The organism is Collimonas sp. GW821-FHT02H07 (assembly GCF_059421505.1).
This window is the reverse complement of sequence record NZ_JBWKVC010000010.1, coordinates 1-57418: the sequence shown is the minus strand read 5'-3', so window position 1 is coordinate 57418 and position 57418 is coordinate 1. Positions and strand designations below refer to the sequence as shown.

General features: G+C 60.0%; 54 protein-coding genes and 1 riboswitch (1 of these 55 cut by a window edge). Of the genes, 31 read left to right on the top strand and 23 right to left on the bottom strand.

From position 1 onward, the window contains the following. From AC07V8_RS16250 to AC07V8_RS16190, 13 genes are all read left to right on the top strand, one after another. Window positions 1–43: the 3' end of an NAD(P)H-dependent glycerol-3-phosphate dehydrogenase gene (locus AC07V8_RS16250; protein WP_494679670.1), read on the top strand. Its footprint begins 974 nt before the window's first position; 43 of the gene's 1017 nt are visible here — the last part of the coding sequence; its start codon lies off the left edge, out of view; the stop codon is at window positions 41–43. A gap of 276 nt (window positions 44–319) precedes the next feature. Next, on the top strand, window positions 320–736 hold the full coding sequence (gene gspG / locus AC07V8_RS16245; RefSeq protein ID WP_304441860.1) for a type II secretion system major pseudopilin GspG: 417 nt from the start codon (window positions 320–322) through the stop codon (window positions 734–736). Window positions 737–738: 2 nt separating this feature from the next. Next, window positions 739–1236, top strand: a complete 498-nt coding sequence (locus tag AC07V8_RS16240; protein WP_494679671.1) for a GspH/FimT family pseudopilin — start codon at window positions 739–741, stop codon at window positions 1234–1236. Beyond that, entirely contained in the window at window positions 1237–1629 is a 393-nt protein-coding gene (gene gspI / locus AC07V8_RS16235) for a type II secretion system minor pseudopilin GspI (RefSeq protein WP_494679672.1), read from the top strand. It begins immediately after the preceding gene. Then, a complete protein-coding gene (locus AC07V8_RS16230; RefSeq protein WP_494679673.1) occupies window positions 1619–2272 on the top strand; it encodes a PulJ/GspJ family protein in 654 nt (217 codons plus the stop codon). Before gspI ends, AC07V8_RS16230 begins: the two co-directional genes overlap by 11 nt. Next, the gene (gene gspK / locus AC07V8_RS16225) at window positions 2269–3270 is read left to right on the top strand and encodes a type II secretion system minor pseudopilin GspK (RefSeq protein ID WP_494679674.1); all 1002 of its coding nucleotides are present in this window, start codon (window positions 2269–2271) and stop codon (window positions 3268–3270) included. The genes AC07V8_RS16230 and gspK overlap by 4 nt, the downstream gene beginning before the upstream one ends. A 14-nt stretch (window positions 3271–3284) precedes the next feature. Beyond that, entirely contained in the window at window positions 3285–4562 is a 1278-nt protein-coding gene (gene gspL / locus AC07V8_RS16220; protein ID WP_494679675.1) for a type II secretion system protein GspL, read from the top strand. Beyond that, entirely contained in the window at window positions 4559–5101 is a 543-nt protein-coding gene (locus AC07V8_RS16215) for a type II secretion system protein M (RefSeq protein ID WP_494679676.1), read from the top strand. Before gspL ends, AC07V8_RS16215 begins: the two co-directional genes overlap by 4 nt. 51 nt (window positions 5102–5152) lie before the next feature. Further along, entirely contained in the window at window positions 5153–5950 is a 798-nt protein-coding gene (gene gspN, locus AC07V8_RS16210) for a type II secretion system protein N (RefSeq protein ID WP_494679677.1), read from the top strand. Then, entirely contained in the window at window positions 5947–8343 is a 2397-nt protein-coding gene (gene gspD / locus AC07V8_RS16205; protein WP_494721474.1) for a type II secretion system secretin GspD, read from the top strand. The genes gspN and gspD overlap by 4 nt, the downstream gene beginning before the upstream one ends. Beyond that, window positions 8340–9791 (top strand): type II secretion system ATPase GspE, encoded by a 1452-nt coding sequence (gene gspE, locus AC07V8_RS16200; RefSeq protein ID WP_494679679.1) that lies wholly within the window; start codon window positions 8340–8342, stop codon window positions 9789–9791. The genes gspD and gspE overlap by 4 nt, the downstream gene beginning before the upstream one ends. Window positions 9792–9829: 38 nt before the next feature. Then, the gene (gene gspF, locus AC07V8_RS16195; protein WP_494679680.1) at window positions 9830–11050 is read left to right on the top strand and encodes a type II secretion system inner membrane protein GspF; all 1221 of its coding nucleotides are present in this window, start codon (window positions 9830–9832) and stop codon (window positions 11048–11050) included. A gap of 17 nt (window positions 11051–11067) precedes the next feature. Beyond that, window positions 11068–11646, top strand: coding sequence for a type II secretion system protein N (locus AC07V8_RS16190; protein ID WP_494679681.1), 579 nt, complete (start codon window positions 11068–11070; stop codon window positions 11644–11646). A 64-nt stretch (window positions 11647–11710) separates the two neighbouring features. On the opposite strand, the gene hslU is transcribed toward AC07V8_RS16190, so the two are convergent. From hslU to AC07V8_RS16130, 12 genes are all read right to left on the bottom strand, one after another. Further along, the gene (hslU, locus tag AC07V8_RS16185; RefSeq protein WP_494679682.1) at window positions 11711–13057 is read right to left on the bottom strand and encodes an ATP-dependent protease ATPase subunit HslU; all 1347 of its coding nucleotides are present in this window, start codon (window positions 13055–13057) and stop codon (window positions 11711–11713) included. 130 nt (window positions 13058–13187) lie between these two features. Next, window positions 13188–13724 (bottom strand): ATP-dependent protease subunit HslV, encoded by a 537-nt coding sequence (gene hslV / locus AC07V8_RS16180; protein ID WP_211442320.1) that lies wholly within the window; start codon window positions 13722–13724, stop codon window positions 13188–13190. Window positions 13725–13945: 221 nt separating this feature from the next. Next, complete coding sequence (locus AC07V8_RS16175; protein WP_494679683.1) at window positions 13946–15322, bottom strand: STAS domain-containing protein; 1377 nt, start codon at window positions 15320–15322, stop codon at window positions 13946–13948. A gap of 436 nt (window positions 15323–15758) precedes the next feature. Further along, window positions 15759–17807: a TonB-dependent receptor gene (locus AC07V8_RS16170; protein ID WP_494679684.1), complete on the bottom strand. Its 2049-nt coding sequence runs from the start codon at window positions 17805–17807 to the stop codon at window positions 15759–15761. 217 nt (window positions 17808–18024) lie between these two features. Continuing rightward, window positions 18025–18396 carry a hypothetical protein gene (locus AC07V8_RS16165; RefSeq protein WP_211442317.1) on the bottom strand — a complete coding sequence of 124 codons (372 nt, stop codon included), beginning with the start codon at window positions 18394–18396 and terminating at the stop codon, window positions 18025–18027. Window positions 18397–18546: 150 nt separating this feature from the next. Next, window positions 18547–18951: an RNA polymerase-binding protein DksA gene (gene dksA / locus AC07V8_RS16160; RefSeq protein ID WP_061946557.1), complete on the bottom strand. Its 405-nt coding sequence runs from the start codon at window positions 18949–18951 to the stop codon at window positions 18547–18549. 625 nt (window positions 18952–19576) lie between these two features. Further along, entirely contained in the window at window positions 19577–20629 is a 1053-nt protein-coding gene (locus tag AC07V8_RS16155) for a CobW family GTP-binding protein (protein ID WP_211471401.1), read from the bottom strand. Between the two features lie 83 nt (window positions 20630–20712). Beyond that, the gene (locus tag AC07V8_RS16150; RefSeq protein WP_494679685.1) at window positions 20713–21318 is read right to left on the bottom strand and encodes a Fur family transcriptional regulator; all 606 of its coding nucleotides are present in this window, start codon (window positions 21316–21318) and stop codon (window positions 20713–20715) included. Between the two features lie 117 nt (window positions 21319–21435). Beyond that, window positions 21436–22410, bottom strand: coding sequence for a tyrosine recombinase XerC (gene xerC, locus AC07V8_RS16145; RefSeq protein WP_494679686.1), 975 nt, complete (start codon window positions 22408–22410; stop codon window positions 21436–21438). A gap of 18 nt (window positions 22411–22428) precedes the next feature. Further along, complete coding sequence (locus tag AC07V8_RS16140) at window positions 22429–23094, bottom strand: DUF484 family protein (protein ID WP_494679687.1); 666 nt, start codon at window positions 23092–23094, stop codon at window positions 22429–22431. Between the two features lie 201 nt (window positions 23095–23295). Beyond that, the gene (locus tag AC07V8_RS16135; RefSeq protein WP_494679688.1) at window positions 23296–24486 is read right to left on the bottom strand and encodes a porin; all 1191 of its coding nucleotides are present in this window, start codon (window positions 24484–24486) and stop codon (window positions 23296–23298) included. 363 nt (window positions 24487–24849) lie between these two features. Then, entirely contained in the window at window positions 24850–25989 is a 1140-nt protein-coding gene (locus AC07V8_RS16130; protein WP_494679689.1) for a porin, read from the bottom strand. A 422-nt stretch (window positions 25990–26411) separates the two neighbouring features. On the opposite strand from AC07V8_RS16130, the gene AC07V8_RS16125 reads away from it, so the two are divergent. Next, the gene (locus AC07V8_RS16125) at window positions 26412–28031 is read left to right on the top strand and encodes a tetratricopeptide repeat protein (protein WP_494679690.1); all 1620 of its coding nucleotides are present in this window, start codon (window positions 26412–26414) and stop codon (window positions 28029–28031) included. Between the two features lie 7 nt (window positions 28032–28038). Here the strand turns inward: AC07V8_RS16125 and dapF are convergent, their stop codons facing one another. From dapF to AC07V8_RS16110, 3 genes are read right to left on the bottom strand one after another with little or no spacing between them, the layout of a single operon-like run. Next, window positions 28039–28902, bottom strand: coding sequence for a diaminopimelate epimerase (gene dapF / locus AC07V8_RS16120; protein WP_494679691.1), 864 nt, complete (start codon window positions 28900–28902; stop codon window positions 28039–28041). A 42-nt stretch (window positions 28903–28944) separates the two neighbouring features. Beyond that, entirely contained in the window at window positions 28945–29838 is an 894-nt protein-coding gene (locus AC07V8_RS16115) for an LpxL/LpxP family acyltransferase (protein ID WP_494679692.1), read from the bottom strand. Continuing rightward, a complete protein-coding gene (locus tag AC07V8_RS16110; RefSeq protein WP_494679693.1) occupies window positions 29835–30692 on the bottom strand; it encodes a lysophospholipid acyltransferase family protein in 858 nt (285 codons plus the stop codon). The genes AC07V8_RS16115 and AC07V8_RS16110 overlap by 4 nt, the downstream gene beginning before the upstream one ends. 299 nt (window positions 30693–30991) lie before the next feature. Between AC07V8_RS16110 and metK the strand changes: the two genes are divergently transcribed. From metK to metF, 5 genes are all read left to right on the top strand, one after another. Beyond that, window positions 30992–32152, top strand: a complete 1161-nt coding sequence (gene metK / locus AC07V8_RS16105; RefSeq protein ID WP_098494312.1) for a methionine adenosyltransferase — start codon at window positions 30992–30994, stop codon at window positions 32150–32152. Window positions 32153–32390: 238 nt separating this feature from the next. Continuing rightward, entirely contained in the window at window positions 32391–33419 is a 1029-nt protein-coding gene (locus tag AC07V8_RS16100; RefSeq protein WP_494679694.1) for an AI-2E family transporter, read from the top strand. A gap of 89 nt (window positions 33420–33508) precedes the next feature. Beyond that, window positions 33509–33582: riboswitch (S-adenosyl-L-homocysteine riboswitch) on the top strand. A gap of 26 nt (window positions 33583–33608) precedes the next feature. Then, window positions 33609–35045 carry an adenosylhomocysteinase gene (gene ahcY, locus AC07V8_RS16095; RefSeq protein WP_494679695.1) on the top strand — a complete coding sequence of 479 codons (1437 nt, stop codon included), beginning with the start codon at window positions 33609–33611 and terminating at the stop codon, window positions 35043–35045. Window positions 35046–35108: 63 nt separating this feature from the next. After that, window positions 35109–35453 carry a phage holin family protein gene (locus AC07V8_RS16090; RefSeq protein ID WP_098494309.1) on the top strand — a complete coding sequence of 115 codons (345 nt, stop codon included), beginning with the start codon at window positions 35109–35111 and terminating at the stop codon, window positions 35451–35453. 12 nt (window positions 35454–35465) lie between these two features. Beyond that, window positions 35466–36308: a methylenetetrahydrofolate reductase [NAD(P)H] gene (gene metF, locus AC07V8_RS16085; RefSeq protein WP_494679696.1), complete on the top strand. Its 843-nt coding sequence runs from the start codon at window positions 35466–35468 to the stop codon at window positions 36306–36308. 4 nt (window positions 36309–36312) lie between these two features. On the opposite strand, the gene AC07V8_RS16080 is transcribed toward metF, so the two are convergent. Beyond that, a complete protein-coding gene (locus AC07V8_RS16080) occupies window positions 36313–36852 on the bottom strand; it encodes a 5-formyltetrahydrofolate cyclo-ligase (RefSeq protein ID WP_494679697.1) in 540 nt (179 codons plus the stop codon). Between the two features lie 87 nt (window positions 36853–36939). Between AC07V8_RS16080 and AC07V8_RS16075 the strand changes: the two genes are divergently transcribed. The 5 genes from AC07V8_RS16075 to AC07V8_RS16055 all read left to right on the top strand — a co-directional run bounded on the left by AC07V8_RS16075 (window position 36940) and on the right by AC07V8_RS16055 (window position 42007). Further along, window positions 36940–38916, top strand: coding sequence for a lytic transglycosylase domain-containing protein (locus AC07V8_RS16075; RefSeq protein ID WP_494679698.1), 1977 nt, complete (start codon window positions 36940–36942; stop codon window positions 38914–38916). Between the two features lie 58 nt (window positions 38917–38974). Next, window positions 38975–39670, top strand: a complete 696-nt coding sequence (locus AC07V8_RS16070) for a glutathione S-transferase family protein (RefSeq protein WP_211442300.1) — start codon at window positions 38975–38977, stop codon at window positions 39668–39670. Window positions 39671–39705: 35 nt separating this feature from the next. Then, window positions 39706–40932, top strand: a complete 1227-nt coding sequence (locus tag AC07V8_RS16065) for a multifunctional CCA addition/repair protein (RefSeq protein ID WP_494679699.1) — start codon at window positions 39706–39708, stop codon at window positions 40930–40932. 33 nt (window positions 40933–40965) lie between these two features. Next, a complete protein-coding gene (locus AC07V8_RS16060) occupies window positions 40966–41679 on the top strand; it encodes a GNAT family N-acetyltransferase (protein WP_494679700.1) in 714 nt (237 codons plus the stop codon). Between the two features lie 73 nt (window positions 41680–41752). Then, window positions 41753–42007 (top strand): YciI family protein, encoded by a 255-nt coding sequence (locus tag AC07V8_RS16055; RefSeq protein WP_494679701.1) that lies wholly within the window; start codon window positions 41753–41755, stop codon window positions 42005–42007. 6 nt (window positions 42008–42013) lie between these two features. Here the strand turns inward: AC07V8_RS16055 and AC07V8_RS16050 are convergent, their stop codons facing one another. Further along, window positions 42014–42535, bottom strand: a complete 522-nt coding sequence (locus AC07V8_RS16050; protein ID WP_098494301.1) for an Lrp/AsnC family transcriptional regulator — start codon at window positions 42533–42535, stop codon at window positions 42014–42016. Between the two features lie 159 nt (window positions 42536–42694). On the opposite strand from AC07V8_RS16050, the gene phhA reads away from it, so the two are divergent. Further along, window positions 42695–43573 carry a phenylalanine 4-monooxygenase gene (gene phhA, locus AC07V8_RS16045; protein WP_494679717.1) on the top strand — a complete coding sequence of 293 codons (879 nt, stop codon included), beginning with the start codon at window positions 42695–42697 and terminating at the stop codon, window positions 43571–43573. A 418-nt stretch (window positions 43574–43991) separates the two neighbouring features. Then, the gene (locus tag AC07V8_RS16040) at window positions 43992–47597 is read left to right on the top strand and encodes an indolepyruvate ferredoxin oxidoreductase family protein (protein WP_494679702.1); all 3606 of its coding nucleotides are present in this window, start codon (window positions 43992–43994) and stop codon (window positions 47595–47597) included. A 114-nt stretch (window positions 47598–47711) separates the two neighbouring features. On the opposite strand, the gene queC is transcribed toward AC07V8_RS16040, so the two are convergent. Genes queC through AC07V8_RS16025 form a run of 3 tightly spaced genes read right to left on the bottom strand, consistent with a single transcriptional unit; the run spans window position 47712 to window position 50400 of the window. Then, the gene (queC, locus tag AC07V8_RS16035; RefSeq protein ID WP_494679703.1) at window positions 47712–48446 is read right to left on the bottom strand and encodes a 7-cyano-7-deazaguanine synthase QueC; all 735 of its coding nucleotides are present in this window, start codon (window positions 48444–48446) and stop codon (window positions 47712–47714) included. A 1-nt stretch (window position 48447) separates the two neighbouring features. Then, window positions 48448–49218 carry a DUF3108 domain-containing protein gene (locus AC07V8_RS16030; protein WP_494679704.1) on the bottom strand — a complete coding sequence of 257 codons (771 nt, stop codon included), beginning with the start codon at window positions 49216–49218 and terminating at the stop codon, window positions 48448–48450. Between the two features lie 36 nt (window positions 49219–49254). Beyond that, on the bottom strand, window positions 49255–50400 hold the full coding sequence (locus AC07V8_RS16025) for a DUF3108 domain-containing protein (protein ID WP_494679705.1): 1146 nt from the start codon (window positions 50398–50400) through the stop codon (window positions 49255–49257). A gap of 103 nt (window positions 50401–50503) precedes the next feature. Between AC07V8_RS16025 and AC07V8_RS16020 the strand changes: the two genes are divergently transcribed. From AC07V8_RS16020 to rfaE2, 4 genes are all read left to right on the top strand, one after another. Continuing rightward, entirely contained in the window at window positions 50504–51802 is a 1299-nt protein-coding gene (locus tag AC07V8_RS16020) for a branched-chain amino acid ABC transporter substrate-binding protein (RefSeq protein WP_494679706.1), read from the top strand. 45 nt (window positions 51803–51847) lie between these two features. After that, window positions 51848–52519 carry a PhaM family polyhydroxyalkanoate granule multifunctional regulatory protein gene (locus AC07V8_RS16015; RefSeq protein ID WP_494679707.1) on the top strand — a complete coding sequence of 224 codons (672 nt, stop codon included), beginning with the start codon at window positions 51848–51850 and terminating at the stop codon, window positions 52517–52519. Window positions 52520–52914: 395 nt separating this feature from the next. Further along, entirely contained in the window at window positions 52915–53769 is an 855-nt protein-coding gene (locus AC07V8_RS16010; protein ID WP_098494296.1) for a ferritin family protein, read from the top strand. 94 nt (window positions 53770–53863) lie between these two features. Then, window positions 53864–54343: a D-glycero-beta-D-manno-heptose 1-phosphate adenylyltransferase gene (gene rfaE2, locus AC07V8_RS16005; RefSeq protein WP_494679708.1), complete on the top strand. Its 480-nt coding sequence runs from the start codon at window positions 53864–53866 to the stop codon at window positions 54341–54343. A 67-nt stretch (window positions 54344–54410) separates the two neighbouring features. On the opposite strand, the gene AC07V8_RS16000 is transcribed toward rfaE2, so the two are convergent. From AC07V8_RS16000 to AC07V8_RS15990, 3 genes are all read right to left on the bottom strand, one after another. Beyond that, on the bottom strand, window positions 54411–54887 hold the full coding sequence (locus AC07V8_RS16000) for a copper chaperone PCu(A)C (RefSeq protein ID WP_494679709.1): 477 nt from the start codon (window positions 54885–54887) through the stop codon (window positions 54411–54413). A gap of 122 nt (window positions 54888–55009) precedes the next feature. Further along, the gene (locus AC07V8_RS15995; protein WP_494679710.1) at window positions 55010–55492 is read right to left on the bottom strand and encodes a tRNA (cytidine(34)-2'-O)-methyltransferase; all 483 of its coding nucleotides are present in this window, start codon (window positions 55490–55492) and stop codon (window positions 55010–55012) included. A 44-nt stretch (window positions 55493–55536) separates the two neighbouring features. Then, window positions 55537–56292: a ComF family protein gene (locus tag AC07V8_RS15990; RefSeq protein WP_494679711.1), complete on the bottom strand. Its 756-nt coding sequence runs from the start codon at window positions 56290–56292 to the stop codon at window positions 55537–55539. A 107-nt stretch (window positions 56293–56399) separates the two neighbouring features. Here AC07V8_RS15990 and AC07V8_RS15985 point away from each other — a divergent pair, with 107 nt between their 5' ends. Next, the gene (locus AC07V8_RS15985; protein ID WP_494679712.1) at window positions 56400–57344 is read left to right on the top strand and encodes a methyltransferase domain-containing protein; all 945 of its coding nucleotides are present in this window, start codon (window positions 56400–56402) and stop codon (window positions 57342–57344) included. Window positions 57345–57418 lie beyond the last annotated feature (74 nt).

Here is a 57418-nt window from a genome sequence, read left to right as displayed (position 1 = left end):
GGAGCTCCTGCTGTCGCGCAATCCGCGCGAAGAAGCCGCTTAGGGCCTGTTAGCAAGCCGGCCCCGGCAAAGCCGATTTTACATAGCGATGCAATGTCGTTATGCCGCTTTGCCGCAGCATCAAGTAGTATCATTTCTTTGTGTCAAATCAATGACAAAACCTGGATAAATACGCCGACGACAATTAAGTGCGTTTCTCCTGCTTGTTGGCAACGATTGCGGCATATAATCGCCCTTTCCAAACATGATCGTGGTTTTTTTGATAAGGAAAGAAATGCATAGCACAATGTTCCCGGCTGTTCGACGTCGCTCTGCCCTTATGCAACGCGGATTCACGCTGATTGAAATCATGGTGGTGGTGGTGATCATGGGGATTCTGGCGGCCTTGGTCGTGCCTAAACTGATGGGCCGCACCGACGATGCGCGGATCCAGGCTGCGCGCCAGGATATCGGCACCCTGATGCAGGCGCTCAAGCTGTACAAACTGGACAACCAGCGTTATCCGACCACCGATCAGGGCTTGCAGGCGCTGGTGGTCAAGCCGACCAGCGGTCCCGCCGCCAATGGCTGGAAAAGCGGCGGCTATATCGACAAGCTGCCAAAAGACCCTTGGGGCAATCCGTATCAATTCCTGTCGCCCGGCATCCATGGCGAAGTGGATATATTTTCCTATGGCGCCGACGGCCAGCCGGGTGGTGAAGGTAACGACGCCGACATCGGCTCTTGGGACTTGTAATAATGTCCCTCATGGCGCATCGCAACCTGCGCCAGGGTGCAGCGCGCGGCTTTACCTTGCTGGAGCTGCTGGTGGTGGTGGTGATCGCAGGCATCACGCTGGGCGTGGTGTCGCTCAACGCGTTTCGCAGCGATCGCCAGGTCATGCAGGACGACGCCAAGCGGATTGCCTTGCTGCTGCAGCTGACGCGGGAAGAAGCCATCCTGCGCAATCGTCCGACGGCTTTCGAAGCTGACGCCAACAGCTATCGTTTCATGGTGCGTGAAGAAGCCGGCTGGCAGCCGCTGGCCCAGGACGACATGCTGCGCCAGCGCGATTTCAAGCGCAGTCCCATGCTGCTGGCCATGGATCCGGCGCCGACCGAGGCAGCGCCGCCAAATACCCTGCGCATCACCTTCGGCCGCGAACCGGTCGACAAGCCTTTTACCTTGACCATGAGCAGCGGCGACAGCACGGTCCTTATCCGCGCCGATGGCATCGGTCATTTTGCGGTTGAATAAATGCCTAACTTGCGCATGCCTCCCCACCGTTACGAAGCAGGTTTCACCTTGCTGGAAGTGCTGGTGGCATTGGTCATTGTCGGCACCGCGCTGGGCGCCAGCTTGCGCGCGGTCGGCAGCCTGACGCAGAACAGCAGCGGCTTGCGGGCCGCCATGATGGCTTCCTGGTCGGCGGAAAACCGGCTGACGCAAATTCGCCTCGGCCATGAATGGCCGTCAATCGGCAACCGCTCCTTCGATTGTCCGCAGGGCGATCTGCCGCTGTATTGCCAGGAACACGTGCTGGGCACGCCCAATCCCTATTTCCGGCGGGTGGAAGTTTCGGTGTTCGCCGATGCCAACTCCGAACGGCGCATCGTCAATCTGTCGCAGGTGGTGCCGAATGCGCGTTAGCAGAAAGCTGAAAAGCGGCAGCCGCGGTTTTACGCTGGTGGAACTGATCATCGCCGTCACCATCCTGGCGATGGTGGCGATACTGGGCTGGCGCGGCCTGGACGGCATCGTGCGTTCGCGGATTTCGCTGACGGCGGAAATGGAGCAGACGCGCGGCATGCAATTGACGTTTGCCCAGCTGCAAAGCGACTGCGCCCAAATCGCTCCCAAGATGCTGATGACCACGCGTCCCTATTTATCGGCGGAGCCGGGGCGCTTGCTGATGGTGCGGCTGGTGTTCGCCGACCAGCAGCCGACCCGTCTGCAGGTGGTGGATTACCGTCTGCGCGACGGCCGCCTGACGCGCCAGGAATCGGTGGCGACGCGCGATCCGAGCGTGATCGATACCTTGTGGCAGAACGCGCTCAACGATAGCGGCGACGGCGCCAACAGCCAGGCGGTGCTGTTGCAATCCGATATCGCCAGCATGCAGACGCAGGTGTGGGGCAGCGACCAGCAAGGCTGGCGTCCGTCTTCCGCCATCAGCGCCGGCAGCCAGGACAGCAACGTCAACGCCAACAAATGGACCGGCTTGCAGGTGGCGCTGCAGCTGCGCGGCCGCAGCGGCGCCATGGCCAAGACTTTCCTGCTGGGGGCCTCATGAGGCGCGCGCTGCGGAGCCGCTATGCCCAGCGCGGCGTCGCGGTAGTGACGGCCTTGCTGCTGACCACGCTGGCGGTCACCATCGTCGCCAGCCTGTTCTGGCAGCAGCAGGTGCAGGTGCGCTCGATCGAAAACCAGCGCCTGCAGCTGCAGAAAAACTGGATCATGCGCGGCGCGCTGGATTGGGCCAGCATGATCCTGCGCGCCAGCGGCAAGCAATTCCGTTACGACTATCTGGGACAGCCATGGGCTGCGCCCCTGGCTGATACCCGCCTCGACCAATATGTGGAAGACGGACAGGCAGTTGGCGACGCCGGCGACGCCATCCTTTCCGGCCATATCGTCGATGCCCAATCGCGCTACAACCTGAATAACCTGAGCGTGGGCGGCAAGCCGTCCCCCGATGAGGTGGCCGCTTTCAAACGCCTGCTGAGTAATCTGCGCCTGTCCGGCACGCTGGCCACGGCGGCGGCCCAGGCCATCGCGCAAGGGCTGCCGGCCGCGCCGTCGACCACCCCGCCAAGCACGCCGCCGGCCGGGCAACCGGGGAACGCTGTAACCACCGCCAGTTCGACATTGCCGATGATGCAGGTCGACGATTTGCTGTCGGTGCCTGGATTCACACCGGACATCGTGCGCCAGCTGCAGGATTATGTGGTGGTGCTGCCCTGGACCGGAGGCCCCACGCCGATCAACGCGAACACAGCGTCGGCCGAGGTGCTGGCTTCCCGTTTTCCTAACTTGTCGCTGGCGCAGGCCAATACGCTGGTAGCTATGCGGCGTACAGCGCCATTTACCGATATCGCCAATTTCACGGCGCAGCTGTCAAACCTGTTCAACATAACAGTACCGGCAAACGCGTATATCGAGGTTTCCAGCAAAAATTTTTTGGTCTACGGCAAGATTCGCATGGGTCGCGCCGCCCTGAATACCGTATCCTTGCTGAACCGTGCCGATAACGGCGCCAGCACCAATATCGTGTGGATTAGAGAACAATAAATGGAAGATGCGTTTTGAGTACCTTACTTCTCCGCTTACCCGCCAGGGCGACTGTGGACAGCGCCGCGGCGGTGGCCATGCCCGATTGCCGCTATGCGCTGGTGTCGGACGCCGGCCGCATCGAGCGCCAGGGCGCCGAACAGCTGTCCGGCCTGGCCGAGCAGATTGCCGCGGCGAGCCGGGTGGTGCTGATATTGGCCGCGGCCGACGTCAACCTGCTGCAGTTGCAAGTGCCGCCGCTGTCCGACGCCAAGCTGAAGATGGCGCTGCCGAACCTGGTGGAAGAACAATTGCTGGTCGATCCCTTCGACTGCGTGATCGTGGCCGGCCGCAAGCGCGCCGGCAGTGCCGCCGACAATAACCTGCGCCTGATTGCAGTGGTGCAAAGAGACTGGCTGGAGCTGCTGGTCAAGACCTTGCTGGCGCTGGGCGCGCATAACCTGCAAGCCTGGCCGGCCCAGCTTTGCCTGCCCCTGCGCGAGCCGGATATGGCGGTCGCCGCCATCACCGATCACGGCGGCGACATCGATGTCGCCTTGCGCCTGTCAGGCGAACAGGGCATGGGCTGGTCGCTGTCGCCGGTTTCGGGACAGTCGGTAGCGCAGGAAGTACTGGAGGGATTGACTTCCATCCTGCCGCAGCAGCAGATGACTTTATATGTACCGCAATCCTCCCTGGCGGCTTACCAGGAACTGGAGCCGGCGCAGATCACGGTGCTGGCCGACGACTGGTCGCACTGGCTGGCCGGCACCCAGGAACAGGCGCGCAACGGCATCGACCTGATGAGCGGCCTGACCGCCAGCGCCGCCGGCACCGAATTCAGCTGGCGCCGCTGGCGCTGGCCGCTGGGCCTGGCGGCGGCGCTGCTGCTGGTGAATGTCGTCAGCCTCAACTATGACTGGCTGCGCATGCGGCGCGAGGCGACTGCCCTGCGCAGCGGCATGCTGCAAAACTACCGCGCCGCCTTCCCGAAAGAAACCGTGATCGTCGACCCGATCGCCCAGGCCAAGCAAAAAGTCGCAGCGGCTCAGCGCGACGGCGGCCAGCTGGCGGCGGACGACTTCATCGCCCTGGCAGCCGCTTTTGGCTCGGCCTGGGCAGGCTTGCCGCAGAGCTCCGACAATGGCGCCATCGCCAGCCTGGAATATCGTGACCACCATCTGCTGGTGCGCCTGAAAAATCCTGGCGACGCGGATGGCGCCGAAGCGCAGCTCAAGAGTGCACTGAGCAGCATGAAATTAACGCTCAGCAAACCGGCTACCGGGGTCTGGCAAATCGGGAGCGGCAAGTGACGTCTACACGCAACCCCCTGCAGCAAGCCTGGAGCAGGATTTCAACGCCGGCCGGCGCCTACTGGGCGCAAAGAAACCAGCGCGAACGTCGTCTGCTCGGCGCCGCGGCGGCAGTGATCCTGCTGGCCATCATTTATCTGCTGCTGCTCGATCCGGCCCTGAGCGGCCGCAGCCGCCTGCAAAAGGACTTGCCGGCGCTGCGCCAGCACGCGGCCGAATTGCAGGCCCTGACGGCCAAGGCGGCATCGCTGTCCGGCCAGATGGCGGAGCGGCCGGCATCGCCCTTGAGCAAAGAGGCGGTTGAAACAGCATTGAAGAGCAAGGGACTGAGTCCGCAAAGCGTGACGCTGAACGGCGACATGGCCAAGGTGCAGCTGGCGGCGGTGGCCTTTGCCGGCTTGCTGGACTGGCTGGACGACGTCCAGAAGAATTCGCAATGGCAGGTGGTGGATGCCAGTGTCACGGCGCTGGCCGGGGCGACGCCGCAGCCGGGCATCGTCAACGCCACGGTCACTTTGCTGCAGCAAAAACATGAGTAATGTGCTGCGCGGGATGTCGCCGGCGTCGTTGTTCCGGATTGCAGGATAGCGATGCGCGGACTAGGCAGAGCATTGATATGGCTGGCGGCGGCAGGGTTGAGTGCACTGATCACGGTACTGGCTTTCTTGCCGGCGGCGTGGCTGGCGCCGTTGCTGGAAAGCCGTACCGGCGGCCGTCTCACCTTGGGCGATGCGCAAGGATCCTTGTGGCAAGGCTCGGCTTTTATCGGCGCCGCGCCTAGCGGCAAGGATGCGGTGGCGGCGCTGTTGCCGGGGCGCTTTTCCTGGCATTTGTCGCCGCTGGTGTTGCTGGGACGGGTCGATGCCAGGCTGGAGAATGCGCAAGTGTTGTCGAGCGCGGTCAGCATCCGCGGCAGCTGGAGCGAATGGACCGTCAGCCCGTCCGGCATGCTGTTGCCGGCCGAGCGTTTGTCGGCCTTGGGTGCGCCATTGAATACCTTGCAGCCGTCGGGCAAGATGCAGCTGGGCTGGCAACAGCTGACGCTGGCGCGGACCAGGATAGGCAACGCTGACGGGATTGCTCTGCATGGCGTCATGACGCTGGACCTGCTGGCGATGGCGTCGCGCCTGTCGCCGGTCAAGCCGCTGGGCAGCTATCGCATGCGGCTAGACTGGCAGGGGACGCAGGCGGGGATGACGCTGACGACGTTGGGCGGTGCGATGTTGTTGAATGGCAGCGGCAAACTGCAAAACGGTCATTTTCAGTTTTCGGGGACCGCGGAAGCGGCGGTGGGACAAGAGGAAAAGTTGGCTACTTTACTGAGCCTGCTCGGCCAACGGCGCCAGATGAATGGCAGAAATGTTATCGGACTAGAGTTTAAATCATGAAAGATAAAATGTATCTCGCACTAATCAACGCAACTGCGAACACAACTGCGAACACGACTGCGAACACGACTGCGTCGACATGCGAAGCTCCGCATCTGCACTTGGCCGCGCGTAGTTCCTGGCGCTACGCCGCCGCCATTGCCTTGTTGACTTGTGCCGCTGGCGTCTCGGTTGCCGCCGGTGCGCAGCCGGTGCTGGGTACGGCCCCCCTGGGCGCCAGCACCGAAGGGGCGAACGGCCAGGCAGTGATGAACTTTGTCGGCGCCGACATCGAGTCGGTCATCAAGGCGGTCGGTCAATATACCAACACCACTTTCATCGTCGATCCGCGCGTCAAGGGCACCATCAACCTGGTCTCCGAAAAGCCGGTGAGCAAGACGCAGGCCTTTGATCTGCTGGCCTCCACTTTGCGCCTGCAAGGCTATGCCGTGGTGCGCGGCGACGGGTTTGTGAAGGTCGTCCCGGAAGCCGACGCCAAGCTGCAGGTGGCGCCAACCCGCCCGGCCAGCGTCCGCGGCGACCAGATCGCGACCCAGATTTTTTCCCTGAACTATGAATCGGCCACCAATATCCTGCCGGTGCTGCGGCCGCTGATTTCGCCGAACAACACGATCAACGCCAATCCGGGCAACAACACCCTGGTGGTGACCGACTACGCGGAAAACCTGCAGCGCCTGGGGAAAATGATCGCCGCGCTGGACGTGCCGGCGGTCAACGACCTCGACGTGATCCCGATCCGTTATGCGGTGGCCAGCGATATCGCCGTGATGGCCAGCAAGCTGCTGGATGCCGGCTCGGCCGCGCCGGGCGCCGGCGACAGTGCGCGCACCATCATCATGGCCGATTCCCGCACCAACTCGGTGGTGATCCGGGCGCCGTCCGCCGGCCGCGCCAATCTGGCCAAGTCGCTGATTTCCAAGCTTGACCAGCCGACTGCCAATGCCGGCAACGTCCACGTGGTGTATCTGAAAAATGCCGATGCGGTGAAACTGGCCAAGACCTTGCGCGCGATTGTGTCCAACGACACTTCGCTGCCGACTTCCAACCAGTCCAGCAAGAGCTCCGGCAGCGGCTCGGGCGGCATGCTGCAAGGTTCCAGCGGCGGCGGAGCGCTAGGCTCAGGAAATTCGACCACGCCGCAGTCCCAGACGCCGCAGGATAACGCATCGCAATCGTCCGGCGGTGGCAGCGGCAGTGGAGCGGCCGGTTTTATCCAGGCTGACGACAGCACCAATACGCTGATCATTACCGCCAGCGAACCGGTCTACCGCAATATCCGCGGCGTCATCGACCAGCTCGACACACGGCGCGCTCAGGTTTATGTGGAAGCCTTGATCGTTGAAGTAACCGACACTGCGGCAAGCGAAATCGGGGTGCAGTGGATGGCCTTGAGCGGCGACCAGAACAGCAATTACCGGGTCGGTGGCGGCACCGGATTCTCTGGCACCAATAGTGGTATCAATCCTGCCAATACAAGCGGCAATCTGTTGAATGCGGCAATTGTGCGTGCCGCAGGAACTGCTACCGGCACTCCCACTCTTGGCAGTGGCTTGCAGCTCGGCGTATTCCGCCAGATCGCTGGCAAGATCGGCCTCGGCGCGCTGGCTAGCGCATTGAATGGCACTACCGGCGGCAATGTGTTGTCGATGCCGAATTTGCTGACGCTGGACAATGAAGAGGCAAAAATCATTGTTGGTCAAAACGTGCCGTTTGTCACCGGCTCTTACGCCACGACGGGCGGCACCACCACCAGCAATCCGTTTACCACGGTTGACCGCAAGGATGTCGGCACGGCTTTGAAGATCAAGCCGCATATCTCCGAAGGCGGTACGGTGCGGCTGGAAATTTCTCAAGAAGTTTCTTCCGTGGTGCAAGGCACCGCGTCCAACCAGAATGGACCGACCACGAATAAACGTTCTCTGGATACCAATGTCGTGATCGATGATGGCGAGATCATTGCATTAGGCGGTCTGATCGGTGACGAAAACGCGAACAATATCCAAAAAGTGCCGTTGCTGGGCGACCTGCCGTTTATCGGCAATTTTTTCAAGTATCAAACCGGTTCACGCAACAAGACCAATCTGATGATTTTCCTGCGTCCGACGATTGTGCGCGACAAGGAAACCAGCAGCAGATTGGCCGCAGATCGCTACGACTACATGCGTGCGCAGCAGATTCATGTGCAGCCGGGCAAGTCGATCCTGACTGATTTCGGCTCTTCGGTGTCGGCCAAGCTGGAAGACGGCGGTCCGTTCATCGATCTGCGCAAGAAGCAGAACGCGCCGGATGCGCCAGACCAGCCAGCGCCGGAACAGCAACAGATGCCGATGCTGCTGCCGGCCAAGCCGCAGGCCTCGCCGGCGCCCGGCTTCCAGAACGACAGAACGCCATGAGCGATCCCAGAATGACCGATACGCGCCTGCTTCCCTACGCCTTCGCCCGCAATTTTTCATTGCTGGCGCAGCGTACCGAGGATGCCAACGGCGCCGACAATCCGGTGGAGCTGTGGATTTCCGACGCCACCCAGCCGAGCGCGATCGCCGAAGTCAGCCGGCGCTTCGGCCGCATCAAGTTCCGCAAGTTTTCACGCGATGAGCTGGAGGCGGCGATTGCGGCGGCCTACGCCGGCTCTGGCGGCGATGCGGCGCAGGTGGTGGATGAGTTCGAATCCGATCTCGACCTGGCCAAGCTGATGCAAGACATGCCGGCCATCGAAGACCTGCTGGAATCGTCCGACGATGCGCCGGTGATCCGCATGATCAACGTGCTGCTGACGCAGGCTTTGCGCGAAGGCGCTTCCGATATCCATATCGAACCGTTCGAGCAGATCTCGGTGGTGCGTTTCCGTATCGACGGCAGCTTGCGCGACGTGGTGCGGCCTAAGAAAGCGGTGCATGCCTCGCTGATTTCCCGCATCAAGATCATGGCGCAGCTCGACATCGCCGAAAAGCGCTTGCCGCAGGATGGCCGCATCACCTTGCGCGTCGGCGGCAAGCCGGTCGATGTGCGGGTTTCCACGCTGCCGACCGGCCATGGCGAACGCGCCGTGCTGCGTTTGCTGGACAAGGAAGCCGGCCGCCTGGATTTGCAGCATCTGGGCATGAGCCCGGATGTGCTGCCGCAGTTCGACCGCCTGATCGCGCAGCCGCACGGCATTGTGCTGGTCACCGGGCCGACCGGCTCCGGCAAGACCACCACGCTGTACGCCGCGCTGTCGCGCCTGAACACCAGCAGCACCAACATCTTGACGGTGGAAGATCCGATCGAGTACGAACTGGCCGGCGTCGGCCAGACCCAGGTCAATGCGCGCATCGAGATGACGTTTGCCAAGGCCTTGCGCGCGATCTTGCGGCAGGATCCGGACGTCATCATGATCGGTGAAATTCGCGACCTGGAAACCGCGCAGATTGCGGTGCAAGCCTCGCTGACGGGCCACCTGGTGCTGGCGACCTTGCATACCAACGACTCGGCGGCTGCCGTTACGCGTTTGCTGGACATGGGGATCGAGCCCTTCTTGTTATCGTCCTCGCTGCTGGGCGTGGTGGCGCAGCGGCTGGTGCGCAAGCTGTGCGTGCATTGCCGCCGCCACGACGGCCAGATGTGGCATGCGGTCGGTTGCGAGCAGTGCGGCCATACCGGCTATCACGGCCGGGTCGGGGTCTATGAATTGCTGCTGACCACCGATGAAATCACCGCGCAGATCCATAACCGGGCGTCCGAAGCCGAGATCTTGCAAGTGGCGCAACGCAATGGCATGCGCACCATGCGCCAGGACGGCGAGCGCTGGCTGACCGAAGGCGTGACGACGCAGGCTGAGTTGTTGCGCGTGACCAAAGAGTAAGCCTGAACAGTAAGCTGAAAACATAAGCGAGGAGCAGAGTGCCAGCATTTCGTTACGAAGCCGTAGATAGCAGCGGCAGCAGCGCCAAGGGCGTGGTGAATGCGGATAGCGCCAAGGCGGCGCGGGCCGATCTGCGCGCCCAGGGTTTGTTGCCGCTGACGGTAGAGCTCATCGCGCAGCAGGTGGACGCCGCCGGCAATGCCCAGCGGCGCGGTTTTGGCGAACATCTGTCGACGGTCGAGATCGCCTTGTTTACGCGGCAGCTGGCCAGCCTGCTGGAAGCCAGCCTGCCGCTGGAGCAGGCGCTGACCGCCTTGCTGGAACAGTCCGAGCGCAACTACCAGCGCGACCTGATCGCCTCGATCCGTTCCGAAGTGATGGGCGGCGCCTCCCTGTCCAGCGCGCTGGCCGGCCATCCGCGCGACTTTGCCGAGATCTACCGGGCGCTGGTGGCTTCCGGCGAGCAGATCGGCCAATTGTCGCGGGTGCTGTCGCGCCTGGCCGACTACATCGAACGACGCAACTCGCTGGTGCAAAAGGTGAAGCTGGCCTTCACTTACCCGGCCATCGTCACGGTGGTGGCGTTCGTGATCGTGATCTTCCTGCTGACTTATGTGGTGCCGCAGATCGTCTCCGTGTTTGCCAACACCAAGCAGAAGCTGCCGATGCTGACAGTCGTCATGCTCGCGACTTCGGATTTCGTCCGCAACTATGGCTGGATCGTCCTTATCGTGGTGATCGCGTTGTTCTACGCCTGGCGCACCGCGCTCAAGAATCCCGCCACCAAGATGCGCTGGCATACCTGGCTGCTGGTCGCGCCCTTGTACGGCAAGTTCGAGCGCAGCCTGAACACCGCTCGTTTCGCCAGCACCCTGGCGATTACCACCGGCTCCGGCGTGCCTATCCTGAAGGCGCTGCAGACCAGCCGCGACACTTTGTCCAACGTCGCCATGCGCCAGCAGGTCGACACTGCCGCCACCAGCGTGCGCGAAGGAGTCGGCCTGGCGCGCGCGCTGGCCGCGCACAAGCATTTCCCGCCGATGCTGATCCACATGATACGCGCCGGCGAAGTCACGGGCGAACTGCCGGCCATGCTGGAACGCGCCGCCAGTGCCCAGGAACAGGATCTGGAGCGGCGCGCCATGACGATTGCCGGCTTGCTGGAACCAGCCCTGATCCTGGCGATGGGGGTCGTGGTGTTGCTGATTGTGCTGGCTGTGCTGATGCCGATTATTGAAATCAATCAGTTAGTTCACTAGGAATATGAGGAATCAATGTGAAATTACCGATTACAAAAAAACTGGGACGGCACACCAAGCGCCTGCCTGAATTCGTCAGCCTGCTGCTGTTCATGCTGCTGTGCGCCTGTACCGCCTATTGGGTGATGCAGCTGATCAAGCCGCCGCTGCGGCCTGTGACTGCGCCGCCGCAGTCTGAAGACACCCAGGTCGACGTGACCCTGGCGGCCGGCCTGTTCGGCGGTCGCGGCACGGTCACCGTGGCCAGCAATTATCAGCTGCTGGGCGTGGTTGCGGCCAAGCGCGACGGTGAAAGCGTAGCCATCCTCAGCGCCGACGGCAAGCCGCCGCAAGCGGTCCGCCAAGGCAAGGAGCTGCTGCCCGGCACCAGCATCAAGGAAGTGCATTCTACTTATGTGCTGCTGTCGGAAGGCGGCGTGCTGAAGCGGGTGATGCTGCCGGAAGACGCACGCGCCAAAGCGGGATTGGGAGGCGCCTCGCAGATGCTGGCGCCGCCACAGCCAGTGCCGCAGCAGATGCAGCAGCCCCAGCCCCAGCCTGCGCCTAACCAGGATCTGCCGCCGGAACAGCCGGCAGTGCCGGTGCAGGATAAATAAAGCAAATGGCCCATGCTTTTGAAGGCATGGGCCATTGAGGTAAAGCGGTTTTGCGCTGCGAAGCTTACAGCACGTAGCGCGACAAGTCCTCATTGACCACCAGGGCGCCGAGGCGCTCATCGACATAAGCCGCATCGATCACCATGGTTTTCTCGCTGGCGCTGGTGGCCGAAAACGAGATTTCCTCCAGCAGCTTTTCCATTACCGTGTACAGCCGGCGGGCGCCGATGTTTTCCGTCTTTTCATTGACTGAAAAAGCGATTTCCGCCAGGCGCTGCACGCCTTCCTTGGCAAATTCCAGCGTCACGCCTTCGGTCGCCAGCAGCGCCTCGTACTGCTTGGTCAGGCAGGCGTCGGTGCCGGTCATGATTCTTTCGAAATCGCTGATCGAGAGCGAATCGAGTTCGACCCGGATCGGGAAGCGTCCTTGCAGTTCCGGGATCAGGTCGGACGGCTTGGCCAGATGGAATGCGCCGGAAGCGATGAACAGGATGTGATCGGTCTTGATCATGCCGTACTTGGTGTTGACGGTGGTGCCTTCCACCAGCGGCAGCAGGTCGCGCTGCACGCCGGCGCGCGAGACATCGGCGCCGCCGTTTTGCGAACGGGTGGCGATCTTGTCTATCTCGTCCAGGAAGACGATGCCGTTCTGCTCGACATTGCTGATAGCTTTTTGCTTCAGTTCGTCTTCATTGAGCAGCTTGGCGGCTTCTTCTTCGATCAGGACTTTCATCGCGTCCTTGATCTTGATCTTGCGGTTTTTCTTGCGATTGCTGCCCATTCCCGAAAACATGGACTTGATCTGCTCGGTCATTTCTTCCATGCCCGGCGGCGCCATGATTTCCATTTGCGATGCAGCTTCCGACAATTCAATCTCTATTTCCTTGTCGTCGAGCGCGCCTTCGCGCAGCCGCTTGCGGAAAGTCTGGCGGGTATTGCTGCCCTTGTCCGCGCTGTCGCCATCGGGGCTTTGCTCCGGATGAAAGCCGAAATCGCGCGCCGGCGGCACGAGGATATCGATGATGCGGTCTTCGGCGGCGTCTTCCGCGCGGGTACGGACCTTGCGCATTTCGCTTTCGCGGGTTTGCTTGATGCCGATGTCGATCAGGTCGCGGATGATGGTGTCGACATCGCGTCCGACATAGCCGACTTCGGTGAATTTGGTGGCTTCGATCTTGATGAACGGCGCATCGGCCAGCTTGGCCAGGCGGCGCGCGATTTCAGTCTTGCCGACGCCGGTAGGGCCGATCATCAGGATGTTTTTCGGGGTGATTTCGTGGCGCAGCGGCTCGGCGATCTGCTGCCGGCGCCAGCGGTTGCGCAAGGCGATCGCCACCGCGCGCTTGGCGCGATCCTGGCCGACCACATGTTTATCCAGTTCCGAAACAATTTCTTGGGGCGTCATGTTCATGTTTTTTTCCGTGTTGGGTTTTGGGTGCGCAAATTCGCCGATTTTCCCGGCCGTATACAGGCAGAGGCTAGAGGCCAGAGGTCAGGCGTTCATCAGAGCAAGGCGGCGTTGCGCATCACAGAAGGAAGTCTTAGTCGAGGGTTTCGATGATGTGCGACTGGTTGGTATAGATGCAGAGCTCGCCGGCGATCACCAGCGATTTCTTGACGATCTCGGCCGGCGTCAGCTCGGTATTTTCCTGCAGCGCCTTGGCCGCCGACTGGGCGAAGGTGCCGCCGGAACCGATGGCGCCGATGCCGTCGGCCGGCTCCAGCACATCGCCGTTACCGGTGATCACCAGCGTGGTTTCGCGGTCGGCCGTCAGCAGCATGGCTTCCAGCCGGCGCAGCATGCGGTCGGTGCGCCATTCCTTGGCGAGGTCGACCGAAGCGCGCATCAGATTGCCCTGGTGCTTTTCCAGTTTCGACTCGAACAGGTCGAGCAGCGTGAATGCATCGGCGGTGCCGCCGGCGAAACCGACCAGCACTTTGCCCTGATATAGCTTGCGTACTTTGCGGGCAGTGCCTTTCATTACGACGTTGCCCAGTGTTACCTGTCCGTCTCCGCCCAGGGCGACGCTATTGCCGCGCCGTACTGACAGGATGGTGGTGCCATGAAATTGTTCCATTTTGCGAGCCTCAGAAAATGCGGACGGTGCCGCGCATGCAGGGCGCAGGATGCTGCGGCCAGCTGCATGTGATGCAGAATCAAATGATCAATTGATGCGATAAATTGATGCTGTTCCGAAAAAATGGGGACGGCTGGCGTGATTACAAGCGCGATTTAAAGCGACTTGGATAGCTTTGGGATTGGTTTTTAACTACGGCTGAGCCTGGCTTTGTTAAAAAATCAATTTTTGCGCGACACTACCCGGACGATTTCCTGTATGCCCACTACCTTGAACAAGGCGGTCACCAGATGATTGACGTTGTGGAATTCGATAGCATTGCCGTTGCTGGCAAGCTGGGCCAGTCCGTTCAATAATTCGCCTGCAGCGCTGAAATCCACTCTGACCAGGCGCGAACAGTCCATGATCGCCGGGCTGTGGCTGTTGGCGTGGGTCTGAATTTTGGTCAGCAGCTCTTCGGTGCGGCCTTCGATCAGGATCGGCATGAGCAGGCTGTTGCTGCCGACCGTATTGGCGGCAGGGGTTTCTTCAGCGGCCGTAATGATCTTGGAATGCGGCGCGACGAACGGCGGCGGCGACACTTCGAAGGTGATCGAATAATCGATGCTGGCGTCTTCGTAGGCTTGCTCAAGATTGAGCAGATGCAGGATTTCCAGCAGCAACAGCCATGGCGCGGCGGTTTCGTCGCGGCGGCCGACCAGCAGGATCTCGCGGATCTTGTCGGCCAGCTCATCGGCGCCGACCAGGACCAGGTCGAGTCCGGATTTTTGCAGCTTTTTCAACATGCGCAGCAGCAGGCCGCAACCGATGGGATCGACCGAGCTGACGCGGGTGAATTCCAGCCGTACGGCCGGGTGGGTGACGCTCAGTTTCTGGGCGCGCTCAAGCTGCTTGCCGATGTTGGCGTCGAGCTTGCCGGAAAATGCCACTGCGGGGGTGGCGCCGGTCTTTTCCTGGTTTTTCGCCTGCGGATCGAGGGTCATGATATCGATCCAGGTCGGCGGCGAGGTTTCAAACTTGTTGGCGAAATCGACCGAGAGGTTGTCAAACTCCTGTTGCTTGCCGGTGATCTGGTACAAGTCCAGCAGCATCCACCAGACAATGTGGGTGGAGGAGCCGAGCTGGTCTTCGCCGATCGCACTCAACAGCAAGGCTTCGGCGATGTCGCTCTGGTCGCTGGCAAACAGCACCGCGGCTTCTTCGATCACTTCCGGCGTGTCGGAGACGGAGACTTCGATGCTGCCGCTCCTGGATTGGTCGTCCAGGTATTCTGTGGTCCGGCTCATGACCGGCAGCGTCAGCTGGGTGGTGTTCGCCCCCAGGGGGGCAGGCGTCGTCGTGGCAGAGTCCGCCAGGGATTTCTGCGATGGCGGCAGATGGACGAATTCCGACGACATCTCCGATTCGATCGCATCGATCTTCATGGTGGTGGTGCTGCGCACGGAACCATCGCGGACGGTAGTCGTGTTGATCAGCCGCTCCGGGCTTTCGCCAAACAGAACCGGCGCCTGATTGTCTGCCGCGGCTGGTAACTTGTCATCCTCCGGCCGTGTACCGCCTGGACGATTATTTTTGCCGAAGAGCGAGAAAATCCCCACGTGTTAATCCTGAAAGTTAGTTGCTGTTAAAGCTGCATGAGTAGCTGTAATTTTGTTGAAAACCGGGTTGTCGGATATGACCGCTTGCTGACGGGCCGGACACCGATTCCGCGAATTTTCAGATGCGCTTTTGTCATCGCTTTTGCCAATGCTTTGCCATCTTCATGGCCGCATTTTTGTTTGGGACTGCCCCTGCTTTTAACTGTTTCAGATTAAAAAAAGCACGATCAATCGATACCGCTTAAGGTAACACAAAGCCACTCAGGAAGTATGTCTGGTCCCCCCTAAGTTACGACATAAATATGTTGTGATTTTCTCACATTGCGGATGAAAAGTGCTCGTCCTTTACGAGCCGGTCCAAGGCACATCGGGATTGCGCAGCGCAGGCGCTTTGCGCGCGCCTGATATTCCGGCCTTGCAATCCCGCTGCTTCGGCTTAGAACTTGCTGCGAACCCCCAGGATCAGGCTGCGCCCCGGCTGCGGCGCGACATCTTTCAGCACCGAGGTCGCCAGGCGGATATCCTGGTTCAGCAGGTTTTTGGCCAGGGCGAACCAGGTCAGCTTCAGCGCCCCTACAGTTTGCGTGTAGGAGAGGCTGGCGTCGATCTTGGTGTAGGCCGGCGTCGCGCTGTGCTCGAATGTCGCCAGCCGGTCTTGCTGCTGGGCGCGCAGGATGGTGATGCCGCTGCGCCATGGGCCTTGTGCGTAACCGAGATCGACACCGTAGCGGCTGGCCGGCTGCAAGGGCAGATTGCCCATGTTGGTCAGTTTGCCGCGCGAGGTATCGGCAAAGCCGCGCACCGAAAAGCCTTCGCCGAGCAGGTTATAGCTGATTTCCGCTTCGGCGCCGCGGATGGTGGCGTCGGCCTGCGACCAGAACCGTTCCGTGAATTCGCCATGATCGTGGTCATGGTCGTGATCGTCGGCGGCGCCGTGATCATGCTCGTCAACCGCGCTCTCGCCCAGGCGGCCATACACGTAGTTGCGTACGTGGTTTTCGAACAGGTTGGCTTTCCAGCGTATCAAGCCCGCGGTTTTCTGCAATGTGAGTTCGATGTTGCGCGAGGTTTCCTTTTTCAAGGCAGGATCGCCGATATCGAAAGTGGCAGTCGCTTCGTGCGGCCCGTGCGAATACAGCTCTTCCGCGGTGGGCGCGCGTTGCGCAACGGAGAGTGTCGGACCGAAGCTGTAGCCGGGAGCGAAGCGCCACAGGCCGCCGATCGAGTACGAGGCCAGGTTGAACTTGCGGTCGGCCAGCTGGGCTGCGGCATCCGGCTGGCGCTTCACCGATTCCAGGCGCAGCCCGGCAGTGGCGAGGACAGGACCGAAATTGCGCTCTTCGACCAGGAATGCGGCGAATGAGGTGGATCTGGTTTTCGGCACCGTGTCAGGCATATTGCTGGCCGCGCCGAGCGAGGAGAAGCGCGTGTCGTCGCTTTGCACGCCGAAAGTGCCGTGCCAGCCTGCCATCGGTTTGTGCGCCAGCTCCAGCCGGGTTTCAGTCGACTGGTTGGAGAAAATCGTGTGTGCCGCGCCGTCTTCTCCCTTCTCCGTGTGGCCATAGTCGGTGCGGCCCAGCTTGAAGCTGAGTTTTTCGAAGCCGGCCAGCGGCTCATCGATCTGGCCGGCGATGTCGTAGCGGGTCTGGTGCAAGTCGATGAACGATTTTTCATCGGTTGGAATGCCGTAATGATCGTCCAAAGTTGCTACCGACGCGCCGATATAGCCCCAGGAGGCAATATACGAGGCGCCGAGGCCGAGATTGGTTTCGTGGGTAAAGGAGGTCGGCAGCCGGCCTGACGCTGAAGCGGGATCGTTGCGGGCGGCATTGCCGGGGATTTTGTAGTTGCCAGTGTCGCGCCAGTTGCCGTCCAGATGCATGCCGATTGGTCCGGCGGAGCCGTCCAGCATCACGGAGGAGCTTCTGCCGTTGTCGACGCTGCTATAGCGCGCATCGGTTTCGCCGCTGATTTCTTTTTGCAGCTGAGTCGGGATGCGGTCGTTGACGACATTGACCAGGCCGCCGATGGCGCCGGAACCGTACAGTAAAGCGGCGGGGCCGCGCAGGATTTCAATTTGACGGGCCAGCGCGGCTTCGGTGGCGACCGCGTGATCGTCGGACAGGCTGGAGACGTCGGCCACCGACATGCCGTTTTGCAGGATCTTGACGCGTGGACCTCCCATGCCGCGGATGACAGGGCGGGAAGCGCCGGCGCCGAAGCCCGATGCGGAAACGCCGAGTTCTTGCGACAAGGTGTCGCCCAGCGAGGCGCCGGTCTTGTTGCGCAGCTCTGCGCCGGACAAGACTTTGGTCGGGCTCAGGATCTGGGTGTCGACATTGGCGTTGAGCGGGCTGGCGGTAACCACGATGGGCGGCAAGGCGCCGGCCTGCTCGACGATCTCGGTCTGGGCGGATGCCGCAGACGATAGAACGGCCAGCGCGGACAGAACCGCGCTGGATAACAGCGTACGTTGGACAAGCATGATGATTCCTGGACAGGTAAGGGCCGTCGATGCCGGGATCTATGCGCGAGCAATGCGCGGTGGCGCTGCATCGGCTGCCAGCAGCGCCAGGCTAGGCGAATCGTGCGAGGCGGCAGGCAGCCGGACATGGCTAGCGCGATCGAGCGGGCATGGTCCCGGGCGACGGCAATAAATGATTAAACGCTTCGGGATGAGCGAAGCCGGGATAGGCGTCCTGTCAGGAACGGGGTGGAGCGCGCGAGGAGAAATGGCAGGTGAACGGGGCATCCCAGGAGGCAAACGCCTGCCACAGGGCCAGAAGGTGTTTCCCCGGGACCGGCGGCAAGGTTGGCGGCGCCGAGTATATCGTCGCCGCCAGGGTGGCGTCGTCGAACGCTGCGCAGGAGTGATGCGCTTTGCTGCCGCCCTCGATGGCGCGTTCAATCACCGAGGTGATGTGCGTCAGGTGGGTCTCGGCTTTATTTTCCCAGGCGGCATGGACAATGCTGTGCGTCAGTCCCAGCCATTGGGCGAACAGGATCGACAACATCAGCAGCGGCGCCAGGATGGCGTGCCGGAGATGTCTTGATCGGAATGGCTGGGCTGGCATCAGGGATGATGGATAAAGCAAATGGCGGTGATGAATCAGGCGTAACGATCCGAAGACAGGGAGGTCATTTGCCGTGCGCCGGTTCCGACTGCAGGAACTTGTCCCTGCAGCGCTTGCCGGCAGCTCCTCTGTCGGGACCGCTGGCGAGGATCAGTCGCCGTAAAGTTTTTGCTTCAGTTCGCGGCGTTGCTGCGCTTCCAGCGACAGGGTTGCTGTCGGCCGCGCCAGCAAACGCGGAATGCCGATCGGCTCGCCGGTTTCTTCGCACCAGCCGTATTCGCCGGCGTCGATCGATGCGATCGATTGCTGTACTTTCTTCAGCAATTTGCGCTCACGATCACGCGTGCGCAGTTCCAGGGCATGCTCTTCTTCGATGGTGGCGCGATCGGCAGGATCCGGCACCAGGACGGTTTCACGCAAATGTTCGGTGGTTTCTCCGGCGTTTTTGAGCAGGTCGATTTCCAGCTGCTGCAAACGCGCCTTGAAGAACGCCAGTTGTGCCTCATTCATGTAATCCTTTTCGCCCATCTTAAGGATTTGCTCTTCGGATAACAGAATGTCAGAGGTTGGTTTGGTTGTTTTAGTAGCCACTTCGCTTGCTTTCGATACGACGTTTTTTTCAATTTTATCCGTTAATCCGGCGCTTGCAGGCTTGCTGCTGGTATTGCTGGCGCCGGATCTGGCCGTTGGTGAACTCAGTTTCTTTGTAGCAGAACTACTGGTCGTTGTCTTACGCGTCACCTCATTGCGTGTTGCCTCGTTGCGTCTTTCCTTGTCAGCGGCGAGATCGGATCTTGTTGCAGTCGCTGATTTCTTGGCTAGGGATTTTACAACAGGTTTGGGACTGGGTTTGGCAACTTTGGAAACGGCCTTGGTTGCGGTTGCACCAGGAGCTTCGGTTTTCCGTTGCGCCCCGGCGGAGAGCTTTGCCGATTTTTCGGCCGGTTTTGCGCTGCCGCCAGTGCCGTTACCGGCCCTGCCGGCGGTTTTGCCGGCGACAGCAGGGGCCTGGCCCGTTTTCAGGGCTTTGCTTGATGACGTCAGTTTCCCTTGCGAAACCGCTGCCTTGGCGGCGGTTTTTTTGTCGGTCAGGTTCATGGTCCTCTCCCTTAATCAGCGGCCAAAGGACGATGCTATTGGCCTGCTATCCAGTGATTTCCCAGCGCAAAACTGCCATAGTTTATACCAAACATTGCTCCAAACCGCGAATAAAGATGTCTTTCGGCAGATTCTTGCCGATGAAGACCATTTTGCTGCCGCGTGTCTCATTTGCATCCCATTTGCCGCCGACGTCGCTGCCCATGATCTGGTGCACTCCTTGGAACACCACCTTGCGGTCGGCGCCATCCATCAACAATACGCCTTTGTAGCGCAACATGCGCGGTCCGTATACCTGCACCAGGCTGCCGAGAAACTCATCCAGGCGGGCGGTGTCGAAAGGTCTTTCACTTTTGAACACAAAAGCGGCGATTTCATCGTCATGATGGGCATGATGATGGTCGTGGTGGTGCTCATGGCCATGCTGGTGAGACGGATGATCGCAATCGTCGCCGCTATGGTCATGGGCATGCTCCTCTGTTGCCAAAAAGTCAGGATCGATTTCCAGCTTGGCGTTCAGGTTGAAACCGCGGATATCCAGGATTTCTTCTATCGGCGTGTGCTGCGGATCAAGGGTAATGATGGGCGCGCGCGGATTGATGCGTTTCAGGCGCGTGCTCAGGGCCGCCACTTCCGCCGGGCTGACCAGATCGGTTTTGGAGAGCAGCAGTTTGTCGGCGAAACCGACCTGCCGCTGCGCCTCTTCCTGCTGGTCGAGCTGCATCATTGCATGTTTGGCATCAACCACGGTGACGATCGCATCCAGCATGAAGTGCATCGCCACTTCGTCGTCGACAAAGAAGGTTTGCGCCACCGGACCAGGATTGGCCATGCCGGTGGTTTCGATGATGACCCGGTCGAAGTTCAGCTCGCCGGCGCTGCGGCGGCGCGCCAGCGTGGTCAGCGCCACGATCAGGTCGCCCCGCACGGTGCAGCAGATGCAGCCGTTGTTCATTTCGACGATTTGCTCGGTGCTGTCCTGCACCAGGATTTCATTGTCGATATTTTCCTGGCCGAACTCGTTTTCAATCACGGCAATCTTGTGTCCGTGCTGCTGTTGCAGGATGCGGTTCAGCAAGGTGGTTTTGCCGGCGCCGAGAAAGCCGGTCAGGATGGTGGTAGGAATAAGTGCCATGGCGGATTCGAAAAATAAAAGAGGAAGGAAGGTTTGGCAGGGCCGGTGATGCCCACGCCTGCAATGGCGGATCGGGAGGCCGGCTAATGCACGCAGTCAGCGCACCAGCCTTTGATCGTCAATTCGATCTCATGGCCTTGGAAGCCCTTGCCCAGGGTGTCTTGCAAGGCCTGCTGCAGCTGCTTGCGCAGCGCCGCCGGACTGCTGCCGCCGCCATGTTTGTCGCCGAGCGCCAGTATGCTGTCCAGGAAGCCGGCGTCGCCGCTGCCGTCCAGGCAAAACACCTTGGCGCAGCGGGTGCATTTGAAATGGCCGTGCTGATGCTGTGCATGCTGGGCGGGGTCGCCATGCGCGCCGCCATCGCTATGCTCGGCGCCGGCGCTGTAGCGAAACACGCGGTCGTCGCCGGCAATCTTGTGCGCCAGGCCGGCGTCGGTCAGGCAGTCGAGTGCGCGATACAGGGTAACCCGGTCCATGTCGACAAACTGATCCTGCATGTCTTGATGCGAAAAGGCGCAGCGCGCTTCCAGCAGGGCCGCCAGAACCTTGATGCGGGCCGGCGTGATGCGCAACGCTACTTCACGCAGCTGCGTCTCGGCCAGGACGGCGGCATGCTGATGGAGACTCGTCTTGGCGGCTGTTGCGGTGGCGCCGCCGGCGACAGATTTGGATTTTTGGCCTGGGTTCATGATGCGATGCCGGAATAAGTAAGGTTTCAATTATGCCTGAAATGCAATTCAGTTGCATCTTTGCTGTCGCGTTTGATGCAGGCGGTCCGGTTTGCGCGGTTTGTCCACAGCTTGTCTTTATTTGTCAGAGATTTTTTTTGCGCGCGGATGGGCTGCATCGTAGACCTGCGCCAGGCGCTGGAAATCCAGCGAAGTGTAGACCTGGGTGGCGGCAATCGAAGCATGCCCCAGCAGCTCCTGCACCGCGCGCAAATCCCCTGAGCCTTGCAGCATGTGCGAGGCGAACGAATGGCGCAGCATATGCGGATGGACATTGCTGCCGACGCCGAGCGCCTGTGCATGATGTTTCAGGCGCAATTGAATCACGCGCGCAGACATGCGGCTGCCACGCTCGGTCAGGAACAGCGCCGCGGCATGTTCGACCTGATCGCTTTTCAGCAGCGTTTCCCGTTGCGGCAGCCAGGCGGCGATAGCGCGTATGGCGGGACCGCCGACCGGCACGCTGCGCTTCTTGCTGCCTTTGCCTGTGACGGTGACTTCGGCGCCATCCAGATCGATCCAGCCGGCCGATTCATAGCCATCCTGGCGCGTATAGCGCAGATCCAGCCCGGCCAGCTCCGAGACCCGCAATCCGCTGGAATACAGCAGCTCGAACATGGCCTGGTTGCACAGGGCCATGCTGGAGCCGGCATCCGCCAGCGGGTTGCTGCTGGCGACCAGGTGGATGGCGTCGTCGGCAGCCATTGCCTTGGGCAGCGGTTTGGCGCGTTTGGGCGCCTTGACGCCTTCGACAGGATTGCTGGCGAGCGTGGTCTGCTGCGCCAGCCATTCGAAAAAGCCGCGCCAGGCCGATAGCTTGCGGGCAATCGAGCCTGGACCTAAGCCGCGTGCGTGTAATTGAGCGGCGAATTTGCGGATGTGAAAATGGCTGACCGCGGCAAACTCCCAATGCTCTCCCAGCGCTTGCGTGAAAACCGCCAGTTCCCTCAGGTCGCGCGCATAGTTGCTGATGGTGTGCGGGGATAACTGGCGCTGGCCCGCCAGGCTGTCCAGGTAGCCGCTCAGGTAAGACTGGTTGGTGCCGGCGTCCACGTTATCCTTGATCCGTGCCTATTCGAGCAGGCAAGCGAGCGCGGCGCTGGCGGTTTCACCGATCTGCACCAGGAAATCGGTCGCCATGTCGGCGCTGAAGCGCTGCGCGTCGGGCGAACCCAGCACCAGCAGACCGAAGGTGGCTGAAGATGCCGAGCCGCTGCGCAGCGGCAGCATAGCGATCGACTGCACATCCTGCTCCAGCCAGGAGGCGGCTTCGAAGTCATTATTGCTGCCGCAAAACGGCATGCTCAGGCCGTTTGCGAAAATCTTGACGTCTTCGGACGCCGCCGCTGCAAACCAGGTATGCGAATAGGCTTCGGCCACGCCCCACAGCCGCAAGGTCGCCTGAGGCACCGCAAACGTGCTGCGCAGGCCGTCCACCAGCGTGTGCGGCAAGTCGACATCATTGCGCGCCAGCAGCAGGCTGCGCGCCCAGCCGAACAATTTTTGCGCGCTGGCGTCATTTTCCTGGGCGTTGCGCACCATGTCCGCCAGCCGCAGGTCCTGCACCTTGATTTTCTCGCGCAGTATTTCCATTTGCCGTTCCTGCAGCGATACGGCGCGTCCCAGGAGCGGGCTGCTGAGGCGGATTTTGCCCAGCAGTTCGGCGTGTTCTTCGAAGAAATGCGGCGAGTCGATCAGGTATTGGGCGATGCTGTCGGGATCCAGAGGGGAGGTCATGTGCTGTGTGTCGATGATGAAGAAAGAGAATGACCAAGGGTACACCGCTAAGCGGCTGTATGACAACCTAGGGTGTTCAGAGCGTGGCGAGGGAGATGCGGCAGGCGATAAAAAAAGCCCACATGGCGAACCATGTGGGCTTTTTAGATCTTGATTCAAGCAACCTGGCCCGCTTGCTGCCGCGGGTTCGGTCAACTTAAATTAGAACTTGTGACGGATACCAACAGCAACTGCTGTTTGGTTGTTGTCGGAACCAGTGCTGTCGCCGAAAACGCCTGGATTGACTGCATCCTTAGCGCGCAGGAACGATGCGAATGCATACAGGTCAGTACGCTTCGACAGGAAGTAGTCTGTACCCAGGTTGACTTGGGTCAGCTTGCCCTTGTTCGAGCCAGCATCAGCAAATGTCAGCTTGTTGTACTGAACGCTAGCCAACAGGTGCAGAGGAGCTGTAACAGCGTAGTTCACGCCCAGTTCGAAGATGTCAGCCTTGGTGTTGTTGAAGCTGCCAACAGTGAAGCTGCCTGGTTGAATGATGCCGGTAGCAGCCAGAGTCGAGCTAGTAGCTAAAGGCTGCTTGACGCGCGACCAGTTACCGTACAGGCGTGCAGGACCAGCTTGGTAGCTAGCGCCCAGGCTGAATGTCTTCAGAGCTGTGTCGCCGGCTTTGCCAGAGAATGCACCGACTGGAGCGCTGTTAACCAGGGAAACGTCAGCAGGTGTAGTACCCAGCTTCGATTGGTAGTAAGCAGCGAACAGACCCAGTGGGCCGTTTGCGTACTGACCGCCCAGACCGAACGATTGGCCGTTCGAAGTTTGACCAGCAGCTTCGCCGAAGCCATAGATCAGGCTACCAGTGAAACCAGACAGATCTGGTGTGTTGTAGCGGATCGAGTTGTTAGTACGTGTACCTTCCAAACGGTCCAGATTGTGACCGACGGAACCAGTTACACCACCGAAGTCTTGAACCGAAGTCCATTGGCTGACGTCGTCCAGGATGTCAGTTTGACGACCCAGCAGGACGGAACCGAAGTTGCCGCCCAGACCGACTACCGACTTACGACGGAACAGAGTCGACGAACCCTTGTCGCTTTGCAGCGCGCCAGTGTCGTTCGAGAAGCCTGCTTCCAATTGGAACAGAGCCTTCAGACCGCCGCCCAGATCTTCAACGCCTTTGAAACCCAGACGCGAACCTTGGATAACGCCGGAGTTAACACTGAATTTGCTGCCGTTGTTCGACGACAGGCCAGTAGCTGGGTTAGTTGCAGTCGAAACTTTGCTTGTGTAAACGATACCAGTATCAACGATACCGTAGATGGTGACGGAGCTTTGAGCTTGTGCTGCACCTGCGATTGCGCCGAGTACGGCCAGTGCGATTAGTGATTTCTTCATTTGACGTCCTTTATTTAGAAAACTGTCTTAAGGATCCGTACATCTTGCCGGATGGATGAACATTAAGGGGTCTGGCCATCTATGCTGGCGGTTTGGTTTCCTGTGATGCTATAAATTGGTCGAAATTGAAGAAGATTGTTAATTGTGTTGTATTTTTGTGACAGCCAGGGGAGGGCATGAGCAACGCTTGCGGCGGCTCGGACTTGCGCAAATTGGAAGATTGCGGGATTTGTAATTTGGCAATTACGCAGTTGCGTAACTGATATCAGATTTTTTTGTTCAGGCCGGTAAAACCCCCGGGCAATGTAAACTGCCCGGGATTTGTTGCAAATTCAAGCTTTGCCGTCAGACGGCTAACTTATATTAGAACTTGTGGCGAATGCCGACTGCAACAGCAGCCTGGTTACTCTTGCCAGAATCGCCCTGCACAGCGGGGGCTGAGTAGTCGCCAACTGGCGCGCCATTCTTTCCTTTGGCATAAGAAGCCAAAGTATACAAGTCAGTACGCTTGGACAAGTAGTAATCAGCGCCCAGATTGATTTGGGTTACTTGCGGTTTGCCCGTGCTGCCATCTGGATTGGTAACGCCGCCATTGTCGCCGCCATTTACCGAGTAGCGAGTATGCTGTACCGAAGCGAGCAGGTGCAACGGAGCAGTCACTGCATAGTCGGTGCCCAGTTCAAAAATATTTTTCTTGTATTGCATAGGAACATTGACGCGCGACCAGTTGCCATACAGGCGTGCTGGACCAGCCTGATAGCTGGCGCCCAGGCTGAAGGTCTTGTTCATTGTGTTGCCTTCGTCGATAGGGGTCAGCTGGAACAGTTGCGCAGTGTCGGCGGGAGCCTTGCCTGCCTTCGACTGGTAATAGCCAAGGTAAGCACCGAGAGGACCATTGTCATAAGCGAGGCCGGCACCGAAGGCTTGACCATTGGAGTTGGCGCCAGCTTCTTCGCCGAAGCCGTAGATGGCGCTGGCAGTAACGCCGCTGAAGTTTGGCGAGTTATAACGGATCGAATTCTGGGTGCGCGAACCTTCCAGGCGATCGTCAAGGTGCTGATTGCTGACGAAATTGCCGAAATCCTTGACAGAAGTGTACTGATGACCGTAGTCGTCCAGGACATCAGATTGACGGCCCAGCAATACGCTACCGAAATTGCCGCCCAGACCGACAACCGATTTGCGGTTGAACAGCGATTTGTCCTGTTCGAAACCGCCGGTATCGGTGTTGAAGCCTGCTTCCAGCTGGAACAGGGCTTTCAGGCCGCCGCCCAGATCTTCCACACCCTTGAAGCCGATGCGCGAAGTATCGATGTTGCCCGAGCCGACGCTGAACTTGCTGCCGCCCAGGCGGTTGTTGGTGTCGGCGTTGCTTGCCGGAACATTGTTGTTTGAGAAAGTAACGCCGGCATCAACGGTACCGTAGATGGTGACGGAGCTTTGAGCTTGTGCTGCACCGGCGATGGTGCCGAGTACTGTCAGTGCGATGAGCGATTTTTTCATTTGACGTCCTTTAAATAGAAAACGGTGTTAAGCATCCGTACGTTTTGTCGGAGGATTGAACCTTAAAGGCACTTGCCTGCTTCGTCTGGAGTTTGGTTGGTTGCGGATTTATAAATTTGTCGAAATCATAAGTATTAGATAGTTCTGTTGTATTTTTACTACGAATTCTGGGGGGTGTCCAAACTTAAAGCTGTTTTTAAAGAAGTTGGGCGATATTTGTAGGTTTTAGCGACAATTGATGGATTTTGTAGGGTTGTTCCTTCATTGTTTTTCCTGGGCGGGATTTCAATACTTTCGCTAAGTCGAGGTCGACAGGAGGCAGGTTGATTGTTGTGCAAAAGATGCATATTTCGTGAAAATTTTGTAAAAACAAAATTTAATGTATTTATCAAGCATAATTTACGTTTTGATAGTGGATGCTTATGGCTAAACGTGAAGATTTAGCGATTATTCGCGCTGCCCGTGCCGGGCAGGGGCCGGCACAACTGGCCTTGGGTAAGCGCTATTTATTTGGCGGCAACGGTTTGCCCCAAAGTTTGTCGACGGCGCTGCATTGGCTGGATCGGGCGGCGCAGCAACAGGAGTCGGAAGCCTGGATGCTGATCGGCAGCCATATCCCGCTGGATGTGGCGCGCGCCGCCGCCAATCCGCTCGACCTGTGCGTCTGGTACGAACGGGCTTTTGACGCTGGCTTGATGCAAGCCGGGCTGGTGCTGGCGCAACTGGTGCTGACCGGCGACAGCCAGGCGGCCATTCAGCAGGCATCGCCCGGATTGCGCGAGAAGGTGATCAAAGTGCTGGAAACCGCGGCAAATGCAGGTGTTGCCGAAGCCCAGTGGCTGCTGGCGCAGCATGCCGATATTGCACTGCCGGTCTTGCCCGAGAGGAAAACGCCGGCCGAGCGGGTCATCGCCAGCCAGCCGCGCAAGCCGGCTGAACCGCAGGCGGAACAGGACGTTACCCTCAAGTGGACTGCCCGCGCCGCCGACGCTGGCGTCACGCAGGCGCAGCAGTCGCTGGCGCAACTGGCCTGGGAAAACGCCGACTGGCCGGTGTTTCTGGAAAGAGCGCTGCCGCTGGCCAAGGCGCTGGCGGAGCAATATACCGACATCCTGGCGCAATTGAATGTGCCTTCGGAAACCTTGGCGCGCCAGCTTGGCGAAGAAAACCTGTCCATGCTGCTGCGTTGCGCCCAGGTGCTGCAGAGCAGCGCCAGCTTCGATGCGGCTGAAGTGCAGCAGTTTCTCGAACTGGCGGCCTTTGGCGACGACAAGGCCGCCCAATTGGCGCTGGGTCTCTGGTATGCACGCATGAACAGCGATGGCGAACGCTTGCTGGTGGGAACCGGTTCGGCAAATTATAAGAAAGCGATCCGCTGGCTGACGCTGGCCGGGGAGGCCGGCCTGGCGGATGCCTGGTACGCCTTGTCGCGGATCTATCTGAAGTCCGAATTTTCGCAGCGCAATCTGGTCGACATGCAGCGCCACCTGGAGCATGCCGCTGAAATGGGACATTGCGCGGCGCAGCTGGAATGTGGTTTAAGCGCCTGGCGCAATCGCCGCGAAAAGCTTGCCAACGATGTCCGCGCGGTCTATTGGCTGCAAAAGGCGGCGGCGCAAGGCAGCAGCGAAGCCGCCAATTTGCTGGCGAAGATTGCCGATAGCGCCGCACCGGCAGCCTGGGCAGAAGCCGCCAAACAGCAGCTGACGCGCGAGCTGGTCAAAGCCCATCCGTTTCTTGCGGCGCGCATTGAGCTGGCAACCATATTCGGCTTGAGCCGGCCGGAAGCCCTGTTGCTGGATTTGAACCAGGCCGATTGCGGGCATTGCCTGGTGGTCGACATCCGGGTGCATTATGCGCGCAGCAAACGGCGCCTGATTCAGATCCAGACCGGCGACGAACGCCAGGCGCTGAGCCGGATTGCGCGATTGTTTGAAGATGTGGATTGCGGGCCCAACGGCCCCGAGGGCAATTATCGCCAGCGCCTGTACCGCTTCAAGGCCGCGGCGGCTTCCGCCAGCGACGCTGGCGACCCGGCTTAGCCGGCGCTCATTTCGCGGCGTTCATCTCAATTTCGCCCTCGAATACTGATACCGCCGGGCCGGTCATCATGACAGGCTGCTGGCCGCCAGCCCAGGCAATCGACAGTTCGCCGCCGTGGGTCTCGACTTTCACAGGCGTATCCAGCAAGCCGCGGCGGATGCCGGCCACCACCGCGGCGCAAGCCCCGGTGCCGCACGCCAGCGTTTCCCCGGCGCCGCGTTCGAACACGCGCAGCTTGATGTGATGGCGGTCGAGCACTTGCATGAAGCCGGCGTTAACCCGCTTCGGGAAGCGCGGATGATGTTCTATCAACGGGCCGTCGGTCAAGACCGGCGCGGCTTCGCTGTCCTCGACTACCTGCACTGCATGCGGATTGCCCATCGACACCACCGAGATCCAGGTTTGCTTGCCCTGGATTTCCAGCGGCCACAGCGTATCGTCGCCCTGCGGCCGGCTGTCCAGCTTGCCGGCGTCGAACGGCACCGCAGCCGGCGCCAGGATGGGCGCGCCCATGTCGACCGTGATGCGGCCGTCGTCTTCCAGTCTTGGCTCGATGATGCCCGACATGGTTTCCACGCGAATGCTGCGTTTGCTGGTCAAGCCCTTGTCGGTGACGAACTTGACGAATGCACGGGCGCCGTTACCGCACTGTTCGACTTCGCCGCCGTCGGCGTTATAGATGCGATAGCGAAAATCGACGCCCTCCGCCGGCGATTTTTCCACCACCAGCATCTGATCGGCGCCCACGCCAAAGCGGCGGTCGCCCAGATGCTGCCATTGCGCCGGGGTGAAGTCGATATGCTGGCTGATGGCGTCGATCACGACGAAGTCGTTGCCGGCGCCATGCATTTTGGTGAATTTGAGTTTCATAGAACTATTATCAGGTAAACCGCGTCCGGTTGCTGCGTTGTTTCAAGTCTGTTCTGGCGTCGTCGTGGTGTAAACATCAGCCTGCCCTGGCGGCCGGCTCTTGAAGCGCTTGTGGGCCCAGAAATATTCGGCCGGCGCTTCCAGGATGCGTTCTTCGATAAAGGCGTTCATGCGGCGGGTCGCTTCTGTCATATCGTCGCCGGGGTAGTTTTCCCAGGCCGGATAAAAGGTAACTTTCCAGCCTTTGTAGCCGGGCAGGAAAGTCGCAATCATCGGCACCACATTGGCCTTGGTGGCGGCGGCGATCCTGGCGGTGGCTGTCAGCGTTGCCGTCGGCACGCCAAAAAAAGGCACGAACTCCGCATCTTTCATGCCGAAATCCATATCCGGCAGCATGATGAAGGGATAGCCTTCGCGCATGGCGCGGATGATGGGTTTGACGCTTTGCTCGCGGGTGAACAGCTTGACCGGGCGGAAACGCGAACGTCCTTTCAGCAATGCGGCGTCAATGACAGCATCCTGTTGGCGCGTATAGATGGTGCAGATCGACAGCGAGGAATTGAGCACCAGCGCAATACCGGGAATTTCCAGGCAGACGAAATGCGGACAGAGCAGGATGGTGGGGCCGGATTGCAAGGTGCTGAGCGGCAGGTCGGATTCGATCTTGATCAGGCGCCGCAAGCGCGTTTCGGATGCCCACCACAGCACGCTGCGCTCCAGCACGCTGCGCGAGTAAGCCTGGAAATGGCGGCGCGCCAGCGCAATTCTTTCCTGTTCCGGCATGTCGGGAAAGCACAGGCGCAGGTTGGTCAGGGTGATGTGGCGCCGCGGCTTCATGATGATGAACAGCAGCGAACCCAGCGCTTCACCGACCGGGCCCAGGATCCACAATGGCAAAAAATGCGCCAGCCACAGCAGCAACAGCAGGGCCCTCACGCTTGCGGCTCCTGGGCGGCGGCAGCCGGCGCCACCCCGGGCGGCGTCTTGTAGCGGTTATAGCTCCAGATATATTGCGCCGGGCAGCGTGCGATCAGCCGCTCCATCGCCTGGTTGATGGCCAGCGTTCTTTGCTCCGGCGTGTGGCCCGGGGTTTCATCGAAAGGCACAAAGCGGATCACATAGCCGCGCCCGAACGGCAGCCGTTCGGCGTAAGACAGGATGATCGGGGCGCCGCTCATTTGCTGCAGCTTGGCCGGCAAGGTCATGGTGTAGGCCGGGCGGCCAAAGAAATCGGCCCATATGCCTTCGCCGTTCTGCGGCACCTGGTCCGGCAGCAAGCCGATCGCCTGGCCTTTCTTGAGCGCCTTGAACAAGGTGCGCACGCCCGCCAGGCTGGCCGGCGCCAGCAGCAGGTTGTGGCGTCCGCGTGCGCCTTCGATCAGCGGCTTGAGCGCGGCCTTGCGCGGCGGCCGGTAGAGCGCCGTCAGTGAAGTCTTGGTGGCGATCGCCTGGGCGATGATTTCAAAGCAGCCCAGATGCGGCGTCAGGAAGATCACGCCGGTCCTGGCGTCCAGCGCCGCCTGCGCCAGTTCCCAGTTTTCGATGGCGGCGGTGCGCAGCACCCGTTGCGGCGAGGCGCACCAGATGAACGGCAGCTCGAACATGCTCTTGCCGGATTCGCTGACCGCTTGCGCCAGGTCTGCCTGATAGCCGGCCCGCGTCAGGTTCTCCTTCAGTTTATGGCGATACGAGGAAGAGGCCAGATAGACCAGCCAGCCGCCGGCCGTGCCTATTGCATGTAAGAAAGGAAGAGGTAGTTTCGATAGCAGGCGAAAGAGTGATACGAGCATTAGCGGGGGCCTAAAAGAGCCAAACGGAGCCTAATCGTGACCCAAAAGGGGGCGGATTTTGCCGATTTTTTTCAAGAGGCGTAAAATAGCACAATAGTTTGAAATTCAAACAGCGTTGCTAGCTTGTCTGGATTGCAGAGAGATTGCTTATCAGAATCATCTTAATATATAGTAATTAGCATTATCCGCCGAGTTAATAGACAACTTGCGAGGCGGAATACAAATTTCGCTAAAGCGTCGCAGGCTCAACAGGTTTGACTGCGACATGGTCACCACTTGTTTTTTTGTTGGAGCTTGCAATGGCACATGAATACCTCTTTACTTCGGAATCCGTTTCCGAAGGTCACCCCGATAAAGTCGCGGACCAGATTTCCGACGCGATCCTCGACGCAATTTTCACCCAGGATCCGCACGCCCGGGTCGCCGCAGAAACCCTGTGCAACACCGGTCTGGTCGTGCTGGCAGGTGAAGTCACGACCTTCGCCAATGTCGATTACATCGCCGTTGCGCGCGAAACCATCAAGCGCATCGGCTACGACAATGCTGACTACGGCATCGATTACAAGAGCTGCTCGGTGCTGGTCGGCTACGACAAGCAATCGCCGGATATCGCTCAGGGCGTGGATGAAGGCAAGGGTCTCGATCTCGACCAGGGCGCCGGCGACCAGGGCCTGATGTTCGGTTACGCCTGCGATGAAACGCCGGAACTGATGCCTGCCGCGATCTACTACGCGCACCGTATCGTCGAGCGCCAGTCGCAATTGCGCAAGGACGGCCGCCTGCCATGGCTGCGGCCGGACGCCAAATCGCAGGTCACGCTGAAATATGTCGACGGCGTGCCGGTGGCGATCGACACCGTGGTGCTGTCGACCCAGCATGCGCCGGAAATGCAGCACAAGGCGATTGAAGAAGCGGCGATCGAAGAAATCATCAAGCCGGTGGTGCCGAAGGAGTGGCTGCAAAATACCCGTTACCTAGTCAACCCGACCGGCCGTTTCGTCATCGGCGGCCCGCAAGGCGATTGCGGTCTGACCGGGCGCAAGATCATTGTCGACACCTACGGCGGCGCTGCGCCTCACGGCGGCGGCGCATTTTCCGGCAAGGACCCGTCCAAGGTGGACCGTTCGGCTGCTTACGCTGGCCGTTATGTGGCGAAGAATATCGTTGCCGCCGGCCTGGCCTCACGCTGCCAGATCCAGATTTCGTACGCAATCGGCATCGCCAAGCCGACTTCGGTGATGGTCACCACTTTCGGCACCGGCAAGATCAGCGACGAAAAGCTGGCGCAGCTGGTGCTGGAGCACTTCGATCTGCGGCCCAAGGGCATCGTGCAGATGCTTGACCTGCTGCGCCCGATCTATCAAAAGACGGCCGCCTACGGCCATTTCGGCCGCGAAGAGCCGGAATTCACCTGGGAACGCACCGACAAGGCGGCCGCACTGAAGGCTGCTGCGCTGTAACGACTGCTCAGGCATGGGGCCTGGCGAGGGTATGCTGCCTCGCCAGACCAAATAGCGGCAACGCCGGAATCGTGCTTTGCACGATGGTAACGACTTGTTACACTGATCGCCTCAGTGACTATCCCACAAGAAAGATGCAAGAGCTTTACTTCGCTTCCACTGTATTTTGCGTGGGTATTGCGCTTGATCTAACCAAGTCTCCCACATGGCCTCTGCCCCCAAACACGTACCCGAATCTGTGTCCCGACAACTGCGTCCGGTAGTCACCGAGCTGCCGCGCTTTCGCCTGGCCGCCTGGCTGGTGGCGCTGGCTGCGCTGTTCCTGGTGATGTCCCTGCACATGCTGACGGCGTTGCTGGCTGGCTTGCTGGTATACGAGCTGGTGCGCACGCTGACGCCGTTTGTCCAGCGCCGTCTGACCAGCGAGCGGGCGCACCTGATTTCGGTGGTGTTCCTGTCGGTGATCATTATCGGCCTGTTGTCATTGGTGATCTTCGGTTTGATTGCTTTTTTCCACGGTGGCCCCGACCGCCTGCAAGTTCTGCAATCGAAGTTGATGGTGGTGGTCGACCAGGCGCGCACGCAACTGCCGGAGTGGCTGCAGCAATATTTGCCCGACGACGTCGAAGATATTCGCCAACTGGTCAGCGACTGGCTGCAAGCCCATAGCGGCCAGGTGCAGCTGGCAGGCAAGGAAGCGGTGCAGGTGTTCGTGCACGTGCTGATCGGCATGGTGCTGGGCGCCATGATTGCCTTGAATGCGGCGCATCCGATGCCTTTGCTGCAACCGCTGGCGAGCGAACTGCTGGGGCGCGCGCATTTGCTGGCGGATGCCTTCCGCCGCGTAGTGTTTGCCCAGATCAAGATTTCCCTGCTGAATACGACCTTGACGGCGATCTTCCTGCTGGTCGTGCTCAAGCTCGCCGGCATCCATCTGCCTTTGACCAAGACCATGATCGTGGTCACCTTCCTGGCGGGCTTGCTGCCGGTGATCGGCAACCTGATCTCCAACACCCTGATCGTGCTGGTCGCCTTGTCGGTGTCGGTCTATGTGGCCCTGGCGGCGCTGGTGTTCCTGGTGGTGATACACAAGCTGGAATACTTCCTGAACGCGAAGATCGTCGGCACCCAGATCAATGCCCGCAGCTGGGAGTTGCTGCTGATGATGGTGCTGGCGGAAGCCGCATTCGGCCTGCCGGGACTGGTGGCGGCGCCGATTTACTATGCCTATATCAAGAGCGAGTTGCATGAAATGGGCTGGGTCTGAGGCCAGCCTGGTTATTCGGCTATCGGGATAAGCGGAATATGTGTCCCCGCTAGCCGAAAACCCGCCGTTTTGCTTTAAAATAGCAGATCGTATCCAAGGAGCGTTGCGACAGACACGGTCTGCCAGGCTTGGAACGGTCAATATGCAACTGCGCTCACGTTACTTTTTTTCTAACGAAAGGAGGGCGTGATGAACGCCGCTGTAATGAACTCTACTGCACACTCTACCTCTTCAAACCAAGACTACGTCGTTGCCGATATCAGCCTGTCCGGCTGGGGCGACAAGGAAATCCGGATTGCCGAAACCGAAATGCCGGGCCTGATGGCGATCCGCGACGAATTCGCCGCCGCGCAGCCGCTCAAGGGCGCACGCATCACCGGTTCGATCCACATGACGATCCAGACCGCGGTGCTGATCCAGACCCTGGAAGCGCTGGGCGCCAAGGTGCGTTGGGCATCCTGCAATATCTACTCGACCCAGGACCACGCCGCCGCCGCAATCGCTGCCGCCGGCACGCCGGTGTTTGCCTTCAAGGGCGAATCGCTGGACGACTACTGGGAATTCACGCACCGCATTTTCGAATGGCCGGGCGAAGAACAAGCCAACATGATCCTGGACGATGGCGGCGACGCCACCTTGCTGCTGCATCTCGGCACCCGCGCTGAAAAAGACGCGTCGGTCCTGAACAACCCGGGGTCGGAAGAAGAAATCTGCCTGTTCAACGCCATCAAGAAAAAGCTGGCGACTTCGCCCGGCTGGTATTCGACCCGCCTGGCGCAGATCAAGGGCGTGACCGAAGAAACCACCACCGGCGTGCATCGCCTGTACCAGATGCACAAGGAAGGCAAGCTGGCTTTCCCGGCCATCAACGTCAACGACTCGGTCACCAAGTCCAAGTTCGACAACCTGTACGGCTGCCGCGAATCGCTGGTCGACGGCATCAAGCGCGCTACCGATGTCATGATCGCCGGCAAGGTTGCCGTGATCGCCGGCTATGGCGATGTCGGCAAGGGTTCTGCACAAGCCATGCGCGCGCTGTCGGCGCAAGTCTGGGTGACTGAAGTCGATCCGATCTGCGCCTTGCAGGCGGCGATGGAAGGCTACCGTGTGGTGACCATGGAATACGCAGCCGAGCATGGCGACATCTTCGTCACCTGCACCGGCAATTACCATGTGATCACCCATGCGCACATGCAAAAGATGAAGGACCAGGCGATCGTCTGCAACATCGGCCACTTCGACAATGAAATCGAAGTCGCCGCTCTGAAGCAATACACCTGGGAAAACATCAAGCCGCAAGTCGACCATATCATTTTCCCTGACGGCAAGCGCATCATCCTGCTGGCTGAAGGCCGCCTGGTGAATCTGGGCTGCGGCACCGGCCACCCTTCGTACGTGATGAGCTCGTCGTTCGCCAACCAGACCATCGCCCAGATCGAACTGTTCGTGAACACCAAGGCTTATCCGGTCGGCGTCTACACGCTGCCAAAGCACCTGGATGAAAAAGTCGCGCGCCTGCAATTGAAAAAGCTGAACGCGCAACTGTCGGTGCTGACGGAAGAGCAGGCTGCCTATATTGGCGTCAAGCAAACCGGCCCTTACAAGCCGGAACACTACCGCTATTAATAGCCCGGCCGCCGGCTGCCTTAGGGCGGCCGGCGGGTCTTCCACCATCAAGAGGAAACCTCAATGCGCTTACTGATTACCTGGCTGATTAATACCCTGGCCTTGCTGGCGGTGCCGTACCTGATGCATTCGGTGCAGTTCACCAGTTTCGGCGCGGCGCTGATCGCGGCGCTGGTGCTGGGTTTCGTCAATACCTTGATCCGCCCGGTGTTGCTGTTGCTGACTTTGCCGGCGACCTTGCTGACCCTGGGCCTGTTCATCTTTATCATCAACGGCCTGATGTTCTGGCTGGTCTCGCATCTGGTCAGCGGGTTCTATGTCGCCAGTTTTTGGGCGGCGGTAGGCGGCGCGATCTTGTACAGCATCGTTTCGTGGGCGCTGTCCACGCTGCTGTTGAAGAAGAATTGATTGGCACAGAAAATGGCACAAAAGAATTTTAGTATCGAATTTTTCCCGCCGAAGACGCCTGAGGGAACGGAAAAACTGCGGGTCACGCGCGCCAAGCTGGCGGAACTGCATCCGCGCTATTTCTCGGTGACTTTCGGCGCCGGCGGTTCGACGCAAAAGGGCACGCTGGACACGGTGCTGGATATCCGCAGCGAAGGCCACGAAGCGGCGCCGCATCTGTCCTGCCTGGGCAGTTCGCGTGAATCCCTGCGCGCCATCCTGGGGCAATACAAGGATCACGGCATCAAGCGCGTGGTAGCCTTGCGCGGCGATCTGCCGAGCGGTTACGGCGCGATGGATTTTTCTTCCGGCGAATTCCGCTATGCGAATGAGCTGGTGGAATTCATCCGCGCCGAAACCGGCGACTGGTTCCATATCGAAGTCGCGGCCTATCCGGAAATGCACCCGCAGGCGAAGTCGCCGCAGGACGACGTGCAGCGCTATGTCAGCAAGGTCAAGGCCGGCGCCAACGGCGCCATCACCCAGTACTTCTACAATGCCGATGCGTATTTCCGTTTCGTCGACGAAGCGCAAAAACTGGGGGCGACGGTGCCAGTGGTGGCCGGCATCATGCCGATCACCAACTACTCGCAACTGATGCGTTTTTCCGACATGTGCGGCACCGAGATACCGCGCTGGATCCGCCTCAAGCTGGCCAGCTATGGCGACGACACCGATTCGATCCGCGCTTTCGGCCTGGACGTGGTGACGCAGTTATGTGAGCGCTTGCTCGCCGGCGGCGCTCCGGGATTGCACTTCTATACCTTGAATCATTCGCCGGCGACGATCGCCATCTGGCAGCGCCTGAAGCTATAGACTGTTACAGTCCGCCAGCTTCGGTGATGATGGCGTCCAGCGCAATATCATGCGGGGCGCCCTCGAATTCCGCCAGTCCGCAGGAGTAGGCAATCCCGATTGCCTGCGGACGCGGCGCCAGCGCCAGTGTCCTGTCATAAAAGCCGCCGCCGTAGCCTAGCCTGAGCTTGCTGCGATTGAAGCCGACGCAGGGAATCAGCAGGGCTGATGGCGTCGCGCTGACATCGCTGGCCGGCACCGCGACCCCGAAACTATCCTTGTTCATGTTTTCACCCGGAGTCCAGGCGACAAAACGCAGAGGGCTATCGTTATCCACCACGATCGGCAACGCCAGCGGCACACCGCTTGCCGCCAGTTCGGCGTAAGCCGGCCGCAAATCCGGTTCGCCGCGGATCGGCCAGTAGACCCCGAGTACGCCATCCGGCTGCGCCTGCCGCCATGACACAACCCAGGCGATCACGCGGCGCCCCAGTTCTTGGTCCCAGTCGCGGCGGCTGTCGGCGGCTATCGCCCGCCGCGCGGCCAGCAGGGCAGGACGCAACAATGCTTTGTCGGGGTTTGGTGTTGCATCACTGGCATCACATGCTATGCTAGGCGTCATCGTTCGTACCCGTAAAAAAATAGGTTTAACATGTTCAAAAAGAAATGGCTTGCTGTCATCGCCGTCGCCGTGGCTTCCTCTGCCGTGCTGACAAGTGCAGCTTATGCGCAAAAGCGCTCCGCCAGCAACGCATCCAGTGGCAGCTACGCCAGCCAGGATGACGCCTTCCTGGCCTTGCGCGACGCCGCGCGCGCGAATAACGCCGACAAGGCAGAACTGCTGGCTGCTACCCTGAGTGATTATGACATTCCTTCGTATGTCGATTACTACCGCCTGAAACCGCTGATCAAAGACCTGGTCGCGCCGCAGGCCGATATCCGCGACTACCTCAGCCGTTACGACGGCAGCGCGATCGCTGACCGCTTGCGCAACGACTGGCTGCTGGAGCTGGGCAAGGCCGGCGACTGGGCCACTTTTGATGAGCAATATCCGAAATTTGTGCTGGATGACGACACCCAGCTGAAATGCTATGCGCTGACCTCGGCCGCCCTGAAAGGCACGAACGTGGCGGCAGAGGCACGCGCCTTGCTGACCACGCCGAAGGACTTTGGTCCAGCTTGCACTGACCTGGTCGGCACGCTGGCGCAAAACGGCCAGTTCAGCGCCGACGATGTCTGGTTCCAGATCCGCCAGGCGGTGGAGTCCGGCTTTGCAGGGGTGGCGCGCCGCATGACGCCCTTCGTCGACGCCGACGATGCCCAGGTGGCGCAAGCCATCGACAAATCCGCGCTGGTGCTGGCGCGCGGCCCGGGCGCCGGGCGCAGCGGCCGTGAATTATTCATCCTGGCGCTGGGACGCGTGGCGAAGAACGATACCGGTCGTGCGGCCGGGGCACTGAACGCATCCCTGGATCAATTGACATCCACCGAGCGCTCGCTGGCATGGGCGCAGATCGCCTTGCAGTCGGCGCTCAAGCTGGAGCCGCAAGCGATCGATTATTGGCGGCAGGTAAAGGGCAGCGCGCCATTGTCCGGCGACGCTTATCAATGGCGCGTGCGCTCCGCCCTGCGCAGCGGCGACTGGAAGCTGGTCAGGAGCGGCATCGAGGCGATGCCGGCGATCCTGCGCAGCGACCCGACCTGGATCTATTGGCTGGCCCGCGCCGACCAGGCCGAAGGCAAGGCTGATCAGGCCCAGCAGAAATTCCAGGCTATCGCCGACCAGACCAATTTCTATGGCCAGCTGGCGCTGGAAGAGCTGGGGCAGAAAATCATTGCGGTTTCCTCCAGCCAGACATTTACGCCAGTTGAAATGGCGGCGATGACAAATAACCAGGGCTTCCGTCGCGCCCTGCGGTTTTTTGACATGAATTTGCGGTTTGAAGGTGTGCGCGAATGGAATTGGGAACTGCGCCAGATGACTGATCGCCAATTGCTGACAGCGGCTGAATTCGCGCGCCAGAACAATGTCCTCGACCGCATGGTGAACACGTCGGACCGGACCAAGGTCGAAGTCGATTTCAACCAGCGCTTCCCGTCGCCGCATCGCGATGTCATGAGCACCAATACCCAAAGCCTGGGACTCGACATGGCCTGGGTATACGGGCTGATCCGGCAAGAATCGCGCTTCATGCGCAGCGCCCGCTCGAACGTCGGCGCCAGCGGCCTGATGCAGGTGATGCCGGCGACGGCAAAATGGGTTGCCAAGAAAATCGGCCTGAGCGGCTTTACCGTCGACCAGATTGCCGACGTGAATACCAATATCCTGCTGGGCACCAACTACCTGAGCATGGTGCTGTCCGATCTGGATGGTTCGCAGGCGCTCGCATCGGCCGCCTACAATGCCGGCCCCGGCCGGCCGCGGGCATGGCGCGCGACGCTGCCAGGCACGGTGGAGGGCGCGGTGTTTGCCGAGTCGATTCCGTTCAATGAAACCCGCGGCTACGTCAAGAATGTGCTGTCGAACGCGACTTACTATGCAGCCTTGTTCGACGGCAAGCCGCAATCCCTGAAAGCACGCCTGGGCACCGTCGCACCCAAGGGTTTTGTCGAATCGGCGCTGCCTTGATTGTAGGGTGGGCACATCGTGCCCACGCGTGACCTGAATAGTAGTCCCGGAGCCGCATATGCAAACCACAGAACTCGATCCAAGCCTGTCAGCCGCTTTGCAAAAAGCCGGCAAGGACGGCCTGATTCTGGTGATCGGCAATAAAAACTATTCTTCATGGTCGATGCGGCCATGGGTGGCGATGACTGCGTTCGGCATTCCGTTCAAGGAACACAAGATCCTGTTGCGCCAGCCGCACACCGCCAACGAAATAGGCCGCTATTCCGCCAGCGGCCGGGTACCGATCCTGCTGGTGGGCGAGACGCCGGTCTGGGATTCGCTGGCCATCTGCGAATACCTGGCGGATCAGTTCCCCGACCTCGGCATGTGGCCGCAAGACACGCTGGCGCGCGCCACCGCGCGTTCGATCTGCGCCGAGATGCATTCCGGATTTGCCGCCCTGCGCGCAGACATGCCGATGGATATCCGCGCCCACAAGCCGGGACATGGGCGTACCGCGGGCTCCCAGGCTGATATCGCCAGGGTGGTGGAAATCTGGGAAACCTGCTTGTCCGAATTCGGCCATCACCAGTTTCTGTTCGGCGCATTTTCGATTGCCGACGCCTATTTTGCGCCGGTGGTCATGCGCTTTCACAGCTATGGCGTATCGCTGGCGCCGGCGTTGCAAGCCTACGCCGAGCGGGTGCAGGCGCACCCGGCCGTGGCACGCTGGATGCGCGAGGCGCTGGCGGAAACCGAAGTATTGCCGGACTAGCCATTAGTCTTCTCTCATCAGGTTCATACAACGACATGAAAGTTTTTGCGGTAGGCGGCGCGGTGCGCGACGAGTTGCTCGGTTTGCCGGTCAAGGATCGCGATTACGTGGTGGTCGGAGCGACGCCGGACGACATGCTGGCGCAAGGTTTCCGCCCGGTCGGCAAGGATTTTCCTGTGTTCCTGCATCCGGACACGCACGAGGAATATGCGCTGGCGCGCACCGAGCGCAAGACCGCGCCGGGCTACAAAGGCTTTGTGTTCCATACCGCCGCCGACGTCACGCTGGAGCAAGACCTGGTGCGCCGCGATCTGACCATCAACGCCATTGCGCGCGCCGAGGACGGCGCCCTGGCCGATCCTTTCAACGGCCGCCAGGACTTGCAAGACCGTATATTCCGTCACGTATCCGACGCTTTTGCCGAGGATCCGGTGCGCATCCTGCGCGTGGCGCGGTTTGCCGCGCGCTTCACCGACTTCACGGTAGCGCCGCAAACCAACGCCCTGATGCAGCGCATGGTGGACGCAGGCGAAGTCGATGCGCTGGTGCCGGAGCGGGTCTGGCAAGAGCTGGCGCGCGGCCTGATGGAAAGCAAGCCGTCGCGCATGTTCGAGGTCTTGCGCGCGTGCGGCGCGCTGGCGCGCATCCTACCGGAACTGGACGCGTTGTGGGGCATACCGCAACCGGAAAAATATCACCCCGAAATCGACACCGGCGTGCATGTGATGATGGTGGTCGATACCGCCGCCCGAGCAAATTATCCGCTGCCGGTGCGCTTCGCTACCATCATGCACGACCTCGGCAAAGGCGTGACGCCGGCCGCCGGCTGGCCCAGCCATCACGGTCATGAAGGCCTGGGCGTGGAACTGGTGGAACGAGTTTGCCAGCGCCTCAAAGTGCCGGGCGAGGCGCGCGACCTGGCCTTGATGACGACCCGCGAACACGGCAACGTCGGCCGCGCTTTCGAGCTGCGCGCCGCTACCATCGTCAACCTGCTGGGGCGCTGCGATGCATTTCGCAAGCCCGAGCGCTTTATTGATATGCTACGTGCCACCGAATGCGATTACCGTGGCAGGACCGGCTACGAGGAGCGGCCGTTTCCGCAGCTTGCTTATCTGCAGGCGGCGTTGCAGGCAGCGCAGTCGGTCAATGCCGGCGTCATTGCCGGCATGTTCCAGCAGCAGCCGCAACGGATACCTGAAGCGATCCACGCCGCCCGGGTTGAAGTGGTCGGGCAGCTGTTGCAGGCGCAACGACCGTAAACCAGATCAGCTTGTCCGACCAGAGAGGCCAGGATGACAGCCACAGATGCGAAGACGGGCGGCATTGGCAGCCAGGCGCCGGCAACAGCCGGCGGCTCGGGTTCGGGCCAGGCCAAGGCTGCGCGGCCTATCATCTTCGTCAAGGAATTGTCGCGCCGGGCGCGCAAGCGGCTGTTGCGCCATTTCCTGGCGTTGAGCAGCGGCGACCGCTTGCTGCGCTTCGGTTCGGTGCTGTCGGATGATCTGGTCAGCCGCTACGTGGAAAATATCGATTTCTCGCGCGACACTGTGTTCGGCGTCTACGATCGCAAGCTGCGCTTGCTCGGGGTCGGTCACCTGGCCTTCGCGCCGCGCGAGGCGCTGCCTTCGGTGAGCGCTTCGACCACCAAGGAAAGGGTCGCCGAATTCGGCGTCTCGGTGGCCGCTTCGGCGCGCGGCATGGGCGTCGGCAGCCGCCTGTTTGAACGGGCGGCGATACGCTGCCGCAATGTCGATATCGACACCTTGTACATGCACTGCCTGTCTTCGAACAAGGTGATGATGCACATCGCCAAGAAGGCCGGCATGGCGATTCATCGCGATTACGGCGAGGCGGATGCTTATCTGAAGCTGCCGCCTGCCAATCCCGCCAGCGTGTTGCAGGAGGCGGTGCAGGAACAGGCAGCGATGCTGGACTACACCTTCAAGGCGAATCTGCGCGCCGCGCTCAAATGGCTGAGCAACCTGCCTGGCATCAAGCGCGACTAGACGGCCCGGCTTCGGCCAGGTTGCGCGTTTTGCGATAATATTTCCGTCCCATCATTTGCCTCCGGAAGTTCCTATGTACCGCTATCTGGTCACCACAATGCGCACTCCCGCCTTCCAGCCGAGTGTAGTGGAGCAGCACTATGCGTTTCTCGATCAACTGCGGGCGCAAGGCAAGCTTGAGCTGGCCGGCCCGTTTACCGACAAGTCGGGCGGCGCCTATCTGATCAGGGCCGCCAGCCTGGAAGAAGCAAAGAGCTTGGCGTTTACCGATCCGGTGCATGTCAGCGGATCGTCGCTGGTGACCGTCTACGAATGGAATGCGGTCTAGGATCCGTTAAAGCAAGGGCAGCGCCGTCGTATCTTTCACCCGCTGCAGAGCAAAACTCGATTTGACGTCCAGCACCGCCGGATGGCGCAGCAGGGTTTCCATCATGAAGCGTGAAAAATGCGCCATGTCTTCCACGTGCACCCTCAGCAGGAAATCCATCTCGCCGGTCATGGCATAGCAGGCAACCACCTCCGGCCAGCGCTCCACCGCGGTAGAAAACGAGACCCGCGGCGACATGGTCTGATGCTGCGCGGCGGCCGCCTTGGTGCCGCTCAGGTAGAGCGGATCGCTGTGCTTTTCCAGGCGCACGTTGATATAGGCCAGCAGGCCCAGGCCGATCTTGTCCGGCTCCAGCAGCGCCACGTATTGCCGGATTACGCCAGCCTGTTCCAGCTGCTTGATGCGGCGCAGGCAGGGCGAGGGCGACAGGTTGACCCGTTCCGCCACCTCCTGATTGCTGAGGCGGCCATCCTCCTGCAATATCGCCAGAATTTTCCGATCGGTTGCATCCAATGCAATCGTTGGCATAAGTCACCTTAAAATGGATGTTTTAAGACATATTAATGCGCAAATTCTGGTTCGTGGGACAAATTTTGCAATTAACTGCCCTCGTCTCAGCCCTATACTGTAGGCATAAAAGTAGCTAAACGCGCTGAATCCGGGACCGACAGAATGAATGCAAACGTAATGGACATGAGCTTGAACACCGATGATTTTTTTGCCACCGTCGCTGAAAAGTCGGACGGGGCGTCCCTGCGCGGCGACTACAGCAAGATCGACGCGCGCTATGTGGTCAAGCAGGACTGGGATGCCTACACGCCGGAGCAGCACGCTTTGTGGCGCCGCCTGTATCAGCGCCAAGCCAAGCTGATCCCCGGCCGCGCTTGCGACGTCTTCATCGAAAGCCTGGAACTGCTCAACATCGGCGACGGCATTCCGCGCTTTGAAGAAAGCTCGGCCTTGCTGTTCAAGGCTACCGGCTGGACGCTGGTGGCGGTGCCGGGCCTGGTGCCGGACCACGTTTTTTTCGAGCACCTGGCCAGCCGCCGCTTCCCGGTCACGGTCTGGCTGCGCGATCCGGAGGAATTCGACTACATCGTCGAACCCGATGTGTTCCACGATTTTTTCGGCCACGTGCCGCTGCTGTTCAATCCGATTTTTGCCGACCATCTGCAGGATTACGGCAAGGGCGCGCTGAAGGCGATGAAACTGGACGGCCTGTCGATGCTGGCGCGCCTGTACTGGTACACGGTTGAGTTCGGCCTGATCCAGAGTCCGGAAGGCCTGCGCGTGTACGGCGCGGGGATTTTGTCGTCCGGCGGTGAAATCGAGCATTGCCTGAGCAGTCCCGCGCCTTTGCGCCTGCCGTTCGATGTCGAGCGCGTGATGCGCACCCTGTACAAGATCGATTCTTATCAGGAAACCTATTTTGTCATCAATGATTTCAAACAGCTGTTCGACGACACCGCGCCGGATTTCACGCCCATCTATGCGCGCCTGAAAGCCTTGCAGCCGTTGCCGGCGAATACCTTGCTGGATGGCGAAACAAATCTGCAGTTGAAATAAAAAAGCGGATTCTGCCGGGGAGTGCAGAATCCGCAAACTAGTGATAATGGGAACACTAGAGGGAGGAATGCCCGACATGGCTGGTCCAGGGGAGGTATTCAGCCACATCTGACAAGTTGCCATTACACGCCCAGTCGTGCTCCCGATCTACTCGATTTACCAGTTGTTACAGTTGTTACCCTGGGGCTGCTTAGCATTTGATTTGGCAATGCGACCGCGCGGCAGGCGCTACAGACCCAGTACCGGCGCGGGTGATTGCTGCGCCGTGCATTGAGTCGGCCACCCGCTTGTGATAATCTGGTGGCTGCAGGAAATAGTAAAAAACAGGACGATTTGCCCACAAGGCGAAGACGTTTTACCGCGTAGGATAACCTCCACGCAGTGCAATCAAAAACATAATTTTTGGCACGGAGACTGAATGAACGCACCACTCAAATCGGCGCAAGCCTTGCTGCCCACGCAAGCGTCTGAAGCTGATCGCATTTCCCTTGATGATAAATTTACACTAGAACGTGGCCGTGCTTTCATGACGGGCACACAGGCCATCATTCGTTTGCCGATGCTGCAACGGCAGCGCGATGTGCAAGCTGGCTTGAACACCGCCGGTTTCGTGACCGGTTATCGCGGTTCCCCGCTCGGCAGCGTCGATCTGACCGCCGCCAAGGCGAAGAAATACCTGGAATCGCATCACGTCAAATTCCACCCTGGCATGAATGAAGACCTTGCCGCCACCAGCGTCTGGGGTACGCAGCAGGTTAACCTGTTTCCCGGCGCGCAATACGATGGCGTGTTCGGCATGTGGTACGGCAAAGGCCCCGGCGTCGACCGTTGCGGCGACGTCTTCAAGCACGCCAACATGGCGGGCACTTCCAAGAATGGCGGCGTGTTGGTGCTGGCCGGCGACGATCACGCGGCAAAATCGTCGACCACCGCGCACCAGAGCGAACATATCCTGAAAGCCTGCGGCATTCCGGTGCTGTATCCGTCCTCGGTGCAGGAATATCTCGACTACGGCTTGCATGGCTGGGCCATGAGCCGCTATACCGGTTTGTGGGTATCGATGAAATGCGTCACCGACCTGGTCGAATCCGGCGCTTCGATCGATCTCGATCCGGACCGCGTCAAGATTGTCTTGCCGACCGCCGCCGATTTTGAACTGCCGGCCGACGGCTTGAACATCCGCCTGCCCGACACCGTGCTCGGCCAGGAAGCGCGGATGAACAATTACAAATGGTACGCAGCGCTGGCCTATGCCCGCGTCAACAAGCTGAATCAGATCATCTGGGACAGCCCGCGCGCCAAGATCGGCATCATCACCGCCGGCAAATCCTATCTCGACACGCGCCAGGCGCTGGCCGACCTCGGCATCGACGAAACCGTGGCGCGCGACATCGGCATCCGCCTGTACAAGATCGGCATGACCTGGCCGCTGGAAGCGGAAGGCGTGCGCGAGTTTGCGCAAGGCCTGGAAGAAATCCTGGTGGTGGAAGAAAAGCGCCAGATCCTGGAATACCAGGTCAAGGAAGAACTCTACAACTGGCGCGACGATGTGCGGCCACGCGTGGTCGGCAAGTTCGACGATACCGGCGAATGGAGCAACCGCAGCGGCGAAGGCCATGGCGACTGGCTGCTGCCGGCCACCTATGAACTGAACCCGGCGCAGATCGCCCGCGCCATCGCCACCCGCGTGTCGAAATACTTTGCCGGCCATCCGGTGGCGCAGCGCGTGCAGCAACGGGTCGCCTACCTGGAAGCCAAGGAAGCGCTGCTGAACATCAGCAGCAAGCCCGATCCGAACAAGGACCGCGTGCCGCATTTCTGCTCCGGCTGTCCGCACAATACCTCGACCAAACTGCCGGACGGCAGCCGTGGCCTGGCCGGTATCGGCTGCCATTACATGGTGTTGTGGATGGACCGCGAATCGTCCACCTTCACCCACATGGGCGGCGAAGGCGTGACCTGGGTCGGCCAAGCGCCGTTCACCACGGAAAAGCACGTGTTCGCCAATCTTGGCGACGGCACTTATTTCCACTCCGGCCTGCTGGCGATCCGCGCATCGGTCGCGGCCAAGGTCAACATCACCTACAAGATCCTGTTCAACGATGCAGTCGCCATGACCGGCGGCCAGGCTTTCGACGGCCCGCTCGATCCGGCCATGATTTCGCGCCAGATCGCTGCCGAAGGCGTGACGCCGATCATCGTGGTCACCGACGAGCCGGAAAAATACGGCTCGAGTGTTGACTGGGCGCCTGGCGTGACGATCCGCCACCGCAGCGAACTGGACGCGGTGCAACGCGAGCTGCGCGAGATCGAAGGCTGCTCGGCCATGATCTACGACCAGACCTGCGCTTCGGAAAAACGCCGCCGCCGGAAACGCAACGAGTATCCGGATCCAGCCAAGCGCGCTGTGATCAATGAAGCCGTGTGTGAAGGCTGCGGCGATTGCAGCGTGCAGTCGAACTGCCTGTCGGTGGAACCGCTGGAAACCGAATTCGGACGCAAGCGTCAGATCAACCAGTCCTCGTGCAATAAGGATTTCTCTTGCGTTACCGGATTCTGCCCGAGCTTTGTGACGGTCGAAGGCGGCAACCTGAAGAAGCCTGCCAAAATATCGGCAACACCGGCTACAGCGGACGCTCCGGTAGCGGCCCTGCCGGCGCCGGTCTTGCCAAACACCGTCAAGCCTTTCGGCATCCTGGTGACCGGTATCGGCGGCACCGGCGTGGTGACCATCGGCCAGATTCTGGCCATGGCGGCGCACGTCGAAGGCAAGGGCTGCTCGGTGCTGGACATGAGCGGCCTGGCGCAAAAGGGCGGTCCGGTGATGTCGCACGTGCGGCTGGCCGATCATCCGGATGACATCTATTCGACCCGTGTCGGCACCGGCGACGCCGATCTGGTGATCGGCTGCGACGCCATCGTCAGCGCCAGCCGCGATGCCCTGTCGCGCATGGGCGAGGGGCGGACTTACGCAGCGATCAATTCGACTCGTACGCCGACCGCCGCATTCGTCAAGAATCCGGACTGGCAATCGCCTGATGCAGCGGCCGAGCATGATATCCGTGCAGCCTGCGGCAGCGATCGTGTCGAGTTCATCAACGCCGGCCATATCGCGACGGCCTTGATGGGCGACGCCATCGCCACCAATATGTTCATGCTGGGTTATGCCTGGCAAAAGGGCTGGGTGCCGTTGCAGGAAGCATCGCTGATGCGGGCGATCGAACTGAATGCCTTGCAAGTCGCGTTCAACAAGCAGGCATTTGTCTGGGGCCGCACCGCAGCGATCGATCTGGCGGAACTGGAAAAGCGCACCCGTCTCAGCGATACGCAGGCGCAGGTGATCGAATTCAAACGCACGCCTAAGCTGGATGACTTGATCAAGCGCCGCGTCGCCGTCCTCACTTCCTATCAGGACGCTGCCTATGCGGAACAGTACCGCGCTTTTGTCGAGCAGGTGCAGGCAGCAGAACGCCAGCATGGCGGGCATCGCTTGAGCACCGCGGTCGCCACGTATCTGTTCAAGCTGATGGCGTACAAGGATGAATACGAAGTGGCGCGCTTGTACACCGACGGCGCTTTCAAGGCGAAGATTGCCGCCATGTTCGAAGGCGACTACAAGCTCAAGTTCCACCTGGCGCCGCCGCTGCTGGCCAAGCACGATGCCCACGGCCATCTGGTCAAGCAGGAGTTCGGATCATGGATGATGCGTGCTTTCGGCGTCCTGGCGAAACTGAAATTCCTGCGCGGCAGCGCGCTGGACATTTTCGGCTACACCGCCGAGCGTAAGGAAGAGCGGGCCCTGATCGTGCATTACAAGGAACTTGTCGGTTCCTTGCTGCCGAAGCTGACTGCCGACAACCTCGCCACTGCCGTCGCGATTGCCAGCCTGCCCGAAGAGATTCGCGGTTATGGCCACGTCAAGGACCGGCATCTGGCGGCAGCCCGCGCCAAGGAAGCACAGTTGCTGAATCAGTTTGCTGCACCTGAAGCAAAAGGGGAGTTGTCTCGTTCGATCGCGGCTTAGCTGATCTTAGCTGATCGTGGTTGATCGTTAAAAAAACGGCGGGTAGATGAAAATCTACCCGCCGTTTTGTATTTCAGTATCCGGCATGTCTCCAGCGACTGCCAGACCGGGCGCTCAGGCCGGAGCGCCTTGCCTGAATTGCTGGTAGCCGCGCGCGCGCAATGCACATGCCGGGCAGGTGCCGCAGCCATAGCCCCAGTCATGCAAGGCGCCGCGCTCACCCAGATAGCAGGTATGGGTATCGGCCCGGATCAGATCCACCAGGGCATCGCCGCCCAGATCTTGCGCCAGTTTCCAGGTTTCCGACTTGTCGATCCACATCAACGGTGTTTCCAGCTTGAGCTGGGTCGCCATGCCGAGGTTGAGCGCCACCTGCAAGGCCTTCATGGTGTCGTCGCGGCAATCCGGATAGCCTGAAAAATCGGTTTCGCACATGCCGCCCACCAGCACGTTCAAGCCGCGCCGGTAGGCGACGGTGGCGGCCACTGTCATGAACAGCAGGTTGCGGCCGGGGACGAAAGTATTCGGCAAGCCGTTTTCCTGCATCACGATTTCGACGTCTTCTGTCATGGCGGTCGATGAGATCTTTGAAATCAGCGACAGATCGATCATGTGGTCTTCGCCCAGCTTGTCGGCCCATTGTGGAAACTGGGCGCGGATTTTCTGCAGCAGGACCGGGCGCACTGTCAGCTCCACAGCATGCCGCTGGCCGTAGTCGAAACCGATGGTTTCGACCCGTTCATAGCGCGCCAGGGCCCATGCCAGGCAAGTGGTGGAATCCTGGCCGCCGCTGAACAGGACGATGGCGCCATTCGGTGTGCTGCTTGGCGCGCTGTTTGGTGTACTCATATTATTTTGCTCCCTTGTTGCTGACCTGTTGCAGAGTCTGTTCGACAAAATCCTTGTTCGGTTCGGTGAAGCGCAAGCGCACCGGATACCACTCCAGGGAAGGCGCTAGCCAGATGTCGAGCTGCTGGTCCTTCGCGTCTGGCGGCGGCGCCTTGAAGATATGAATGGTCTCCAGATCGCCCATGGGGGTTTTGATTTTTTCGGTATCGACGACCTTGAAAGTCCATGCTTCGGCATCGTGCATGCCGGCCACGAAGAAGGTCCAGTTTGAACCCGGCTTGAACTGCTGCGGCACCGCCCGCGCCACGGAAATCAGCTGCCAGATGATGCTGGTGCGATCCTGCTCGCCGCCCTTCAGCGGGTAGCTGTCGCCGGATTCGGAAAAGCCGATGGTGCCGCTGTCGCGATGGAAGGTGGTGGTGGTGGCTTGCTTGCGGTAGCGTTTGTTGATGAACTGCGTCGGCGCCAGGCCGAAATCGTCGATCGCGCCTTCGCTGGACGATTCCAGGATTTTCCCGAACAGCATCGCGCGGGTTTCCGAATTAACGCTGAAGCGCTTGTCCGCTACCTGCCACCTGACTGTGCCTTCACCGCCGAGCGTGATGCCGCTTTGCTTGGCTTGAATCGCGTAGTCCAGCTCGGCGGACGGCGGCAGGTCGATTTTGTACTTGGTGGCCGGATGATCCGTGCCGGCTGCGCTGGCGCTCAGGAGATGACAGCAGAGCGCCGCAGTGGCGGCAAGACGGAACAAGGACATTATTGATGATTTCATGATTTCCCAAAAAAATTGCTGGTTCACCAGCTTGGTCTAATTCAGCGCGTTTGGATCCAGCTGCTTCAGCTTGGACAACGACATGTCTAGGTAGTCGCCGTCGGTTTCGGTAAAGCGCAATTTGACCGGATACCATTCCTGTTGCGGCGACAGCCAGATGTCCAGCCGCTGTTCGTGCGAGCCGGGTTCGGGAATGCGGATCACATGCCAGACTGCGCGCTGGTCGCCGTCGACATCGATTTTTTCCTGGCCGACGATCTGCATGCGCCAGGTTTCGGCATCCAGCGGACCGGCGACAAACAGGTCGATCACTGCGCCCGGCGCAAATTGCGAACTGTCGCCGCGGCCGATGCTCGCCAGTTGCCAGACTACGCTGGCGCGGTCCTGTTCGCCGCCGCTGCGCGGATATTTGTTGTCCGAAGAGGAAAAGACAATCTGGTTGAGTTCGCGGTGAAAAATCGTTTTCGTCGCCGGCTTGCGGAAACGCTTTTGTGTGTAGGTTATGGGCGCAACGCCAAAGCCATTGAATTCGCCTTCGCTCTTGAAATCCAGAACCGTGAAGAACAAGGCGCCTGCCTCGCCATTGATGGTGTAGCTGCCGCCATCGGTTTGCCAGGTGATTTTACCGCTGCCATGATAGTTCTGGCCCTTTTGCAAGGCTTCCACGGCGTATTTCAGTTCAGCTGAAGGCGGCGCACTGGTTTGATAGTGTTTGCCGGCGGCAGGAGTGACTTTCGCCGGCTCTGCCAGTCCGGGATGCTCCACCGGCGGTTTGGCTTCGGCGGCGCCGGCAGCTACGTCAGCCATGGCTGGTTCGGCCGGCTGGGCATCGACGATAGGCGTCACGGTTTCCCTGATCGGCGTATCCGGCACTTCCACCGCGGGCTCGGGAGCTGGATGGGGTTTGGCTGCGGCAACCGGACGCGGTTGCGGGCTAGTTTTCGGTTGCGGCTTCGGTTCCTGCGGCAATAGCACCGGCTTTTCCACCGGCGGCAGGGCTGCGATATTGGTCATGACGATGTGATCGCGCGGTTCCACCGACAACGGTGCGTTGAACTGACGGCCGCCCCATATGATCAGCAGGATGTGCAGCAGAGCGGTGAGCAGCAATACCCCCAGCCAGCGGCGCCGGCTGCCAAAGGTAAAACGCGGTGTTGAGATGTATTCGGAGGAAGACGACATCCGCATAGTGTAAACGATCCGTCCAGATTAACTCCCGCTAGCGCAAGAGTATGCAATAAACAACGTAAAATATTGGACTTACATGAAACTGGAATAGTTGCCGATGTCGCACCGATCACGATTCACCGCCGGCCTGGCGCTGGCATTCATGCTGGCCGGCGGGCTCATGCCGCCGCTGGTCCTTGCCGCGGCTCCCGCCATGCTGGCGCCGATCCGGCTGGGCATGATCGAAGGCATGTCGGGTCCGTTTGCCAATGCCGGCGAGGCGGTGGAGCACAATATCCGTTTCGCGGTGGAGCAGGTCAATGCGCGCGGCGGCGTGCGCTTGCCGGACGGCCGCCATCCTCTCAGCCTGACCGTGTTCGATAGCAAGCAAGGGGTGGAAGACGCCTTGTTGCAACTGAAGCAATTGACTGACCAGAAAATCCCCTTCGTACTGGAGGGTAATAGCTCCGCGGTGGCTGGTGCGCTGGTCGAGGCAATCAACAAGCACAATGTCCGGGCGCCTGATAATCGCGTGCTGTTCCTGAACTACTCGGCGGTCGATCCGGCGCTGACCAATGAAAAATGCAGCTTCTGGCATTTCCGTTTCGATGCCAATGCCGATATGCGCATGCACGCGCTGGTGGAAGTTATCAAAAACGACGACAAGGCGAAAAGCGTTTACCTGATCGGCCAGGATTACAGTTTCGGCCAGCAGGTGGCCAAGGCCGCGCGCCAGCAGCTGCAGGCGGCGCGGCCGGACATCAAGATCGTCGGCGATGAATTGCATCCGATCGGCAAGGTCAAGGATTTCGCCCCCTACATCGCCAAGATCCGCGCCAGCGGCGCCGATACGGTCATCACCGGCAATTGGGGCAATGACCTGACCCTGCTGGTGAAAGCCGCCAAGGAAGCCGGTCTGCGCCTCAAGTTCTATACCTTCTATGCCAATAGCCTGGGAGCGCCGGCGGCCATCGGCGATGCGGGTGTGGGGACGGTGCGTGCGGTTGCGGAGTGGCATCCGAATATTGCTGACGGCGTCCAGGATGCCGCCAGCGATGTTTTCTACCGCAGTTTCCGGCAGCGCTTCCCGCAGCCGAAAGATGACTATATGTTTTTGCGCATGGATGTCATGATAGACATGCTGGCGAGCGCCATCGAGAAGGCCCAGTCCACGGAGGCGGCGGCGGTGGCGCGGGCGCTTGAAGGGGCGCAATACAAGAGCAAATTTCACGAAGCAAGCATGCGCGCCAGCGACCATCAATTGATCCAGCCACTGTATGTGGCGGTGATGCAAAAGCTGGCCGACGGCGGCATCCGCTTTGACAATGAAGGCAGCGGCTACGGCTTCAAGACCGAGCGCTATCTGGCGCCGGCGGCGACGGCGCTGCCCACTACCTGCAGGATGCAGCGCCCCTGAGGCGGAAGCAGCGGTAAGATGGATTTTCCTTGAAGGAGATTGGCGATGAGCGGTTCTAGTATTCCAGGAGCAGACGCAATGCAGGACAGTCTTGAATTCATCAAGAAGATGTGGGGCGGCATGGGCGTGCCGGGCATGGTCGTGCCGACCTTGTCGGTGGAAGAGATCAACAAGAAGATCACCGATCTGAAGGCTGTGGAGTCATGGCTGAATCTCAACCTGAACATGTTGCGCACCACCATCCAGGCGCTCGAAGTGCAGAGCGCGACGCTGTCGGCGCTGCGGGCAATGGGCGCTGTCAATCAGCCGGCGGAAGAGAATGGCGATGAGCCGGTTGCGAACGCATGGGCCATGCCATCGGGTTTTCCGTTTTCATTCATGAACGCGGCGCCAAATGCCGATGCGGCGCCGGCAGCGAAAGAGCCGGAGCCGCCGGCGACGCCAGCGCCGGAAGCCGCTGCAGTCCCGCCCTCGGCAGGAAATGCCAATGCCTGGTGGGATCTGTTGCAAAACCAGTTCAAGCAAGCGGTGAACAGCGTGGCGGCGACGGAGAAAATGGCGAAACCCGCCTCAGGAACGGCAGCCGGGAATGATGTCAAGAGCAGCGCCAAGGCGCCCGTCAAGCCGCGCAGCAAGCCTGCCGTAAAAAAAGCGGGCGGCGCTGTCGCCGGCAAGACAAAAGCGGCAACGACGAAAGCCAAGCCGGCTTCTAAATAAGGGCTGCGGCGCAGCACGCGCGGAGAGCGCTGGCTTGGAAAATTGCGCGCTGTGCAAAGCCGGTCGCCATCATGACAGGATATGACGTGTCGGTTGCCACTGTGGCAATATCACGTTCTTCGAGCAGCTTGACTAGCTTCAGATAAGTGCCATGATTGAAGTCTAGGAAGCCGGTCGGCGCCGTAAGTCTGACTCCGTAGCAAGCTGCGTGCGATATATATAAAACAATCCGGAGGACAGGCTTCTGATCGACTAAAAACTCTAAACGACGCATTGACTTTGTTGTGATTTAAGCCAAATTTCCAGCAAAAAAAGGCTGGTCGGCAGGTTTATAAACGGCCTTGTAACAAATTCTTGGTAAAATCGAACAGTTAACTCACTTGCTTAAGGTATGTATGCTGTATCCAGAACTGTTTAAATCGCTTGAACAAGTCCGCTGGAACATGGAGACCGATATTCCATGGGACAAGTTTGATGCCACCCAGCTGTCCGACGAACAAGCTCAAACTATTCGTATGAATGCGATTACGGAATGGTCGGCGCTGCCTGCAACCGAGATGTTTTTGCGTGATAACCACGGCGACAGCGATTTTTGCGCTTTTATGTCGGTCTGGTTTTTCGAAGAGCAGAAGCACTCGCTGGTGCTGATGGAATACCTGCGCCGCTTCCGGCCTGAGCTGGTGCCTACCGAAGCCGAGCTGGACAATGTGCGTTTCGAATTCGATCCGGCGCCGGCGCTGGAAACCTTGATGATGCATTTCTGCGGTGAAATCCGCCTCAACCACTGGTACCGTTGCGCGTCCGACTGGCACACCGAGCCGGTGATCAAGCAGATCTACAAGATCATCAGCCAGGATGAAGCACGCCACGGCGGCGCTTATCTGCGCTACATGAAGAAGGCCTTGTCTGAAGTCGGCGACAGCGCTTCGGCCGCATTTGCCAAGATCGGCGTCCTGATGGCTTCGGCGCGCCGCACCGAAAAGCCGCTGCACCCGACCAATCTGCACGTCAACCAGTCGCTGTTCCCGAACGACACGGTGCAAAGCCGCCTGCCGGATCCGGAATGGCTGGAGCGCTGGCTGGACGACCAGATCAAGTTCGACGGCGTATGGGAAAAGAAAGTGGTCGACCGCATCCTGCACAATATGTCCCTGCTGTTCGAACGCACTTTCGACACCGTGCAGGAGCTGAACCGTTATCGCAAGGAAGTGGTTGCGCGCCTGGCGCTGAAGTCGGCCGAAGCAGTCTGATCACCGGGAGCATCGGCGGCGAAGCTTTTCTGCGCCGCCTCCCGGACCATCATTGATATCAAGCCGCGTTGTTGCGGCTTTTTTTATATTCTCCATGCCTACATTTGAAAACAAGCTTTGTACCCGCGCCGAATTGACGGCGCGCGTTGCCGCTCTGCCGCAGCCGGTGGTGCTGACCAACGGCGTCTTCGACATCCTGCATCGCGGTCATGTCACCTATCTGGCGCAGGCGCGCGAGCAGGGGGCGTCGCTGGTGGTCGCGGTGAATACCGATGCATCGGTCAAACGCCTGGGCAAGGGCGATGACCGTCCGATCAATACCTGCGCCGACCGCATGGCAGTGCTGGCGGCGCTGGAAGCGGTCAGCCTGGTGGTCGAGTTTGACGAAGATACGGCGCTGGAAGTGGTGCAGGAAGCGCGGCCCGGCGTGTATGTCAAAGGCGGCGATTATCAGATGGATGCGATTCCGGAAGGCCAGGCGGTGCTGGCCTACGGCGGCCAGGTGGTCGCCATCGCCTTTGCCCATGACCGCTCGACCAGCAAATTGCTGGACAAGGTGCGGCAAGGGGTGTGACGGCAGTGGCAATCAGACGAAAAAAAGCGCGGAATCCGCGCTTTTTTTATGGACCCGCGGCAGCTGCTCAGTGCTGGTGCATCGCCTCAGCCGATTTACCGCTCATGTCCGTGACGTTGACCGACACCTCGATCTTGCCGGCTTTCTGGAAGGTCAGCGTCAGCGGAAACTTGTCGCCCGTCTTCAACGGCTGGATCAGGCCGATCAGCATGATGTGATAGCCGTTGCCCGGCTTCATGTCGACGGTGGCGGCCGGGGCCAGTTCAATCTCGCCGACCTCGCGCATTTTCATGACATTGCCATCCATGGACATGGTGTGGATCTCCGTGCTCTTGGCTGCCGGTGAACTGACGCCGATCAGCTTGTCGGCGTCCTTGCCGGTGTTCTCGATGCTGAGGAAGGCGCCGCCGCTGGGCTGGCCCGGCACGGTGGCGCGGGCGTAAGGATGGCCGATATGCAAAGCGCCGACTGTATATTCGTGGGCATGGGGCGATACGCTGATCGCCAGCGCGCAGAAGAACAGGGAAACCGAACGTAAAGACATGCTGATCCTTTGGGTAGATTGCGCAGATTGTTCTCGAAGCGCGGGTTGTGTTGGTTGCTGCGGCCTGACTTACGATTATAGCAATGCGGCCACGGTTATGATTCTATTGATGGAGATGTCTGTCAGGCGCCGCCGCTGAAGCCGTTCTGGCGCCAGGCTTCATAGACGACTACCGCCACGGTATTCGACAGATTCAGACTGCGGTTATCCGGTCGCATCGGCAGGCGGATGCGCTGCGCAGGCGCAAATGATTCGCGCAACGTCGGCGCTAGGCCGCGGGTTTCCGAACCGAACACGAAGACGTCCCCCGGCAGAAAGGTCTGGCTGGCGAACGGCGTCGAGCCATGGGTGGTCATGGCAAACATGCGCTCAGGCGCATAGCTGCCAGCTGCGCGCATGCTGGCGATGAAGGCATCCCAGTCGGCATGTACTTTCATGGTGGCGTAGTCGTGGTAGTCGAGGCCGGCGCGGCGCATCTTGGTATCATCGAGCGGAAAGCCGAGCGGCTCGATCAGGTGCAGCTGCGCACCGGTATTGGCGCACAGGCGAATGATGTTGCCGGTATTCGGTGGAATTTCCGGTTCAACCAGGACGACGTGGAACAATCTGCTTCTCCTTCTATATGTAGAGCAATGACGACGCAAGCCGCTTAAGGGGTTCTTGCGAAGACAAAATTGGTAATCCGGCGGACGCCATGGCGGCGCAGGGTTTTGGCCAGCGCGTGCAGGGTTTCGCCGGTAGTCATGACATCGTCGACCACGCCTATATGACGGCCGTCGACTTTTGCGTTTGCCGCCGGCGCCATGGCAAAGGCCTGGCGCAAATTGCGGCGGCGTTGCTCCAGGTCCAGCCCCTTGGATTGCGGCAAGGTGTCGCGCTGCCGCTGCAACAGATCGTGGCGCACGGGAATGCCGGTCAGGCGCGCCAATGGCTTGGCTATCTCATGCGCCTGATTGAAACCGCGCTGCTGCAGCCGCTGTGCGCTGAGCGGAACCGCCATCAATATTTCCGGCAGTTCCAAGCGGCCAGCTGTTGCCTGCAGCAGCATCGCATCCCTGAGCATATGCGCAAACACCGGCGCCAGCGCCAGCTGGCCGTGGAACTTCAGCGCTAGGATCAGCTGGTCGACCGGCGCTGCATAATCGCATACAACGATAGTGGCGTCGAAGGCCCTGGCCCGCTTCAGACAGTTGCCGCACTGGAGCAGGCTGGCGCCGCCTGACTGGGGCAGCGGATTTGCACATTGGGCGCAGCGGCGCGGCCGGTCGGCAAAGTAGCGCTTGCTGCAGCCGTCGCAAATCACGCGCTTGCCGCTCTGTCCGCATAAGGCGCAGCAGGACGGCATGCTGCGCAGGATGCGGGCAAGTTGCTGTTGCGGCCATAGTCGCAGTCGGGGGAATAGCAAAGGACAAGTCTCGTTCTGGTTAATCAGGGCACGGCAATCAGCTTACATACAATCAAGCGTGTAAACTACTGGCGATTATCGCATTTCATCTCACCTGCCGGATTTTGATGTCTACCTCATTGCCTCCTTCTGAAACCAGCCAAAGCGCCCCGATCGACCTGCGCCGGGTACGCCAACTGTTTGCCCAGCCTGCACTGGTGCGCGAATCCGAGTTCATGCGCCGGGAAATATCCAGCCGCATGCACGAGCGCCTTGCTCTGGTAAAACTAACGCCGCAACGGGTGCTGGATGCCGGCTGCGGCGCCGGCCCTGATATATATACGTTGCAGCAGCGCTTTGCCGATGCCGCGATTATCGGACTGGATGCGTCGGCCGCCATGTTGTCGTTGGCAAAAGAGCAACGGCAGGGTGCGCAGCTGTCGGTCAACCGCTTATTAAAGAAGTGGCTGCCGTTTACTAATAGCGGCGAGCAGTTGTCGTCGGCGCTGCTGTGCGGCGATTTCGCCCAGCTGCCGCTGGCGCCCAACACGGTCGACCTGGTGTGGTCGAACCTGGCGCTGCACTGGCATCCGCAGCCGGACCGCGTGTTCGCCGAGTGGCGCCGCATATTGCGGGTGGACGGTTTGCTGATGTTCTCCTGCTTCGGGCCGGACACCTTTAAAGAGCTGCGCAATGCATTTGCCGGCATCGATGACGGAGCCCATATATTGCCGTTCGTGGATATGCATGATTTCGGTGACATGCTGGTCAATGCCGGTTTCTCCACACCGGTCATGGATATGGAAACGATTACTGTAACCTATGACACTGTGGATAAACTGCTGGCCGATGTAAGAGCCTGGGGCGGCAATCCGCTGGCGACGCGTGGCCGCGGCTTATTAAGTAGAGAGGCTGGCGTGCGCCTTAAAGCTGCGCTGGAAGCGCGCCGCAGGGCGGACGGCAAACTGCCGCTGACCTTTGAAATCATCTATGGCCATGCTTTCCGGCCGGTGCCCAAGACTACTAGTGGTGGCGAGTCTATCGTGCGCTGGGATTTGGGCAAAAACAGGTAAATCGAAATATTTTAAAGAATTTGGCTAAAAGTACTTGCGGTGAAGATGTGGTGTTGCTATAGTTCGCCTCCCGT

Bases quoted from the DNA above. Each gene is read 5' to 3' on its own strand.
- hslU (WP_494679682.1), bottom strand. From the start codon at position 13,057: ATGAACATGACGCCCCAAGAAATTGTTTCGGAACTGGATAAACATGTG.
- AC07V8_RS16140 (WP_494679687.1), bottom strand. From the start codon at position 23,094: ATGACCTCCCCTCTGGATCCCGACAGCATCGCCCAATACCTGATCGAC.
- AC07V8_RS15985 (WP_494679712.1), top strand. From the start codon at position 56,400: ATGTCTACCTCATTGCCTCCTTCTGAAACCAGCCAAAGCGCCCCGATC.
- AC07V8_RS16020 (WP_494679706.1), top strand. From the start codon at position 50,504: ATGTCGCACCGATCACGATTCACCGCCGGCCTGGCGCTGGCATTCATG.
- AC07V8_RS16135 (WP_494679688.1), bottom strand. From the start codon at position 24,486: ATGAAGAAATCACTAATCGCACTGGCCGTACTCGGCGCAATCGCAGGT.
- AC07V8_RS16165 (WP_211442317.1), bottom strand. From the start codon at position 18,396: ATGCCAGCCCAGCCATTCCGATCAAGACATCTCCGGCACGCCATCCTG.
- AC07V8_RS16090 (WP_098494309.1), top strand. From the start codon at position 35,109: ATGCGCTTACTGATTACCTGGCTGATTAATACCCTGGCCTTGCTGGCG.
- AC07V8_RS16125 (WP_494679690.1), top strand. From the start codon at position 26,412: ATGGCTAAACGTGAAGATTTAGCGATTATTCGCGCTGCCCGTGCCGGG.
- AC07V8_RS16055 (WP_494679701.1), top strand. From the start codon at position 41,753: ATGTACCGCTATCTGGTCACCACAATGCGCACTCCCGCCTTCCAGCCG.
- AC07V8_RS16240 (WP_494679671.1), top strand. From the start codon at position 739: ATGTCCCTCATGGCGCATCGCAACCTGCGCCAGGGTGCAGCGCGCGGC.
- queC (WP_494679703.1), bottom strand. From the start codon at position 48,446: ATGAGTACACCAAACAGCGCGCCAAGCAGCACACCGAATGGCGCCATC.
- ahcY (WP_494679695.1), top strand. From the start codon at position 33,609: ATGAACGCCGCTGTAATGAACTCTACTGCACACTCTACCTCTTCAAAC.
- gspN (WP_494679677.1), top strand. From the start codon at position 5,153: ATGCGCGGACTAGGCAGAGCATTGATATGGCTGGCGGCGGCAGGGTTG.
- gspE (WP_494679679.1), top strand. From the start codon at position 8,340: ATGAGCGATCCCAGAATGACCGATACGCGCCTGCTTCCCTACGCCTTC.
- AC07V8_RS16050 (WP_098494301.1), bottom strand. From the start codon at position 42,535: ATGCCAACGATTGCATTGGATGCAACCGATCGGAAAATTCTGGCGATA.
- AC07V8_RS16015 (WP_494679707.1), top strand. From the start codon at position 51,848: ATGAGCGGTTCTAGTATTCCAGGAGCAGACGCAATGCAGGACAGTCTT.
- gspK (WP_494679674.1), top strand. From the start codon at position 2,269: ATGAGGCGCGCGCTGCGGAGCCGCTATGCCCAGCGCGGCGTCGCGGTA.
- AC07V8_RS16065 (WP_494679699.1), top strand. From the start codon at position 39,706: ATGAAAGTTTTTGCGGTAGGCGGCGCGGTGCGCGACGAGTTGCTCGGT.
- AC07V8_RS16130 (WP_494679689.1), bottom strand. From the start codon at position 25,989: ATGAAAAAATCGCTCATCGCACTGACAGTACTCGGCACCATCGCCGGT.
- AC07V8_RS16030 (WP_494679704.1), bottom strand. From the start codon at position 49,218: ATGAAATCATCAATAATGTCCTTGTTCCGTCTTGCCGCCACTGCGGCG.
- gspI (WP_494679672.1), top strand. From the start codon at position 1,237: ATGCCTAACTTGCGCATGCCTCCCCACCGTTACGAAGCAGGTTTCACC.
- AC07V8_RS16155 (WP_211471401.1), bottom strand. From the start codon at position 20,629: ATGGCACTTATTCCTACCACCATCCTGACCGGCTTTCTCGGCGCCGGC.
- AC07V8_RS16230 (WP_494679673.1), top strand. From the start codon at position 1,619: ATGCGCGTTAGCAGAAAGCTGAAAAGCGGCAGCCGCGGTTTTACGCTG.
- dapF (WP_494679691.1), bottom strand. From the start codon at position 28,902: ATGAAACTCAAATTCACCAAAATGCATGGCGCCGGCAACGACTTCGTC.
- AC07V8_RS16110 (WP_494679693.1), bottom strand. From the start codon at position 30,692: ATGCTCGTATCACTCTTTCGCCTGCTATCGAAACTACCTCTTCCTTTC.
- gspD (WP_494721474.1), top strand. From the start codon at position 5,947: ATGAAAGATAAAATGTATCTCGCACTAATCAACGCAACTGCGAACACA.
- metK (WP_098494312.1), top strand. From the start codon at position 30,992: ATGGCACATGAATACCTCTTTACTTCGGAATCCGTTTCCGAAGGTCAC.
- metF (WP_494679696.1), top strand. From the start codon at position 35,466: ATGGCACAAAAGAATTTTAGTATCGAATTTTTCCCGCCGAAGACGCCT.
- AC07V8_RS16150 (WP_494679685.1), bottom strand. From the start codon at position 21,318: ATGAACCCAGGCCAAAAATCCAAATCTGTCGCCGGCGGCGCCACCGCA.
- AC07V8_RS16025 (WP_494679705.1), bottom strand. From the start codon at position 50,400: ATGTCGTCTTCCTCCGAATACATCTCAACACCGCGTTTTACCTTTGGC.
- phhA (WP_494679717.1), top strand. From the start codon at position 42,695: ATGGACATGAGCTTGAACACCGATGATTTTTTTGCCACCGTCGCTGAA.
- AC07V8_RS16060 (WP_494679700.1), top strand. From the start codon at position 40,966: ATGACAGCCACAGATGCGAAGACGGGCGGCATTGGCAGCCAGGCGCCG.
- AC07V8_RS16170 (WP_494679684.1), bottom strand. From the start codon at position 17,807: ATGCTTGTCCAACGTACGCTGTTATCCAGCGCGGTTCTGTCCGCGCTG.
- AC07V8_RS16070 (WP_211442300.1), top strand. From the start codon at position 38,975: ATGCAAACCACAGAACTCGATCCAAGCCTGTCAGCCGCTTTGCAAAAA.
- AC07V8_RS16075 (WP_494679698.1), top strand. From the start codon at position 36,940: ATGTTCAAAAAGAAATGGCTTGCTGTCATCGCCGTCGCCGTGGCTTCC.
- AC07V8_RS16010 (WP_098494296.1), top strand. From the start codon at position 52,915: ATGCTGTATCCAGAACTGTTTAAATCGCTTGAACAAGTCCGCTGGAAC.
- hslV (WP_211442320.1), bottom strand. From the start codon at position 13,724: ATGGAACAATTTCATGGCACCACCATCCTGTCAGTACGGCGCGGCAAT.
- rfaE2 (WP_494679708.1), top strand. From the start codon at position 53,864: ATGCCTACATTTGAAAACAAGCTTTGTACCCGCGCCGAATTGACGGCG.
- gspG (WP_304441860.1), top strand. From the start codon at position 320: ATGCAACGCGGATTCACGCTGATTGAAATCATGGTGGTGGTGGTGATC.
- AC07V8_RS16000 (WP_494679709.1), bottom strand. From the start codon at position 54,887: ATGTCTTTACGTTCGGTTTCCCTGTTCTTCTGCGCGCTGGCGATCAGC.
- AC07V8_RS16040 (WP_494679702.1), top strand. From the start codon at position 43,992: ATGAACGCACCACTCAAATCGGCGCAAGCCTTGCTGCCCACGCAAGCG.